General features: G+C 61.6%; 49 protein-coding genes, 1 tRNA gene and 1 pseudogene (2 of these 51 running past the window's edge). 23 read left to right on the forward strand and 28 right to left on the reverse strand.

Annotation, left to right across the window (positions count from 1 at the left end; translation table 11 throughout):
- On the forward strand, window positions 1–919 hold the 3' portion of the coding sequence (gene rnd, locus X742_RS150225; RefSeq protein WP_015318283.1) for a ribonuclease D. 233 nt of this gene lie to the left of the window's left edge; 919 of the gene's 1,152 nt are visible here — the last part of the coding sequence; its start codon lies beyond the left edge, outside the window; the stop codon is at window positions 917–919.
- A 48-nt stretch (window positions 920–967) separates the two neighbouring features.
- Here the strand turns inward: rnd and X742_RS150220 are convergent, their stop codons facing one another.
- The 5 genes from X742_RS150220 to X742_RS1000000172650 all read right to left on the reverse strand — a co-directional run bounded on the left by X742_RS150220 (window position 968) and on the right by X742_RS1000000172650 (window position 4,322).
- Entirely contained in the window at window positions 968–1,387 is a 420-nt protein-coding gene (locus X742_RS150220; RefSeq protein WP_015318284.1) for an MAPEG family protein, read from the reverse strand.
- 25 nt (window positions 1,388–1,412) lie between these two features.
- Window positions 1,413–1,955: a hypothetical protein gene (locus X742_RS150215; RefSeq protein WP_023773303.1), complete on the reverse strand. Its 543-nt coding sequence runs from the start codon at window positions 1,953–1,955 to the stop codon at window positions 1,413–1,415.
- A gap of 31 nt (window positions 1,956–1,986) precedes the next feature.
- A complete protein-coding gene (guaB, locus tag X742_RS150210; protein ID WP_015318286.1) occupies window positions 1,987–3,489 on the reverse strand; it encodes an IMP dehydrogenase in 1,503 nt (500 codons plus the stop codon).
- Window positions 3,490–3,624: 135 nt separating this feature from the next.
- Window positions 3,625–4,080, reverse strand: coding sequence for a PIN domain-containing protein (locus tag X742_RS150205; protein WP_023773304.1), 456 nt, complete (start codon window positions 4,078–4,080; stop codon window positions 3,625–3,627).
- A complete protein-coding gene (locus tag X742_RS1000000172650; protein ID WP_084569551.1) occupies window positions 4,077–4,322 on the reverse strand; it encodes a type II toxin-antitoxin system prevent-host-death family antitoxin in 246 nt (81 codons plus the stop codon). Before X742_RS1000000172650 ends, X742_RS150205 begins: the two co-directional genes overlap by 4 nt.
- Before the next feature lie 240 nt (window positions 4,323–4,562).
- Between X742_RS1000000172650 and X742_RS150195 the strand changes: the two genes are divergently transcribed.
- Complete coding sequence (locus X742_RS150195; protein WP_023773306.1) at window positions 4,563–5,984, forward strand: MFS transporter; 1,422 nt, start codon at window positions 4,563–4,565, stop codon at window positions 5,982–5,984.
- 122 nt (window positions 5,985–6,106) lie between these two features.
- Here the strand turns inward: X742_RS150195 and X742_RS150190 are convergent, their stop codons facing one another.
- Window positions 6,107–6,904, reverse strand: coding sequence for an RlmE family RNA methyltransferase (locus tag X742_RS150190; protein ID WP_023773307.1), 798 nt, complete (start codon window positions 6,902–6,904; stop codon window positions 6,107–6,109).
- 25 nt (window positions 6,905–6,929) lie between these two features.
- Window positions 6,930–8,285: a Ppx/GppA phosphatase family protein gene (locus X742_RS150185; protein ID WP_023773308.1), complete on the reverse strand. Its 1,356-nt coding sequence runs from the start codon at window positions 8,283–8,285 to the stop codon at window positions 6,930–6,932.
- Between the two features lie 351 nt (window positions 8,286–8,636).
- On the opposite strand from X742_RS150185, the gene X742_RS150180 reads away from it, so the two are divergent.
- The 3 genes from X742_RS150180 to X742_RS150170 all read left to right on the forward strand — a co-directional run bounded on the left by X742_RS150180 (window position 8,637) and on the right by X742_RS150170 (window position 11,233).
- Window positions 8,637–9,569 carry a lysylphosphatidylglycerol synthase domain-containing protein gene (locus X742_RS150180; RefSeq protein WP_023773309.1) on the forward strand — a complete coding sequence of 311 codons (933 nt, stop codon included), beginning with the start codon at window positions 8,637–8,639 and terminating at the stop codon, window positions 9,567–9,569.
- A gap of 175 nt (window positions 9,570–9,744) precedes the next feature.
- A tRNA-Gln gene (locus X742_RS150175) sits at window positions 9,745–9,818 on the forward strand.
- 263 nt (window positions 9,819–10,081) lie between these two features.
- Window positions 10,082–11,233, forward strand: a complete 1,152-nt coding sequence (locus tag X742_RS150170; protein ID WP_031248102.1) for a pentapeptide repeat-containing protein — start codon at window positions 10,082–10,084, stop codon at window positions 11,231–11,233.
- A 174-nt stretch (window positions 11,234–11,407) separates the two neighbouring features.
- On the opposite strand, the gene X742_RS150165 is transcribed toward X742_RS150170, so the two are convergent.
- Window positions 11,408–12,040, reverse strand: a complete 633-nt coding sequence (locus tag X742_RS150165) for a hypothetical protein (protein ID WP_023773311.1) — start codon at window positions 12,038–12,040, stop codon at window positions 11,408–11,410.
- Window positions 12,041–12,129: 89 nt separating this feature from the next.
- Between X742_RS150165 and X742_RS150160 the strand changes: the two are divergent.
- Window positions 12,130–12,357, forward strand: a pseudogene (locus X742_RS150160) (helix-turn-helix domain-containing protein); the annotation flags it as partial.
- A gap of 5 nt (window positions 12,358–12,362) precedes the next feature.
- Here X742_RS150160 and X742_RS150155 read toward each other — a convergent pair.
- Window positions 12,363–12,605, reverse strand: coding sequence for a hypothetical protein (locus X742_RS150155; RefSeq protein WP_023773313.1), 243 nt, complete (start codon window positions 12,603–12,605; stop codon window positions 12,363–12,365).
- A 408-nt stretch (window positions 12,606–13,013) separates the two neighbouring features.
- Between X742_RS150155 and X742_RS150145 the strand changes: the two genes are divergently transcribed.
- From X742_RS150145 to X742_RS0137395, 5 genes are all read left to right on the forward strand, one after another.
- Window positions 13,014–13,676, forward strand: a complete 663-nt coding sequence (locus tag X742_RS150145) for a hypothetical protein (protein WP_023773315.1) — start codon at window positions 13,014–13,016, stop codon at window positions 13,674–13,676.
- A 441-nt stretch (window positions 13,677–14,117) separates the two neighbouring features.
- Window positions 14,118–14,813 (forward strand): hypothetical protein, encoded by a 696-nt coding sequence (locus X742_RS150135; RefSeq protein ID WP_023773317.1) that lies wholly within the window; start codon window positions 14,118–14,120, stop codon window positions 14,811–14,813.
- Window positions 14,814–14,910: 97 nt separating this feature from the next.
- Entirely contained in the window at window positions 14,911–15,726 is an 816-nt protein-coding gene (locus X742_RS150130; RefSeq protein WP_023773318.1) for a hypothetical protein, read from the forward strand.
- Between the two features lie 10 nt (window positions 15,727–15,736).
- Window positions 15,737–17,365 carry a HEPN domain-containing protein gene (locus tag X742_RS150125; protein ID WP_023773319.1) on the forward strand — a complete coding sequence of 543 codons (1,629 nt, stop codon included), beginning with the start codon at window positions 15,737–15,739 and terminating at the stop codon, window positions 17,363–17,365.
- A 47-nt stretch (window positions 17,366–17,412) separates the two neighbouring features.
- On the forward strand, window positions 17,413–18,198 hold the full coding sequence (locus X742_RS0137395; protein ID WP_051407652.1) for a DUF2971 domain-containing protein: 786 nt from the start codon (window positions 17,413–17,415) through the stop codon (window positions 18,196–18,198).
- Window positions 18,199–18,352: 154 nt separating this feature from the next.
- Here X742_RS0137395 and X742_RS150120 read toward each other — a convergent pair whose 3' ends face one another.
- The 8 genes from X742_RS150120 to X742_RS0137405 form a co-directional block, all read right to left on the reverse strand.
- Window positions 18,353–18,712, reverse strand: coding sequence for a hypothetical protein (locus tag X742_RS150120; RefSeq protein ID WP_023773321.1), 360 nt, complete (start codon window positions 18,710–18,712; stop codon window positions 18,353–18,355).
- Window positions 18,709–20,949, reverse strand: coding sequence for a hypothetical protein (locus X742_RS150115; protein WP_023773322.1), 2,241 nt, complete (start codon window positions 20,947–20,949; stop codon window positions 18,709–18,711). The genes X742_RS150120 and X742_RS150115 overlap by 4 nt, the downstream gene beginning before the upstream one ends.
- The gene (locus X742_RS150110; RefSeq protein WP_023773323.1) at window positions 20,942–21,574 is read right to left on the reverse strand and encodes a helix-turn-helix domain-containing protein; all 633 of its coding nucleotides are present in this window, start codon (window positions 21,572–21,574) and stop codon (window positions 20,942–20,944) included. The genes X742_RS150115 and X742_RS150110 overlap by 8 nt, the downstream gene beginning before the upstream one ends.
- Before the next feature lie 287 nt (window positions 21,575–21,861).
- Window positions 21,862–22,710: a hypothetical protein gene (locus tag X742_RS150100; protein ID WP_023773325.1), complete on the reverse strand. Its 849-nt coding sequence runs from the start codon at window positions 22,708–22,710 to the stop codon at window positions 21,862–21,864.
- Between the two features lie 5 nt (window positions 22,711–22,715).
- Complete coding sequence (locus X742_RS150095) at window positions 22,716–23,669, reverse strand: hypothetical protein (RefSeq protein WP_023773326.1); 954 nt, start codon at window positions 23,667–23,669, stop codon at window positions 22,716–22,718.
- Window positions 23,670–23,696: 27 nt separating this feature from the next.
- The gene (locus X742_RS10265) at window positions 23,697–24,509 is read right to left on the reverse strand and encodes an HK97 family phage prohead protease (RefSeq protein WP_156939403.1); all 813 of its coding nucleotides are present in this window, start codon (window positions 24,507–24,509) and stop codon (window positions 23,697–23,699) included.
- Between the two features lie 1,018 nt (window positions 24,510–25,527).
- Window positions 25,528–25,929 carry a hypothetical protein gene (locus X742_RS1000000174085; RefSeq protein ID WP_156939406.1) on the reverse strand — a complete coding sequence of 134 codons (402 nt, stop codon included), beginning with the start codon at window positions 25,927–25,929 and terminating at the stop codon, window positions 25,528–25,530.
- Between the two features lie 16 nt (window positions 25,930–25,945).
- Complete coding sequence (locus X742_RS0137405) at window positions 25,946–26,164, reverse strand: helix-turn-helix domain-containing protein (protein ID WP_031248112.1); 219 nt, start codon at window positions 26,162–26,164, stop codon at window positions 25,946–25,948.
- A gap of 106 nt (window positions 26,165–26,270) precedes the next feature.
- Between X742_RS0137405 and X742_RS150085 the strand changes: the two genes are divergently transcribed.
- The 4 genes from X742_RS150085 to X742_RS150070 all read left to right on the forward strand — a co-directional run bounded on the left by X742_RS150085 (window position 26,271) and on the right by X742_RS150070 (window position 30,797).
- Window positions 26,271–26,972 carry a hypothetical protein gene (locus X742_RS150085; RefSeq protein ID WP_023773330.1) on the forward strand — a complete coding sequence of 234 codons (702 nt, stop codon included), beginning with the start codon at window positions 26,271–26,273 and terminating at the stop codon, window positions 26,970–26,972.
- Window positions 26,972–28,114, forward strand: coding sequence for a site-specific integrase (locus X742_RS150080; RefSeq protein WP_023773331.1), 1,143 nt, complete (start codon window positions 26,972–26,974; stop codon window positions 28,112–28,114). The genes X742_RS150085 and X742_RS150080 overlap by 1 nt, the downstream gene beginning before the upstream one ends.
- A 230-nt stretch (window positions 28,115–28,344) precedes the next feature.
- The gene (locus X742_RS150075) at window positions 28,345–28,989 is read left to right on the forward strand and encodes a hypothetical protein (protein ID WP_023773332.1); all 645 of its coding nucleotides are present in this window, start codon (window positions 28,345–28,347) and stop codon (window positions 28,987–28,989) included.
- Between the two features lie 122 nt (window positions 28,990–29,111).
- Window positions 29,112–30,797: a hypothetical protein gene (locus X742_RS150070; protein ID WP_023773333.1), complete on the forward strand. Its 1,686-nt coding sequence runs from the start codon at window positions 29,112–29,114 to the stop codon at window positions 30,795–30,797.
- A 30-nt stretch (window positions 30,798–30,827) separates the two neighbouring features.
- On the opposite strand, the gene X742_RS150065 is transcribed toward X742_RS150070, so the two are convergent.
- Window positions 30,828–31,229, reverse strand: coding sequence for a hypothetical protein (locus X742_RS150065; protein ID WP_023773334.1), 402 nt, complete (start codon window positions 31,227–31,229; stop codon window positions 30,828–30,830).
- Window positions 31,230–31,301: 72 nt separating this feature from the next.
- Window positions 31,302–31,988 (reverse strand): D-lyxose/D-mannose family sugar isomerase, encoded by a 687-nt coding sequence (locus X742_RS150060; RefSeq protein ID WP_023773335.1) that lies wholly within the window; start codon window positions 31,986–31,988, stop codon window positions 31,302–31,304.
- Window positions 31,989–32,187: 199 nt separating this feature from the next.
- Here X742_RS150060 and X742_RS150055 point away from each other — a divergent pair, with 199 nt between their 5' ends.
- Window positions 32,188–33,246 (forward strand): D-TA family PLP-dependent enzyme, encoded by a 1,059-nt coding sequence (locus X742_RS150055; RefSeq protein ID WP_023773336.1) that lies wholly within the window; start codon window positions 32,188–32,190, stop codon window positions 33,244–33,246.
- A gap of 4 nt (window positions 33,247–33,250) precedes the next feature.
- Here X742_RS150055 and X742_RS150050 read toward each other — a convergent pair whose 3' ends face one another.
- The 7 genes from X742_RS150050 to hutI form a co-directional block, all read right to left on the reverse strand.
- A complete protein-coding gene (locus X742_RS150050) occupies window positions 33,251–34,012 on the reverse strand; it encodes a heme ABC transporter permease (RefSeq protein ID WP_023773337.1) in 762 nt (253 codons plus the stop codon).
- Between the two features lie 104 nt (window positions 34,013–34,116).
- On the reverse strand, window positions 34,117–35,889 hold the full coding sequence (locus tag X742_RS150045) for a glucan ABC transporter ATP-binding protein/ permease (protein WP_023773338.1): 1,773 nt from the start codon (window positions 35,887–35,889) through the stop codon (window positions 34,117–34,119).
- 9,224 nt (window positions 35,890–45,113) lie between these two features.
- The gene (locus tag X742_RS150040; RefSeq protein WP_023773339.1) at window positions 45,114–45,692 is read right to left on the reverse strand and encodes a HutD family protein; all 579 of its coding nucleotides are present in this window, start codon (window positions 45,690–45,692) and stop codon (window positions 45,114–45,116) included.
- A 10-nt stretch (window positions 45,693–45,702) separates the two neighbouring features.
- The gene (gene hutU, locus X742_RS150035) at window positions 45,703–47,376 is read right to left on the reverse strand and encodes a urocanate hydratase (protein WP_198019218.1); all 1,674 of its coding nucleotides are present in this window, start codon (window positions 47,374–47,376) and stop codon (window positions 45,703–45,705) included.
- A gap of 25 nt (window positions 47,377–47,401) precedes the next feature.
- On the reverse strand, window positions 47,402–48,220 hold the full coding sequence (gene hutG, locus X742_RS150030) for an N-formylglutamate deformylase (protein ID WP_023773341.1): 819 nt from the start codon (window positions 48,218–48,220) through the stop codon (window positions 47,402–47,404).
- Window positions 48,220–49,761, reverse strand: coding sequence for a histidine ammonia-lyase (gene hutH / locus X742_RS150025; protein WP_023773342.1), 1,542 nt, complete (start codon window positions 49,759–49,761; stop codon window positions 48,220–48,222). The genes hutG and hutH overlap by 1 nt, the downstream gene beginning before the upstream one ends.
- A complete protein-coding gene (gene hutI / locus X742_RS150020) occupies window positions 49,758–50,990 on the reverse strand; it encodes an imidazolonepropionase (RefSeq protein WP_023773343.1) in 1,233 nt (410 codons plus the stop codon). The genes hutH and hutI overlap by 4 nt, the downstream gene beginning before the upstream one ends.
- A gap of 98 nt (window positions 50,991–51,088) precedes the next feature.
- Here hutI and X742_RS150015 point away from each other — a divergent pair, with 98 nt between their 5' ends.
- Window positions 51,089–52,444: a formimidoylglutamate deiminase gene (locus X742_RS150015; RefSeq protein ID WP_023773344.1), complete on the forward strand. Its 1,356-nt coding sequence runs from the start codon at window positions 51,089–51,091 to the stop codon at window positions 52,442–52,444.
- Window positions 52,445–52,449: 5 nt separating this feature from the next.
- The gene (hutC, locus tag X742_RS150010) at window positions 52,450–53,196 is read left to right on the forward strand and encodes a histidine utilization repressor (protein ID WP_023773345.1); all 747 of its coding nucleotides are present in this window, start codon (window positions 52,450–52,452) and stop codon (window positions 53,194–53,196) included.
- A 41-nt stretch (window positions 53,197–53,237) separates the two neighbouring features.
- Here hutC and X742_RS150005 read toward each other — a convergent pair whose 3' ends face one another.
- Entirely contained in the window at window positions 53,238–53,582 is a 345-nt protein-coding gene (locus X742_RS150005; protein WP_023773346.1) for a RidA family protein, read from the reverse strand.
- Window positions 53,583–53,801: 219 nt separating this feature from the next.
- Between X742_RS150005 and aztA the strand changes: the two genes are divergently transcribed.
- The 4 genes from aztA to X742_RS149985 all read left to right on the forward strand — a co-directional run bounded on the left by aztA (window position 53,802) and on the right by X742_RS149985 (window position 56,895).
- A complete protein-coding gene (gene aztA / locus X742_RS150000; RefSeq protein WP_023773347.1) occupies window positions 53,802–54,617 on the forward strand; it encodes a zinc ABC transporter ATP-binding protein AztA in 816 nt (271 codons plus the stop codon).
- On the forward strand, window positions 54,617–55,435 hold the full coding sequence (locus X742_RS149995; protein ID WP_023773348.1) for a metal ABC transporter permease: 819 nt from the start codon (window positions 54,617–54,619) through the stop codon (window positions 55,433–55,435). The genes aztA and X742_RS149995 overlap by 1 nt, the downstream gene beginning before the upstream one ends.
- Window positions 55,436–55,466: 31 nt before the next feature.
- Complete coding sequence (gene aztC / locus X742_RS149990; RefSeq protein WP_023773349.1) at window positions 55,467–56,408, forward strand: zinc ABC transporter substrate-binding protein AztC; 942 nt, start codon at window positions 55,467–55,469, stop codon at window positions 56,406–56,408.
- Window positions 56,409–56,556: 148 nt separating this feature from the next.
- Window positions 56,557–56,895, forward strand: coding sequence for a TIGR01244 family sulfur transferase (locus tag X742_RS149985; protein ID WP_023773350.1), 339 nt, complete (start codon window positions 56,557–56,559; stop codon window positions 56,893–56,895).
- On the opposite strand, the gene X742_RS149980 is transcribed toward X742_RS149985, so the two are convergent.
- The gene (locus tag X742_RS149980) at window positions 56,892–57,359 is read right to left on the reverse strand and encodes an Lrp/AsnC family transcriptional regulator (RefSeq protein WP_023773351.1); all 468 of its coding nucleotides are present in this window, start codon (window positions 57,357–57,359) and stop codon (window positions 56,892–56,894) included. The two genes, X742_RS149985 and X742_RS149980, sit on opposite strands and share 4 nt — an antisense overlap.
- A gap of 135 nt (window positions 57,360–57,494) precedes the next feature.
- Here X742_RS149980 and hppD point away from each other — a divergent pair, with 135 nt between their 5' ends.
- Window positions 57,495–57,671: the beginning of a 4-hydroxyphenylpyruvate dioxygenase gene (hppD, locus tag X742_RS149975; protein WP_023773352.1), read on the forward strand. Its footprint extends 936 nt past the window's final position; 177 of the gene's 1,113 nt are visible here — the first part of the coding sequence; it begins with the start codon at window positions 57,495–57,497; the stop codon falls past the right edge of the window.

Here is a 57,671-nt window from a genome sequence, read left to right on the forward strand (position 1 = left end):
CCATGCGGCGCGACAGGACATCGAAATCATCGTCCATCTCGGCGACCTCGTTCCGCACCCGGTGTTCGATACCCAGGTGGCGGCGATGGTCTGCGGCTTCGGCGACAGCGTTTCCTACGATCAGCTGGTACAGCGCATCACCGGAGCGCGGCTAGACAAGTCGTCGCGCTTCACTGACTGGCGCCATCGGCCGCTGTCCGACAAGCAGCTTGATTACGCGCTGGCCGACGTCACCCATCTGATCGAGGTCTATCAGCACCTCAACGCCGAGCTGGCGCGGGAAAACCGCGCCCACTGGCTGAATGAGGAGATGGATGTCCTGACCTCGCGCGAGACCTACGATCCGCACCCCGAGGATGCCTGGAAGCGGCTGAAGATGCGGCTTCGCAAGCCCCAGGAGCTGGCGATCGTGCAGGCCGTGGCGGCATGGCGCGAACGCGAGGCGCGCGAGCGCGACGTGCCGCGCGGCCGTGTGCTCAAGGACGACGCAATCTACGAGATCGCACAACAAGGACCGCGCGATGCGCCAGCCCTTGCCAAGTTGCGCACCACGCCAAAAGGCTGGGAACGCTCCTCGACGGCGACGGCATTGCTCGGCGCGGTCAACACCGCGCTCGCCCTGCCCAAGGAGCAGATGCCGAAACTGCCGAAAAACTTCCAGCCGCCCGAGGGCTCGAATGCGGCCGCGGAACTGTTGAAGGTGCTGCTCAGAATCGTCGCCGAAAAACAGGGCGTCGCCTCGAAGGTGCTGGCCTCCAGCGATGACATCGATCGCATCGCGGCCGAGGGCGAGGATGCCGATGTGCCTGCGCTGCAAGGATGGCGGCGCGCCGTGTTCGGCGAACACGCGCTGAAGCTGGTACGCGGCGAGATCGGCATCAAGTTCGACAATCGCAAGATCGCGGTGTTCGATCTATAGGCGCCGGCCTTTCCCTCTTCCCTTTTGGAGAAGGTGATTAGGCGCACCTCATACGATCGCGAGCAAGTGCAGGGCCAGCCAGATCCAACCGAGCGCCAGCACCACCGCGCCCAGCACGAAGGAGCGGTTGCGCACCAGCAGCTTGTTGCTGGTCAGGTGAAACCAGGCGTGAAAATAGCGCGACGCGACAAAAATCCACATCAGTGCGAGGGTGATGTAATTGACGCCGTTGGTCATGTGCAGTGTCAGGCACAGTACGTAGAAAAGCACCGGCAGTTCGAATTGATTGATCAGATTGTTCGCCACGGTGACGGTAGAGGCCGGCTCGGTCGAGCGAACCTTGTACTGGCCGACCTTGGCTTCACCCGACTTGACAGCAAAATAGCGGCGCCGGCCCATGACGATATAGACGATGTAGATCAGCAGCACGTGAGCCAGCACAGGCCAGAAGATCGTGGTCTGGTTCATGAAGTCGCCCCTGCCCTGCTCCGCTTCAATTCCGACGTCTTTGGCCTGCCAGCCAGAAAGCGGCAATGACGATGACCGGGACGGCGAGAAGCGCGAATTTGGTGACGATCAGCGCCGAAGCAAAGGACAGCGAGTCCGGATTGGCGTAGAGGAAATCGGACAGAAGGCGCGCCACGGCGATGTTCTGTGCGTAGTCGGCGAGCATATAGGGCAGCACCAGGACCAGCGCGAAGATCGCCTGCATCTGCGCCGGCAGCACGCGGAAATTCTTCAGGCGCCGGCCAGTTGCCAGGATCAGGCTGACCAGCGTCAGCGACAACAGTGCCGGAAACAGAAGATCGAAGGTCAGGTAGTGCCAGACCAGGATGATCTCGCTGCCGCGCCGGCCAAGCGCCGTCAGCCAGGCCATGCCTTCGTCGGGCGTAAATCCGAAATAACGCATGTCGAGCGAAGCCAGGCCCCCGCTCAGTCGACGGAAATAGAAGAACTCCATCCCCGTCATGGCGACAAAAACCGCCGCCGAGAGGAAGCAGAGCGCCCCGACATGGCGCGACAGGCGCAGCACCATGGCGGTCAAGTTCCCCCAAAGCCCGGAAGAATCAGGCTCCGCCGGGATAGTTGGGGCTTTCGCGGGTAATCGTGACGTCATGGGCGTGGCTTTCACGAAGTCCGGCGTTGGATATGCGCACAAAGGTGGCGCGGTCGCGGAAATCGGCAAGGTCGCGGCCACCAACATAACCCATAGCGGCTTTCAGCCCGCCCGCAAGCTGGTGCAGCACGCCAGACACAGGTCCTTTATAGGGAACCTGCCCTTCAATGCCTTCCGGCACCAGTTTCAGCGTGTCGCGCACCTCGGCCTGGAAGTAGCGATCGGCGGAGCCCCGCGCCATGGCGCCGACCGAGCCCATGCCGCGATAGGCCTTGAAGGAGCGGCCCTGGTGCAAATAGACCTCGCCCGGGCTTTCGTCGGTTCCGGCAAGCAGCGAGCCGATCATGGCGGCGCTGGCGCCGGCGGCGAGTGCCTTGGCGAGATCGCCGGAATATTTGATGCCGCCGTCGGCGATCACCGAGGCGCCTGATTTGTGTGCTGTCTCGACCGCCGACATGATGGCCGAAAGCTGGGGAACGCCGACCCCGGCCACAATGCGGGTGGTGCAGATGGAGCCCGGGCCAATGCCGACCTTGACGGCGTCGGCGCCGGCGTCGATCAGCGCCCGCGTGCCTTCCGCGGTGGCGACGTTGCCGGCCAGGATGCGCACGGAATTGGAAAGCTTCTTCGCCCGCGTCACCGCGTCCAGCACGCGCTGCGAGTGGCCATGCGCTGTGTCGATCACCAAAAGGTCGACGCCGGCCTCGATAAGACGCTCGGCGCGCTCGAAGCCGTCATCACCGACGCTGGTGGCGGCCGCGGCGCGCAGGCGCCCCTGCGCATCCTTGGTGGCGTGCGGGTTGAGCTGCGATTTCTCGATGTCCTTGACGGTGATCAGCCCGACGCAATTGCCCGTTTTGTCGACCACCACCAGCTTCTCGATGCGGTGCTGGTGCAGAAGCCGCTTGGCCTCGTCCTGGTCGACGTTCTCCTTGACCGTAATCAAGTTCTCACGGGTCATCAATTCGTAGACCTTTTGCGCCGGATCGGAAGCGAAGCGCACATCGCGGTTGGTCAGGATGCCGACCAGCCGGCCGGTCTTGTGGCCCCCGGCGCCGCCATTCTCGACCACCGGAATGCCCGAGATCGAATAGGTGCGCATCAGCGACAATGCGTCGGCTAGCGTGGCGTCGGGCCCGATCGTGACCGGGTTGACCACCATGCCTGATTCGAATTTCTTGACCTGCCGCACCTGCTCGGCCTGTTCGGCGGGCGAGAAATTGCGATGGATGACGCCGATGCCGCCGGCCTGCGCCATGGCGATGGCAAGCCTTGCCTCGGTGACCGTGTCCATCGCCGCCGACAGGATCGGCACGTTGAGGTCGATGTCGCCGGCGATGCGGGTGCGGATATCGGTCTGGCCGGGCATCACCTCGGAATGACCGGGCTGCAAAAGCACGTCGTCAAAGGTCAGCGCCAGTGCGCCGGTGGACGTTTCGATGATTTTTGCCATGGCCAGCCCTTTGAATGCGAAAAAGCGCTGGACCGGAATGGACAGCGCCGACTCGTTATTCCCTTTCAGGATTGGCGGTGGCTGGTAACACGTCGCGGGACGGATGAAAAGCCGATCGTTGCGGCGTTCCGCGTTCTAGTCGCCAGACTTCCCCGCCAGAGCATCAAGCAATGGGTGACGCGGCGCTGCGAAGGGACTGACGACAGTGACCGCGCCCCATGTGAAGCCGTCTTGCAGATCTTCCGAGACCAGCAGCCGACAGCCAGCATGCGAGGCCGTGGAGAGAACGACCGAGTCCCAAATGCTGAGTCGATGGTCGGTAGCCAGATCAGCGGCCATCATCATCACATCTTGCGTTGTCGCGGCAACGGAAAATGCGTCGCTCCAGCTCAGAAGGGCATCCCGTGCCTCCAGGGGCGGTCTTCCTGCTTTGCGGACCAAAATGTTGAAGAGTTCACCAAGAACCTGAACAGGAATGACCGCGTCACCTTGCCGGAGATCGCGCAGCAATTCGAGAACGATGTCGCGCTTCTCCGCACCGTTTACCCCTTCCGCGTAAGCAAGGATATTCGTGTCGAGCGCGATCTTCAATGCTCGTCCTCATAAAGCTCATCGCGCGTCCACTGCCCGGCATCCACAACAGGCTGGCGCTCAAGGCGCGACAACAACGCCGCGCGCGATCGGGCAGCCACCCCCTCCTGATGATCTGCGGGCACGATCCGGGCGACCGGACGCCCGTGACTGGTCACCACGTAGCTTTGTCCTTCGCGGACGCCGCGCAGTAGGAGAGAAAACCTGCGATTGGCATCGGCCGCCGAAACACCTTTTTCCAATGGCAATGTCCTATAGTAGTTATATTCACTACAATAATGATGTGTGTCGCTCCATGCAAGGTGTCCCTTGCCTGGCAGGGATCTCTGCCAGCATGGGACATGCCAAAGCGAAAGGCCGCATCCTTGCGGTCGCACAAAAGTGACAGCAATTTAACACGACATCACCCTCTGGCCGTGATAACCGCCCTGCGTGCCGGCTTGCCCAGCCGACGACACAGAGAATAAGTCCGGACGCGTCTTGTGAACCGCACCATCCCGCTCATATTGGCGGTCGCTCTCTTCATGGAAAACATGGATTCGACCGTCATCGCGACATCGCTGCCGGCGATCGCCATCGACATCCACACCAGCCCGATCGCGCTCAAACTGGCGCTGACGGCCTATCTGGTGTCGCTGGCGATCTTCATTCCAATCAGCGGCTGGATGGCCGACCGCTTCGGCGCCAAGACTATCTTTCGTGCCGCGATTGCAGTCTTCATTGCCGGTTCGGTGGCGTGCGCGCTCTCCGGTTCGCTGCCCGCCTTCGTGGTTGCGCGTTTCCTGCAAGGCATTGGCGGCGCCATGATGACCCCGGTCGGGCGCCTGGTTCTGGTACGCGCCACGCCCAAGAGCGAACTGGTCGCCGCCATGTCGTGGCTGACCGTTCCCGCACTGGTCGGCCCGCTGGTGGGTCCGCCGATTGGCGGCTTCATCACCACCTTCTTCACCTGGCACTGGATCTTCCTGATCAACGTCCCGATCGGCCTGATCGGCATTTGGCTTGCCACCCGCTTCCTGCCGGAAACCGAGGCAACCGAGACGCCGCCGCTCGATTTCGTCGGCTTCGTGCTGAGCGGGCTGGCCGCTTCCGGCGTCGTCTTTGGCCTGTCGGTGGTTAGCCTGCCTTATCTGCCGCCGGCGACCGGCTTCATTACGATCGCCGTGGGACTGCTGTCGGGCGCGCTCTACCTCGTGCATGCGCGCCGCGCCAAAAATCCGCTGCTGGCGCTCGAACTGTTCCGCAACCAGGTGTTCCGCTCGTCGGTGCTTGGCGGCTCGCTGTTTCGCATCGGCATCGGCGCCGTGCCGTTCCTTTTGCCGCTGATGTTCCAGATCGGTTTCGGGCTGACACCGTTCCAGTCCGGCATGATCACCTTCGTCTCGGCGATCGGCGCCATCGGCATGAAATTCGTCACCGCGCTGATCTTCCGCGTTGTCGGCTTTCGCCGCGTGCTGATCGTCGGCTCGCTGGTCGCTGCCGCATCGATCGCCATCTACGGCCTCTTCACCCCCGAAACACCTTACGCGCTGATGCTGGCCATATTGCTGGTCGGCGGCTTCATCCGCTCGATGTTCTTCACCGGCGTCAACGCGCTCTCCTATGCCGAGGTGTCAGCCGAGGATACCAGCAAGGCAACGCCGATCACGGCGGTGTTCCAGCAGCTCTCGATCGCGCTCGGCGTGGCGCTCGCCGGCGGCATTCTCGAAGTCTCGACCTCGATCCATGGCGGCCCGCTGACGCTGGGCGACTTCCACACCGCCTTCTTCATCGTGGCAGCGGTGTCGGCGGCGGCGTCGCTGTCGTTCATGCGGATGGCGCCCGACGCCGGCAACGCCGTATCCGGCCATGGCCGGCTGACGACGCCGAAGACGCTGGAACCCGTCAGATCGCCGGGAGAGTAAAGCAAAGTCGCCGCAGAGCGATCAGCCGTCGGTGTCCCCCGGCCCTTCGCTATGGCTCCGGGCGCTCGAGTCCTTCGGAACGTCCACTGGACGTTCCGATCCGCCTGGCGGGGGCTGGCCTTTCAGCCGTCGGCGTCTCCCGGCCCTTCGCTATGGCTTCGGGCGCTCGAGTCCTTCGGAACGTCCACCGGACGTTCCGATCCGCCTGGCGGCGGACCGGACTCTCGCCCCTTAAAATCCTTGGCTAATAGATAGAGCTCCACCGATTCATCGCGTGAGGCCGGCGGCTTGACGTGATGGACGGAGCGGAAATTCTTCTTGAGCATCGAGAGCAACTCATTTTCGGCGCCGCCCTGGAAGGTTTTGGCGAGGAAATGGCCGCCCGGCTTGAGGACCGAGAGCGCGAAATCGGCCGCCACCTCGCACAGATGCATGGTGCGGATATGGTCGGTTCGCTTGTGGCCGGTGGTCGGCGCCGCCATGTCGGACAACACGACATCCGGGTCCCCGCCCAGCGCCTCGGCCAGCTTTCGCGGCGCGTCGGCGTCCAGGAAATCCATCAGCAGCACCGGCGCACCGGGCACGGCGTCCATTTCGAGATAGTCGATGCCGATGACATGCGGGTTTTCGGCCGTCGATTTCGTGCGCGCGGCCGCGACCTGGCACCAGCCGCCGGGGGCGGCACCCAGATCGATTACCTTCATGCCGGGCTTCAAGAGGTGGTGCTTGTCGTCGATCTCGATCAGCTTGTAGGCCGCGCGCGAGCGATAGCCGTCGGCCTTGGAGCGCTGGACATAGGGATCGTTGATGTGGCGCTGCAGCCAGCGGCGCGACGATTCCTTCAGGCCGCTTTTCTTCTTGATCCGCGTCTTCAGCACGCGAATGCTGGCGGACCCTGGCTTTTCCGGTTTCTTCGTCATTACCTGATTTCTTGTTCGAGCATGATCATGATGCCCTAGCACGCCCGTCATTGCGCCAGACGCCGTCATCGGCCATCAGCTCACTCAATATTCCTTCGCGCAAGCCCCGGTCCGCGACGCGCAGCCGTTCCGACGGCCAGACGGCGCGGATTGCTTCGAGGATGGCACAACCGGCCAACACGAGATCGGCGCGGTCGGCGCCGATGCAGGGGTTGGCGCAACGCTGCTGGAAGTCCCAGCCGACCAGTTTCTCCACCATACGGTCGACGCTGTCGCGGTCCATCCACAGGCCGTCGACGCGCCGGCGGTCGTAGCGTTCGAGGTCGAGATGGACGCCGGCCAGCGTCGTCACCGTACCCGAAGTGCCCAGCAGATGGAAATTCGGGCTGGCCTTGAGATGGCTCAACCGATCCCGGCCATCGAAAGCGGCCAGCCTGCCGGCAACGTCGTCGACCATGGCGGTGAATATCTCGCGCGTCACGGTGCGGCCGCCAAAGCGTTCCGCCAACGAGACGACGCCGACCGGCAGCGAGGTCCACGAGACGATGTGATTGGCCAGCCGCGGCGAACGGCGGCCGGTGAGATCGATCAGCGCGATCTCGGAAGACCCGCCACCAATGTCGAACAGGACGACGCCCTGCGTGTTGCGCTCGACCAGCGAACCGCAGCCGGAGACCGCAAGGCGGGCTTCGGTCTGGCGGTCGATGATCTCGAGCTTCAGGCCGGCTTCGCGTTCGACACGATCGAGGAACTCCACGCCGTTTTCGGCTGTTCGGCAGGCTTCGGTGGCGATCAGCCTTGCCTTCCTGATCTTGCGGCCGCGCAATTTATCGCCGCAGACCTTCAGCGCCTCGACCGCGCGGTCCATCGCCGGCTGGCCGAGCCGGCCATTGGCGGTGAGCCCCTCGCCCAGCCTGACGATGCGCGAGAAGGCATCGATGACGCGGAACTGGCCATGACGCGTGGGAACGGCGACCAGCAGCCGGCAATTGTTGGTGCCGAGGTCCAGCGCGGCGAAGATGGGAAGCTCGTGCACCGGCGGCCGGCTGTTGCCTTGCTCGGGCATTGCAACGGCGGGCGAGATTGTGGCGGCGGCAACAGGCTTCAAATCCACCGCCGCGACAGCGGCCTTGCCTTGTACCGGCGATAGATTGGCCCCTGGGCGCGCCTCGTCGCGCGCAAAAACCTTGCGTCCACGCCTTCGCTTGCGTCGTTTCTTGGGCTTGCCCTTCTGGGTCGCGTCGCCAGCCTGCCCATTGACGGAGCGAGGCTCCGTTGCGCGGCGTTGCTGCCAACCGGCTGTCCCCGGGCCTGATGGCCCAAGGGAAGCGCTGGACGCGCCCACCTCCGGCGCGCCTGCGCCGGTGTCGCGGTCTTCCACTGTCGTTCCTTCCGGCGCCGCGCGAACCGGTGACGGACGCAGCAGGCGCTTTGGCATGTTTCAAGTTGCCGCCAGACTAACAGTGCCGTGCTCGATCACCAAGAGCCGCATGCTGAATTTTGCCGCCGGGTGCGCGGGCCTGTTTTTGGACTGGCGTAATGTACCGGCAAGGCTGGGCTGGTAGCGCAACACCGTGGCGGCGCGCGGCAAACAAGGATGGCGTCAGGCGCGACAAGTGTTCGCGGTTGAATAGCCGGCTTCAATGAGGCATTTCTGAAATGAACGGGGAAACCGGGGAGGACGGCCTCTCGACGGAAAGGAAGCGGATACGCAACGCATGGCGGTCGGGCAATGAACTGGAAACGCTATTTCTGGCCGGTCGTCGGCATCGGCGCGGTGATCTTCTCGCTGCTGCTGCTCTGGCATGAATTGCGCGGCATCTCGCTCGACGACGTTTGGGACGGGATGGCGGCTATTCCAACTCGTGGCTGGATCCTGGCAGGCTTGAGCTCGCTCGTCGCCTATGCCGCGCTCGCCGGCTACGATCACATCGCGCTGCTGCATATTGGCAAAAAAGTGTCGTGGCTGTTCGTGACGCTCTGCTCCTTCACCACCTACGCGCTGTCGCACAATATCGGCGGCTCGGTGTTCTCCGGCGCCGTCATTCGCTACCGTGCCTACGGCACAAGGGGGCTGACCGGCCAGGAAGTCGGCGTGCTGGTGGCGATCTGCTGGATAACCTTCGTGCTGTCGACGTTACTCGCCTCCGGCCTTGTGCTGGTGTTCGAGCCGCAGATCATTGATCGCTTTTCCGGCATCGCCCATCACGGCCTGTCGGAGGCGGCAGGCATTGCGATGCTGGTCCTCATCGCAGCCTATGTATTCGGCAGTTGGCTGCACCTGCGCCCGCTGAGGATCGCCGGCTTTCAGTTACACTATCCCGCGCTGCCGATCGTCGCCAGGCAGTTGCTGATCGGCCCGATCGAACTGCTCGCGGCCGCGGCGATCATCTTTTTCACCCTGCCCGAGGTGCATAATCCCGGCTATTTCGTCGTGCTGGGCGTCTTCTTGGTCTCCTTCTCAGTCGCCCAGATCTCGCACGCGCCAGGCGGACTCGGCGTGTTTGAGGTGGTGTTCCTTGCCGGGCTTTCCGACATGGACCCGGTCGGCGTGGTGGCGGCGCTGCTGGTGTTCCGGCTGTTTTATCTCATCGTCCCGCTGTTTATGGGCCTGGGCATCGTGCTGTTTTTCGAACGCTCGCAGTTCAGCCGCAAGGAGAGCTGAGGCTTGGAGGTTCGCACGCCGCCGGAAAAGCTGGCGTTCGGAACCGGTGATAAAACCTGGCAATTGAACCGCAAAGCAGACTTGACTATTTTCCACTGGCGGCTACAAGGCAGCGCTCAAGCGGCTCAGCCGTTCGGCCCGCGCGATTTCGCTTTTATGGCGATAGCACGCCTGCTGGGGAATAGGTTAACGGTAGACCCACGGACTCTGACTCCGTTAGTCCTGGTTCGAATCCAGGTTCCCCAGCCAATGATTTTTTCAACGATTTCAAACCGTTAGTGCTTGTCCCAGGTTGCAAACCGCGTTGCATTGGGTACGTCGGGATTTTTTGACTAATTCATTGTTTTTCCATTGTTTCCTTTAAATTCCCATCTGGTCATTGCAACATGGATGCAACACGAATTGCTTCGTTTGTGCTCGAAACGTTCCACGGGCACAGGCACGCCTCAACCAACTTCCACGATCTGTGGGTTTGTTGCTATTCTCCCCTGCGGGCAAGGGGGAAATAGTGAATGGCGAGGAAACCTATTGTTCCGAGCGCGAGACCGCGCAGGACACGAAAGTCGGCTGCAATCGAGCCAACCAAATATGACACCGCGTCCCCTCCGGCAGGCTGGTACGCATCTCTGAAGCACGCTGTGCGATGGATCGAGGAGAACCCGTTCGTACGACTTGCCGCGGGAGCCAGTGCAATCTTCGGCCTGATAGTCGTCTGGGAAACGTCCCAGCAGATCAAGATCGACCTTGCGGATCGCGAACAAGACCGGATCGATAATGCGTTAGGCAAGCTTAATACCCGAGCTGCCGGAGATACAGGGCGCGGTGCCGCCCTCACCCTGTTGTATATCAAAGGCTGGGACATCGCGACTTTCGACCAGTCGTGTGAAGCGGTCGGAAATTGGGTGGTTCGAAAGCCAGTCGGCAATGCTACGAGTGACGAGCCTGGATGTGTCGCGGCGCCCATCATCCGAGATCTCAGATTTGTTCAAGCTTCACCGACATGGAAGGACCGTCTTCTAGAAAATTGGCGATCGTTCCGGAACGAGCCTAGGTACGACTACGGGCGATACTTCTTTTGGGGAACCCGCATTTTCAGAAATGTCCGGCTCGATGAAACAGTCCTCGTCAACCTCAAAATTGATCGCCAATATTTCCAGTACATCGACCTGGATGGGGCCGACATTGCCGACGGCCAAATGACAAGGTCGAGAGTTGGTGGGAGCTTTGAAGGAGCTCTTTTCAACGGTGCGGACTTGTCTGGAAGTTTGCTAAGCGGCTCCTTCAAGGGAGCCAATTTTAAGTTCGCCAACCTGACCAGCACGGGATTCGAATCTGTAGTCGATATCAAGAGCGCGAAATTCGAGGCTGCGATGGCTTGGGCCGATTTGCCGCCAGTGACCTATGAGGACAAAAGCATCCTCGACAAAACGAAAAGTACCGTTAAAGAAGCGGTCAGCCCGTTCGTCCCATTGCTGAATGCATATCCGCTTCCGCTCAATCTGCTTGAAAGCATGACCTTTTGTGCGCCACCGATGATCAACGGTGAGCCTCAAAGTGCATCGGAAAGGCCTGACGTTAGAGAAGGAAAATGCGACAAAGTGGCCGCCATCAACGTTTTTGAAGATGCCGTTGAGAGATTCAAAAAGGCCATCGGAGCGAACTAAAAAGGAAAAACGCTCCGAATGTCGAGCGACAGAATCATCGAGCCGAATAGGGAGCCGGTGTTTTTTGGGATCGCGATCTCCCTATCCCCCGCAGTCTAGATTGCCGGCGAAAAGAGCAAGTCATGCACTACCGGCACCGAAATCCCAACTCGTTTGGTGCAGGAACGGGCTGGGTCATGCGCTGCCCGCGCTTCCAAATACCAACGCCACTTCCTCATCCGACAAGCCGCAGCCACTTTTGAACCACGCAGCCATGAACACGTTCTTCGTGTCCATTTCCTCCAGCGATTTCGGCCGATAGCCGAACACCGCACGAATGAGCTTCCTAGAAGCCATGCTGCAGCGCTCGTATTGGTTGAAGACTTCGGTGATGCCGAGATCAAGGCGCATCTGGTCGTGAGCGGTCTCGACCTGCCGCAGTTCGGCGATCAACCGTCGGCAATTCGTCCTCTTGGCCGCATTGACCAGTTTGGATGACCGAGGATCCCGCGCGAAGAATCGTTCGATCGCCGGCTCATCGCGAAAGATCCTGGGATAGGTGCTCTCAACACCCTGGACGATCACACGCGCCTGATACGTCACCCCGATTTTCGGCAGCACGTCGTTGTATTGATTGGTCAAGGCCTCCCATCGATTGTATAGGGCCATCTCCTCCTCTTCCTTCATGTTGAAGTCGGCGATCAGCTCGGCCAGTTCCGAGAATTTTTCCGCGACGGCGTGAGGTGGGTGCGTTGCTAAGGCGCCGGCGATGGCTGCAGCGCCAACGAAGACAGAGCGGCGGCTGACCTGATTTCTCTTGATAAGCATGGTGACCTCCCATTTGCAAAAGTTTACATCAATGATATAAGGTTGCACCGCAGATGAAGTCAACATCTTTGATATAAGGTTTTATTAAAATGATAGTTTCGCCGGCACAATGTCGCGCCGGACGCGCGCTGATCGGATGGTCGCAAGATCAACTGGCCTCTGCGTCAAAGGTCGCAAAGGCCACAATCGCCAATTTCGAGGCAGCGAAGCGGACGCCTTATGATCGGACGCTGGCAGATATTCAGGCTGCGCTCGAAGCTGCTGGCATCATTTTCATCATCGAGAATGGCGAAGGTGCGGGAGTGCGGCTGCGCAAGGCGCGTTAGTCTTTATCGTACAGTTTCAGCCAGTCGTCTGCTGTCATGGCAGAGTCCCTCTCGGAAAGGCCATCAAGCCAGAGATCGAGGGCGCGCACGTCGTAGCGAACGAGGCGCCCGATCTTGACCGGCGCAACCCGGACATGTGCCTGAAGCCAGTCGACCGTCTTGCCGCCACAATATTCGGCAGCCTCGACGGGCGAGAGCATGCGGCGCGGAGGAAGCGGAAGATGGAAAGTATCGGCCATGGGAGCTACATTGATGACGACACTCCCCTGCGACTGCAAGATGCGACATCAGGCGGCCACACTTGGCCGCAGCTGCGCCAAACTGGCTCGCGATTCGCCGAACAAATCCAGCCTCGCCTTGGGCAAGACCATCAAGCCAACGATCGAGTGCGCGCACGTCGTAGCGAACGAGGCGCCCAATCTTTATCGGCGCAACCCGAACATGTGCCTTAAGCCAGTCGACCNGGCAGAGTCCCTCTCGGAAAGGCCATCAAGCCAGAGATCGAGGGCGCGCACGTCGTAGCGAACGAGGCGCCCAATCTTTATCGGCGCAACCCGAACATGTGCCTTAAGCCAGTCGACCGTCTTGCCGCCACAATATTCGGCAGCCTCGACGGACGAGAGCATGCGGCGCGGAGGGAGAGGAAGATGCGGCGCACTGATGTTGGCCATGAGGGCGACATGATGATACGCCTCTCCGACCGCAAGAGGCCTGCGCTGACGCAGAGGGCCTTTTGCGATCCTTTTTATTCGGACCAACAAATGATCAATCCCACGCATCAGGCGTTCCCCATCGAGTCGAACATCATCGGCCTGATGGTTATCGGCTACAGCGAACTGGATATTTCTCTATGCTTTGTCGGCGGCCTTGCCCTCGGCCAACAGTTTGCTGTTTTGGACGCGCTGCATGCCATCGAGAACGAGGGAACACGCCTTGACGTCGTGAGCCGCCTGGTCCGCCATGTCATGGTGGCAAAAGGCCACGAGGCCAAGTTCGCGGAGGCGATAGGAGCGATGCGCTACTGCAAGGGTGTCCGCAATCAATACGCGCACGCTCAATGGGTGCACATGCAGGGCAGGCTGATGTTCACGAACCCCAGGGACATCTCTTGGAAGCCAGACGGGAAGATGCGGTGGAAGCTCATCGACCTGGCTCTTCTCAAGGCGCAGGAAACCTATTTCGAATACACGCGAAAATGTCTGCTGTGGTTGGAGGCCAGTTTCAAATGGCCGGATCGTCCGCTTCTATGGCCCGACCATATGCAACAGCCTCCAAAGCATGAAGCCCCGGCAAAAGATGATCAACATTAGATTTGACAGGACCGCCTAGGCGCGCCGCCGCAGAACGCTCTCACAGATGAGCCGCCGAACCCCGCCGACCATCACAGCGCCAAGCTGTGCGTCCCCGTGTACACGCGGCGTCAGGGCGTATCAACGCCGCCCGTGTTAGCTCTCGTCAGGCGGCGGGCGCCAGTCGCGCTGCTGCCAAGCTGTAGCGAGGCACCAAACGCCAAAGCCCACCCAGACCAGCGCCTGTAGGAATGGATCTGGGTGGTAGTCAAAAGGATCGGCGGCAAACAGCACGAATGCCATTGCGAAGCACGAGAGGCCGATGCCAACGATCATGCCGGCAATGAGACGCTAAAAACCTACGCCGTTCAAGACGCCCCCCCCCCCGCACCACCGGCGCGACCTTGTTTCAATGCTCTTCCCGTGAAACACTTCCCTGGGGCTTAGGGGTTTGAACGGCAAATGGATATTTTCGGCCGTCTTAGCGATTACGACGTGTTCGCCTACCTGCCGCAGGGCTTTTTCGTGCTGGCGGCTTTCGACTTTTTTTTCGGGACCAGCTTCGTCATTCACGCCAGCTGGGACGTGCCCACCGGCGTATTTGTCCTGTTTCTCTCGTACGCGGCAGGCCATCTGGTGGCAGGTCCTGCATCCCGAATCCTCGAGGCCGGCATTGTTCACGACATGCTGAAGCCGCCATCGGTTCACCTCCTGTTGCCCGAGCAGAAGGCCTCTTGGTTGTTGCGGTCTCTGCTGCCGGCCTATTTCACCCCTCTGTCACGGCCGACACGCGCGCGCGTCCAGGCCGCGTTGACGAAAGCCGGAACCGGCCTCCATGGCGACGAAGCCTATTGGGTAGCCTACACCGTGGCAAAGCGAGACGACCATGCAAAGCCGAGGCTTGAGAATTTTTTGAATGTCTATGGCTTTTGCCGCAACCTGTCGTTCATCGCGGCCGTCACCGCCGAGTTGCTGCTGGTGCAGGCTTTGGTCGCGCCGCGGCTGGATACGTTCGGCAGCGCCGCCCACGAAGTCATGGTGGCGGCAGGCTTCGCCCTCATATCTTTTCAACTCTTCAAGCGGTATCTGAAATTCTACCGGCTATACAGCATTGAAGTCTTCGTCGCATTTGCAACTGTCGAGGCGGACGCGACCTAAAATAACTCGGTGGGAAAACTCGGACACTGCCGGGCCGCCTCTTGCCTTTCTGGCTGTTTCAGCAACAGCTGAATTGGAAGAATGGCGGTTCATCAAAATGTTAGTAGAAATTTTCGACGTTGAACACGGCGCTTGCGCGATCGCCACTTGTGACGATCAGACCAGGCTGATGCTGGACTGCGGCCAGAACGGCCTTACCGGCTGGCGCCCGGGCAACTATCTATACGATCGAGGGATCATGACCCTCGATATGCTGGCGGTCACCAACTACGATGAGGATCACGTTGCCGGCCTGCCAAACATGTATGATCGCAAAATCAACATCAACTGGCTTCTGAGAAACAAATCCGTTTCGTCAAAGACAATCCAAGCCCTAAAGAGCGAAGACGGGATGGGAGCCGGAATCGCCAAATTGGTCGACGCTATCGACAACATCTTTACCGGCGGCACGGGCGGTGTGGCATCACCTGGGCCTTCGTTTGCTGGGATGACCAAGAAGGTTTTTTATAACGACTATCCAGCGTTCGACGACGAAAACAATCTAAGCATGGTCGTTCATCTCACTTGCAACGGAAAAGGGATCATGTTCCCTGGGGACCTGGAGCGTGCCGGCTGGTTGAAGCTTCTTGAGCTGGAAGATTTTCGCCAAGCTCTCCGAGACACCAGCGTGTTGGTTGCGTCGCACCACGGGCGCGAAAGCGGTTGCTGCGAGGAGATCTTCGAGTATTGCAAGCCGTACTATGTCGTCATTTCCGACAAGGGCTACATGTACGACACACAAAAGACGATCCCGTTTTATCGGCGATTCACCAAAAGCGGACCCTTCCGGAACGAGACACGCAACGTGCTCACCACTCGCAAAGACGGGTTGATTTCGTTCACTTTCAACTCCGATTCTTGGGGGCCATTTTAGCGGGGCGAAGATGACATTCGCTTTGCTTGCCCTGGCGGTCTTTGCGCTGAATGCAATCTGGTACTGGAAGCACGCAGTCACGCCGTCGGCGGCACCGCCCAAACAAAAACTACCGGCGGATCAGGTCGGGGAAGGTTCAGGCGGGGGAAACCAATTGGCCAACAAATGGATCGACGGCTTCAGAGGGCTCGGAAAGTTCGACTTGCCCGGACAAAAAGAGGTGTATGGCGAACTCATCCTAGAGGGTAACGATTCCAATGCGACGCTGCACGACGTTGATGGCTTCGAGTTGCCCCACCCGACAGTACATGGCGTCATCGACCATGTCGTGAAGCTTTCGTTGCTCGACTGCGTTGTGATGAAGGCCGATCGCAGCGTCGATTCGCAAGGTCTCGTGTCAAAGTATCGACTTGAATTATTCCCACATCACATAATCTTTGGCGACACACATGTCCACGAGAGCGATCCGATATTCTCCTCAATATCATTCAAGCTAACCGACGCGATAAGCTTGTTTTATGACTTCGACGCCTTTGGGCTCGCACTAGACCCCAATCTGTTTATTGATCAAATATTGGCTGCCGACTCGAAGAAAATTGGCCGCGAGATCGTCAAGGGCGAGCACCCGGATATTGCGTATTTCACCGGCAGGCAAACGATCATTCGAGTTCCAACTGCCCTCGGAACAATTTCAGCGGAGCATCGGCCATCGATATCCATGGGAGGGGCTGGAGGAAGCGGGTTTGTCAATTCGATTTGGGTTGAGCTCGAATTCAAATCAACACAGACCTTCAGCGAAGCTCTCGTATCTGCCCAAAAGCTCGAGCCGTTCTTTTCAATGATCGCAGGAAGACCACAGCGCATGGAAGAAATGCGGCTGATGATCTCATCCACGCCGGACGCGCCCAAGATCTTCGAAGTGTACAGCACAATGAAGCCATTCGTGCGCTTCCCGGGGACGGCGCCTCATCCTGCGGATTTGCCGATCGATCCCGTGCGAAGGTCGCAAGAATATTCGAACGTTTTGGCTGACTGGGTCAAACGGTCACTATCGTGGATGGATGCGCGCATGAGGTATTCGAATTCGTTGCGCACACAAATTTTCGATATCGATAGACTGGTCGGCTCAGCCAACATGTTTGACATCCTTCCGGCATCGGCGGTGCCAAAGGATGTCGAGTTGTCGGACAAACTTAAGGTTGCCCGCGACAAGAGCAGGCAGTTGTTTTTGGACCTTCCAGAAAGCGCGGAGCGTGGCAGCATTCTCAGCGCCCTCGGACGACTAGGCAAAAGTGCGTTGAAAAATAAAGTTCGTTGGCGTGCAGCACCAATCATAGCGGAAATCGGCGACAAGTTTCCGGATCTGAACTGGGTTTTGGACGAAGCCGTGAACTGCCGAAATCACTACGTTCACGGGACGGAGAGCAAGGTCGACTACGCCGCCAACTTCCTTGATACAGCAGGGTTCTTCACCAAGACCCTGGAGTTCGTATTCGCGACCTCAGATCTGATCGAGGCTGGATGGGATATCAAAGGCTGGGCATCGCGAAGCTCTAGCCTTTCGCATCCCTTCTATGAATATAAGCACAGTTATAAAGACGATCTGGCCGCGCTCAAATTCCTGTTCGACAAACAGTAGAGGCCGCGACACGGAAAAAATCGGCCGAGCGCAAGGGTGGGGACGGTATGCCAGAGCAAAAGGAATTTCGAGATCAATGGGTCGCCGCCGGCTATGATTCTCACATAGGCAGCGCCGTAGTTGTCCAACCGCCAAGCCCAGACAAGTTGCGAGCCTATTACTTCACCTCTGCCGAATATGCGATCAGCAACATAGCCTTAGGCCGCTTGAAGGTTTCGAGATTTTCCAACCTCAATGACCCCTTTGAATTGCTGGCACTAAAGTCGAACAGGTCTCATGTTCGAAATCTCGCGCGACTTCTTCGGGAAGAGTACGACAAATCCACAGGTCTGATTTGTTTCTGCAAGGATTGGATCTCTCCACCAATGTGGAGCCACTACGGCTCGACCCATCGGGGCATTTGTTTGGGTTTCAACTTGAACCGCTCCGCCGTTTTGGAGGTTATTTATGCCGACGACAGAGTACTCGAAAGCCTCCCAAAATCGTCTCGTTTGGAAGGCGTCTCTGAAAAGTTGCGCAAGAACTTATCTCGCACCAAATCCCGCCATTGGGAATACGAGGGCGAAGTGAGAACTGTGTTTCCACTCGACTCTGTCGTCAAGGAAGGCACTTTATATTTCAAGCCGTTTGGGCCGGACCTCGAGTTGGCAGAGGTCATCCTCGGAGCGTTTTGCGAATTGCCGCTGGCGGGAATAAGACGACTTGTATCTTCGCTCCATCCCGGCGTTGTCGCGTTTAGCTCCCGGCTTGCTTGGAATAGCTTTTCGGTGGTGCCTCTGAAGGAAAGCATCGATGATGAGCTTGAGCGGATGCGCCTAGGCGTGGCGCCATAGGGCAGCCTCACAGGTCGGACACCGGTCCTCGCCGACCATCGCAGCGCCCGACTGTGCGCCACCGTGTACACGCGCCGCCAGCAATCGCCCTACCAAGGCCACCAGGTCATCGCCAGCACGACGCCGAAAGCCAGCGAGAAGGCCAGCCATGCGCTCACGCCTGGCCCTCGGGATCGTCTTTCTTCTTGCCGCCAGGTACGACGGTGAAGATCGGCTGTGCGCCTTCCAGAAGGGTCACGCCAATTGTGCCGGCGAATAGAGCCTTCAGCCGTGGCATCGTCTTCTCGAGTAGATCGGGCATGATCTGGATCTTGCCGTCCCCTCGCTTTGCGGCATCGGCCATCGTGCAGACTATAAACCCCATGAGATGTGCATATGCCGCATGCGCCGGATCGCAGCCCGGCGCGTTCAGTTGATCTTGGCTGACCTCGCGGACGAAGCCGCGCGCCACATGATCCGACCAATCCTTGTTTTCGCCCTCGAACGGGCCGAGATCTGGATTTGGGAATGTCATCTGCGTGGCCTTCTGCCGTTGCTCGAATAGGCATCTTTTATCAGGAACTGCTGCAACCTGTTCAGCGCGATATCCCCGATCGTGAGATCGTCTATCTGCTCCCCGCCTGGCAACTGCAGAACGATTGGCGTTCGGTTATTGGCCGAGGCGCCAGCTGGCACCAATCTCGCGTCCGCAAAGCCCCCACCGGCAAAACGCGGTATCGACATTGATCGGTTGAAGTTGTCGACGAACCCGCCGAGGTTGAGGCGCGGCATCTGGAACGACTTTAGCGACACTAGGCCATTGTTGAGCGCATGCATGAAGCCGGCGCCGTATTTGCGCACCGCCGATGCCTGCATCACGAATTCCGTGTCCGATAGCCAGGCCGGGATCTTGTCCCCCCTCGGACCGCCAGGTCCGCGCACCGATCCTCCGCCGGCGAAGCCGGAGGCAGACGAACCGCCGCCGCCCGAATCGCCACCGCCGAAGCCCGCGAGCTGCTTGGCGAACTCGATCGCCGATTTGATTTTCGCCAGCACGCTGTCGACCAGCGCCGAGACCCTGTTGAGGACGCTTTGGGCGATGCCGACAATCCCGTTGAGGATCGCCGAAATACGCGCGGTGATGCCTTGGAAGGCACCGACGATGCGATCAACGATCTGCTGAGCGATATCGCCCAAGCGCCCAGTGAGGCCGCCCCACGCCTCGACGATGGCCTCGACGATACCGTTGAAGGCATCGACCGCCATCTGCTGGCCCTGCTGAAAGGCCCCCACGATTTGCGACCAAAGGTCGGTCGCCCCATTGACGATCGACTGCCAGGCCGCCGACGCGGCGTCGGAAATGTATTGCCAGCCCGCCGCTGCGCCAGCCTTGGCCTCGTCCCAGAACACCACAAGCGCAACGCCAGCCGCTATCAACGCCGCACCGATGGCAAGCGGGATGCCGCCGACAGCGCCGGCCAGGAGGCCGATGCCGGCGACCACGACACTGACGGTGGACGCGAGCAAGCTGAACGCCCCGACAAGCGACAGGACCGCGGCGCCGAGCGCCAGCTCGCCGGCGGTGATGTCGGTCCCGAAAACCTTGTTGAGCAGGTCGGCGACGAACTGCGCGCCTTCGCGTAGCGCCTTAAAAGCAGGCAGCACCAGACCGTTGAAGACGCCAGCGACATCGGCGCCGAACTGCACGATCGCGGCCGACCAATCCTTGATCCAGGGATTTTTGACGTTTTGCGAATTGCCGCTGAGGAGATGGAGGAGATCGCCGACGACGCTCAAGACGTTCTGATTGATGGCCTGGCCGAATGCGATGAGGACGTCGCGGTTTTTGGCGATGAGATCGGCGAATCCGTTTGCAAGCACGGTAAGTCCCGGCGCGAAGATCAGGCCAAGCTGCAGGCGGGCGCCGGCGGCCGCTTTCTTGACGCCGTCGAGACTGTCGCCAAGAGCATCGCCGATGTTGGCCTGTTCCTTGGTCAGGATGACGCCCAGCCGCTCGGCCTGCCTGCCGAGCTCGAACAGCCCTGCCTTGCCCTCGTTGAGGAAGGGCAGCAGGTCGGCGCCTGCCTTGCCGAACAGCTCAATCGCCAGGGCGCTTTTCAGGGCACCATCCGGCAGCCGCGCGAAGGCGTCGGCGACGTCGAGCAGGATCGCTTCATTGGTCCGCAAATTGCCATTGGCGTCCCTGATCTTGATACCGAGCCGGTCGAAGATGGTCCCGGTCTGCTTGGTGGCATCGGCCGCCTTGTTGGTCGCGGCGCCGAAGCGCGTCACCTTGACCCCGCTGGCGTCGAACGCATCGCCGATCTTCGTGGTCTTGCTGGCGGCGTCCGCGATTGCCTTGTTCAATTTGCTCATGCCGGCGACGAACTGGTCATTGCCGACATCGGCCTGCTCGGCCGCGAATGCCAGGCGCCCGTAAGCTTCCACTTGCAGGCCGGTCTTTTCGGCCGCTTTGCCTGCCTGGTCGGCGACGTCGCCGCTCGACTTCGCCAGACCGAACAGGGCCGCGCCGGCGCCGGCAGTGGCCGCCGTCAAGCCGGCGCCGAGAAGGGCAAAGCGGCGGCCGACCGTCGCCAGGTCGCTGCCGAACTTGCCGAGGCTGGCCGTGAATTTGTCGAGGTTCGCCTTGTTGGCGGCGCTCTGGATCTGAGCGAAGGCCTTTTCGCCGACGGCGCCGAGCGCCTTCAGCTGGTCCTCGATCGCCTTGCCGCCGTCGAGCGCGATGCGCTGTGTGATCGTATTTTTAGCCATGGGATTCTTCCCTTCCTTCATCAATTTCGCCAAGATCGTACTCGACGCCGCCGGCCCGCTCTTGAGCCGCACCCTCGTCACGCAACAGCACAAGAGCCTCGGCCGCCTTGCGCCTGATGTGGTCCTTGATCTCGCGCAGTTTGCGACGCACCGCCGGCTCGCCATCGCGCGTGGCGGCCATCAATTCGGCGGTGAAGTTCGGCAGCTGCTCGATCGCCCTGACGATGCCCTCGCCAGCACGCACCATCGCATCCTCGACATGCTTGATCGGCACCAGATTTTTGATGCGCTCTTCGTAGTCGAGGCGTCGCAGGGCCGCTTCGTACTTGACCTTGTCTGCAGCTGCGCCCTGTGGCTTTGGAGATCTCCGCGAATGTTGAGACACCGCCGGTTGCGCTTGGCTGTCGATCGGAGTTTGTTCGTTGGTGGCCAGATCGAAAGCGGCGAGTTCTACGAGGACGTTGCCGCCGGGACCTGGTCGGGTTTTGATCGACCCTTGAGCCTCCAGACGCTTGACCCTTTTCGAGATCGCCGCGCGACTGACTGAGCGCCGCCGCGCAACATCGGCCAGCGTCAACCACAGGCCCATTTCCTCCCCGTCAACCTCCGTCAACATGTCAACCATGTTTTCGAACCCTCTGACTAGCGAACCCTCGGGCTACGCCGTCCCGCATACTGTTTGGAGCAGGGAAGGACCCAAGGCCGGGGGTGGGGCTGATCATGGCTGGCGCCACAGCAAGCAAGCGAGGAGGATGGGGCGCCCGACTTCGAATTCATCGTGCAGTTGATCATTCGCCGTCAGCTTCAGAAGCCACGACATTGGGGCGCCGGCTAATGCAGAGATCAAGGTTGCGACCAGCCTTCCTGCCCGCCTTGGCATCCTGCGAGGCGCAACGAAGATCGGCCTTGTGATCATGGCGTCATCCGCTGAAATGTGGCGCGGTGTCGGTCCACCATGCCGTTCAACTTGTCGGCTGCGAGCGCCTTGTCGAGGTGCCTCCACCACGCGTCGATCTCAACGGCTTCTGCAATTGCCGCAGGGTTCAGCGGTCGACCAAACGCCAAATGATCAAGGACTGCCCTCAGCGCTGCATTGGCGATTTGCTGGCGAGAAACACCTTTGGCGCGGCGTCGCCCCTGCTCGCACACCGCCATGACATGAGCCGCGTCGGGCAATCCATGTTCCGCGAGGTATCTGCGGTTGGCGTCGGCTTGCGCCGCGTCCACCTGGTCGATCACCTCCCCAACACGCTGGCCATTCAGCCATCGCTCCTTGATAGCGACTGCAGCTACTGCCTCCACCGCCAGCCAGTTGCGCGTGATCAGCTCCCTTGCTTCGATCGCGCAGAACCGACGCAAAGCGATCTCGCTCTTGAAGCTGGTGGCGGCAAGTGCAAGCAGGTTGCGTGTATCCTCCTCATCCCATCGCGCGTTGTCGGGCACCTTGGACCGCGGCGCCACTTTTCTTTGAGCGGCCGCGCCGGCCATGGTGAAGATGAGATTCTCCGTCATTTGCTGACGGGCGAGTGATATTCTGAGATCCTGGTCCTCGATTTGATGCCGTTTCCTGGCAAGGGACACCATGCCGTCGAACACTCCCCTTTCGTCGTGCCCTGGAATTGTCGTGAGGTATTTGATCGGCCAGCCCAGCTTGAAAGCAGCGACGGCATGTCCGGCTTCATGATGGGCTACGATGAAGAGCCGACTGGGCGAAACATCGGTCGGACGAAATGCCAAATCAGTATTGGGAGCGACAGCCATTTCGATCACACGTCGACGCGTTCGAGGACGGTACGCGTGCTTCGGTCGGGGCGCGGATCGGCCGGCGGGCGCAACCGCTGTTGGTTCATCCGCTCTATATGGTCGAGAATGACCGAAGCATTCGCCCCGAATTCGCCTGAGAAGCCCGAATTGAAGGGCGCCCAAACGTCTGCCTCGCCGACACGGAAAGCAGGCAGTTTGACCGAGGCTGCAAGGGGAACCGGCCGAGCCCAGCCGCGTTCGACCAGGATTTCAACCTCGCGATACTGACGCAGTTCCACGTCAAGGTTGCGCGAATAGCCACCTCCAGAGCGGGCAAGCTTGCCTGTCTTTCCGTCTGGATTTGGAGTGATCTGGGCAACGAATTGCTCTTCGACTGGTCCCCAGCCTTCAGCCTCCTTGGTGTAGTACCAGGCTGGCTTGCGCAGGTTCGATTTGCCCCTCTGCTCGGGCTCGCCTGGCATGCCGCGCATTGTCAGTTCAATCGACGGCAAAGGCGCCACGCCTTCAGGAAGATTGGCGTTCACATGACTGATCGCCTGTTCCCCTAAAAGCATATCCCGAATGATATCGACGACCTCATTTGCGGCCGAATCCCAACGCTTCGGGATTTCTGAAAGGAGTTTCGCCGAACGCGCCCTGGCTTCGTCGTACGCCTTCATACTAGCAGCCCGCGTCTGTTCCGCCTCGATGGTCGCAAGACGCTCCCGCAGTTCCTCCTGAATGGCTATGGCACGTTCGATGTCACGATTGGCCTTGACGATCTCGGCCTCGATCGCGTCGATGTCGCTGTCTTCACCGCTGCCGAGCAAGGCGCGGCGCTTCGCTTCAAGCTCGGATGCACGAGTTTCCATCGCGTCGATGTCAATTTGCGCGAGCTTGGCCCGCACTTCGTCCGCGCCAGACTTCTGCTTGCGCACGACCGCCACGAAATCTTTCCAATTCAGTTTGATATCCATCCGAGTGGCCTTTCCGGTTAGCGGGGCTCAGCGAATGCCGGCGAGCCGTTGTTCCATTTCCAATTGCGCGCGCAGCATGCGGTTGCGAATGGCTTGAACGAGATCCCGTCCTTCGAGGATCTTGCAGGTGAAGAGCGCTTCGCCACGATGTGCACGAATGTGTGCGCCAGCATCGGCGGGGATCGGCACCGCCGAGATTTCCCAAGGCTCCCAGTCGATCACGCGATGTAATGGGACGTCACCACGGCGGTCGGTCTTCTCGACCATCAGCACCCGGTAGCCGACGGAAATATTGCGAATGACGCCGTCGGAAATGTCCTTGACGACGCCGGCAGCCTCCGAGCGCCCGCTTAGCTTGATCTTTGCCAAGCCCTGACCGCTTTCCAGGCGAGCGCTGCCTGGCACCACCGAGCCAATGACGGCCGCGAGGTTTGAGCTGGTGTGCGTGTCGAGAAAAGGGGCGCCGCTGTTGAGGCGAGCAAGCCGCACCGTCGAATTCGACACGACAAGTTCCTCGTCGAATTCGCCGTCCGCCCAGGATAGCCGGCGAACCGTGGCGCCAGTGGTCCAGATGACGTCGACCGTTCTAGCGCCCTTGTCAAACGAAGCGCCGCGCACAGCGGCGGGGCGCTGGAACTGAGGCAACTGGATGATGTCCGTCATGGTAGTCGTCTCGCAAATCAGTTCGTTCGTCGCGAGAATGGTGCGGCACGAAACAGGCATGCGCCATGCCGCGAAACGCGCAAAACGCGCGCGAATTGCAATTTTGCTGGCCGCAAGAGCAGGACCAGCACCATCAGCACCCTTTTTCTCTTTCTGCACCCTCTTGGATTTAAGCAAGCCATTGCTTTCGCAAGACAATTAATACCAATGGTCTCGATGGTGCCGATGGTGAGGGTAATCTCAGATAACGCATATGAGAGCCAAGACGATCGCCCAATTCCCAAGGGCTGCGCAGTCATATGCGTACCCACCAGAGTCCGGCACCATCGGCACCAGCCGTATAACGATCTGATTTACTGCAGTTTTTGGGGGTGCCGGTCGCGCGACGGAAGCGTCAGGATCGGCACCATCAGCGCCCTTTGGTGGGATTGGATGACAACGGCGGCTCGCCGGCTATGATAAGGCCCAGCACTTTGGAGGATATTCTCCATCGCCCCCCTATCATTTTGCTGAGACCAGGATACCGAACCTCGTCATCGGCCCACCTTCTCACGGTGGTATGGTGAACTCCTGCCATCCGCGCCGCTGCCTTGGGATTTAGCCATTCCTCTTCACGCTCCACCTTTGGCGGGGCTGCTGGTGGAGTTGCCTGGACCGAAAGTAAGCCGTCACCGAGCGTGGATTCCAAAGCCGCCGCCCAGTGGCCCAGATTCTTGGCCGCATTAACAATTTGCCGCAATTCAGCGAGGGCTTGTTCACGATCCACGGTGGCAGCAGCCTCCGTTGCAGAGTCGAAACGCGCAAAACGGCACATCGGCACTGTTTAGGGCCATATCTGCACTGTTTTTCGATATCTGCACTAATTGGGTAGCGAGTAAACCATTGTTCTCGTTTGCTATTTCTTCCAACAAGACAAGATAGTGCCCGAAGTGCACCAAAACCGCGCGTACATATAGAGAGGTCAGACCTATCCATCGTCGGCTTATCCCATACGCGCATGCATAGCCGAGGAAATGCCGCACTATCGGCACTTCGCGCACAACCATATGATCCGTCTGCGTTCTTTCGAGTGCTGATCCCTGAAGACCGGGATAGTAACCGGCACTATCAGCCCTGCCGAAAGTGCCTATGGGGCCAATTTGCCCCGTCGCCGCGCGAAGCAAAGCCAAGGGGATGGGGATTTTGGCTCTAAGGTTCATGAGGCTTCCTTAAGTCGAAGCCCACAATAGTACGTGGCGCCGCCACCTCTTCGAACCGCTATGCGCTCGCGCGCGGCGTATTTGCCAAATGCGCTTGGGCTACACGGGACAATGCCTCTGCTTTCGGCCCACTCTCGATAGCGGGAATGGAGATCGGTTGCATTGATCTCCCCGAACATATCCTGCTTGGTAGCCTCACGCAAAAAATCAATAACGCCTCCAGGCGCACCGCTGTTTGGGCGATCGGCCGGCGACGGCAGGCCGAGATCAGCCCACATCTGCCGTGCGGCGCGCATGCCGAAAAGGATGCGCGCATGATCTACAAGGGAAAGCTTTAGCGCGACTTTATCCCAGTCGACGGCTTGGGCGGCTGAAGCATCGATCTCGTGGTCCGTCATTTTGCCAACCCACAATTCAGGCTGGCTGCTTGGACACTTGAAGGAGACGGGCGAGCGCATCCTTGGGAACCCTGATACGCCCCCCGATGCGAACCGTTGGGATGTCGCCCCTGGCTGCCGCTGCATAGGCAGCGCTCTTAGAGAAGCCAAGTTTAAGGCCGGCCTCCTGGAGGGTCAGCACCAATGCGTCGGGATGGGTAGTCACTTTGCGCGCTTCCATGATGGAAACCTCCATGTGAGTTTCGGTACTTCCCGAGAGATACGCGAAATTAGTTGACGTTAAAAGATTTGGTAACTACGGATGTAGCGCAGAGTTTTCCGAGCGATTGAGGCTGTTAGGAATGGGCACCCGTGGACCGACGCCAAAGCCGGCGGCCGAGCGCAAATCTGCGCCATTGTCACTTCGGCTCAGACCCTACCTAAAAGAAGCACTTGAGGCGGAAGCGCTGGAAAATCGGCGCCCCCTGTCCGAGGAAATCACCTTTCGGCTTCAGCAAACCTTGAGCGAAGATAAGTACATCGAACGACGGTTCGGCAGCGCAAAAACCTATCGGTTGCTGCAAGCCATAGGTCTCGGCATCGAGCAAGCCGCTTCGAAAATGCCTGAAACGGACTGGCTGAACGATCGGGATGCTTTTAACTTTGTGGTCTCTACGGTCGACAAGATATTGGATGCCATCAGGCCTGGCAGCATCCGTGTGCCAAACAGCGAAGGCCATACGGGCTCGGTGCCGGAGTTCGATTTCCATGTTTCAACTGCCATCGCTACCAACACATGGAAGGAGATAGTTCAGTCGACTGGACCGTCAGATAGATTCCATAATATCAACAGCCAACTGGGCGCCATCATCGGCCGTCCAAATGTGTACCGCGATGAGTACTACGAACGCCTACAGCGCCGATATGATGAGTTGCCGGCGACGCATCAGCTTAAGCTCGGCGACTTGGGCCATGCCGAACAGTATCGGCGATTGAGCAAAGCTGTTGAAGCGGAAATGATTGCAGAGGGAAAAGACCCGAGGCTTAACGAGGATGGGCAGTGATGGCCAAGGTTCGGAAGCGCGTTCTGCCCTCCGGTGAAGTTCGCTGGTTGGCCGACTATTTCGACGCCGGCGGCAATCGCCGGGCCAAGCAATTCGACAAACGCAAGGACGCCGACGCCTATTTGGTCAAGGTTCGGCGCGACCTGCAGCTGGGTGTCCATGTTGCCGACAGCGCCTCGATCACGATTCGCGAAGCCGCAAAACTTTGGTTGGCAAGGTGCGAGGCTGACGGCCTGGAGCGATCGACGCTCGCCGCCTATGCCGAGCATGTGAACCTTCACATCGTGCCGCTCATCGGCGCCAAGAAGCTCTCCCAGTTCAATACGCCACACGTCCATGCCTTCGCCGACGACCTTGGGGAGAAGGGCCGATCGCCGGACATGGTCAAACGCGTCGTGCGCTCTCTTGGCGCGGTCTTTGTTGATGCAAGGCGGCGTGGCCTGGCGGCGACCAATCCGGTGTCGGATGCCAAGGTGAAGGCCGGCGATCGTCGGAAATCGAAGCGCCCGGAAATTCCGACCAAGGCCGAATTGCGGTCAATACTCTCCGCGGCACAGGGCAAGCACCGCGCTCTAATCGTCACCGCACTATTCAGCGGACTGCGCGCTTCCGAGCTGCGCGGTCTCAAATGGAGCGCCGTGGATCTGAAGCGCGGCATTCTCACAGTGAAGGGACGAGTCGACGCATGGGGTGAGTTTGGTCTGCCGAAGACATCGGCCGGCGAGAGAGACGTGCCTTTGGCGCCGATGGCAGTAAACGCGTTGAAGCAGCAGCGTCTATCCGTAGCGAACGGCCCGGACGGCCTGGTTTTTCCATCGGACGAGGGAACGCCGCTCGACCACCACAACATTCTTGCGCGCGTCTGGACGCCCCTACTCGTCGGGGTCGGGCTTTACCGCCTGCACCCGTCCAGGCTGTACGACAGCGGCGATCCGCTTAAAGTCGCAAAGTACAATTTCCATGCGCTGCGCCATGCGGCGGCGAGCTTGTTTATCGAACAGAAGCTCTCGCCGAAGCGCGTACAGACGATCATGGGGCATAGCTCGATCACCGTGACGTTCGACACCTATGGCCATCTTTTCGAGGATGACGCCGCCGATCAAACGGCAGTAGCCGAGATCGAAGCCAGACTGCTTTCGTAGCTTCGACTGCAACACGGTTGCAACACGAAGGCGAATTTCCTAGCGAAAACAGAGGACAAATCTGTCTCTGACTCCGTTAGTCCTGGTTCGAATCCAGGTTCCCCAGCCAAGCATTTTTCAATGAAAGTGGTCACTTAGCGAAAATCGGAACCGGAACGCTTTTCTGGTGCATAAATCCGGCACATCGCTGTCGCTACGCTTCGCGAACGAATCCTGCATAAGGCCGCCTGATGGTCACTGACAGCCAATACATCCTCTCCAGGATCAAGCAGGGATGCGTGATGCTTGCCGATGGCGAGTTCTTTATCGACAGATTGGTGAAGTATGTCGGCAATGGGAGGATCCGCTGGCATGTCGAATTCCGTGGACATCGCATCGAGCTGACGACCGGCCAGCTCAAGAAGCAGCCTACCTTCCGACGGAAGATTCTTGAACAGGCCGGCGTGCTGCCGCCCCAGCGTCCCGGGGCCGACTACAGACGATGGGCTATCGATTTGAGGAAGAACGCCATCGAGCTTCCCTGGCGGGAGAGACCGGTCGATGCCGGTTTCGCCGTAGACAGGCTTGTCGGCCATGGAGGCGACCGCTGGACGGTTGAATACCAGGGCAAGGCAATCAAGTTCACGACGACCAAACTGCGCAGGCAAACCAGCTTCCGCAAGAGGATGCTGCTCAAGGCCAAAGTGCTGCCGCCCCAGATGGATCCGGCTGCCTATCGGAAGTGGGTGGACTGGCTGATTCAAAACGCCACCGAGGCCGCACCACAGGCTGGCGATGCCGTGATGACCGAGAAAAGTTGGCTTGAGGACCTGCCGGAGTTAGGCGGCTGGCAAGGCGAAGTGGCACCCGAAGAGACCGACCAGGACGGCGCATAGCCGCTCTTCACATCCATCCCAAAACCATGGTGTTTGCCATGGCTGCGAATTTCGGAACACATTGACGGCGAAGAATCTGGCCAGGGCTTGGCTCGCGGCGAACCCGACTTGAATGAGGCCCCATGGATCGCTTCAATCTCGGCGGCTACCGCCGCCCGATCTCCACCCGCTCTACCGAGACCCAGCGCTGGTTCGATCTCGGTCTGAACTGGTGCTACGGCTTCAACCATGAGGAAGGCATCAAGTGCTTTGAGAAGGCGCTGGAGACCGATCCGGACTGCCCGATGGTTCATTGGGGCATAGCCTATGCAGCCGGGCCTTTCTACAATCTGACATGGAAGGAGCATGGCGAGGCCGAGGCAAACAGCGCGACGAAGCGTTGCTTCGAGCATGTCCAGCTCGCGCGCGCCAGTGCGGCCGCAGCCAGCGAGATGGAAAGACAATTGATCGAGGCGTTGGCTTGCCGCTTCCGGAAACCGCACCGGGTGGCGCCGCCGGAGTTCGAGCAATGGGACAACGCCTATGCCGACGCGATGCGGCGGGTCCATCAGAATTTTCCCGACGATCATGATGTGATGGCGCTTCTTGTCGAGGCGCTGATGATGCGCACGGTACGGCGCCTGTGGGACCTCAAGACCGGTAAACCGGCTCCGAATTCCGATGTCGTCGAGGCGCTGGAGGTTTGCGAGCGGTCAATCCGGCTCGCAGACGAATCCGGCATCGCGCAGCATCCGGCGATCATCCACCTGCACATTCATCTGCTGGAAATGTCCACCGTCCCGGAACGCGGCATGCGCTCGGCCGATCAGCTCGGCGAGATGTGCCCCGATGCCGGGCACATGAACCACATGCCGGGGCATATCTTTGTGCTGTGCGGCGACTATGAGAAGGCGAAGCTCGCCAGCGAAAAGGCGGTTCGGGCCAACGACCTCTATCTCGCCTACGCCGATGAGCCGACCTATTATCTGCTCGGCTGCTGCCACGACCTGCACCTGATGATGTTCACCTGCATGTTGTCGGGCCAGTACCAGCCGGCGCTGTGGGCCGCAGACAAGGTGCGCAGCCGGGTGACGCGTGACGTGGTCGCCATCCAGGATCGGCCCAAACTCACCCAGACCGTGGAAGGCTATCATGCGATGAGATCGCACGTGCTGGTGCGCTTCGGTCGCTGGCGGGAAATCATCAAGGAGCCGGCAACCGAAGAGCCCGGCCTCTATGTGCTGACGGCGGCCATGCAGCACTACGCCAAGGGCGTGGCGCATGCGACGCTGAGGCAATTCACCGACGCCGAGCGCGAGCGTGAACGCTTCCACCAGCATCTCGAAGGCATTCCAGCCGAGCGGCGTTTTCTTAGCAACCCGGCCCGCGCCTCGCTCGCCGTCGGTGCCGCCTTGCTCGACGGCGAGCTTGCCTATCATCAAGGCCGGCACGAGCAGGCCTACGGCCATCTCAGGCACGCGGTCGAGCTGGATGACAATCTGTCCTACACCGAGCCGTGGGCGTGGATGCACCCGCCGCGTCATGCGCTGGCGGCGCTGCTTCTCGACCAGGGCCACGCGCAAGAGGCCGAACAGGTCTATCGCGATGATCTCGGCCTGAGCGGCAATGTGCAGCGCTGCGCCCAGCACCCGGACAATGTCTGGGCGCTGCACGGGCTGGTGGAATGTTTGAGGCGGCGCGGCGAGAGCCAAGAGCTGCCTGCACTGCAGGCAAAACTCGCCACGGCGCTGGCCAAGGCCGATGTGCCGATCAGCTCATCGTGCCTGTGCCGGACGGGCGTGCAATCGGCACTCAGCTGTTGTCATTGATGCCCGTCGCGCCCTTCTCGCGCAGTTCAATCATGGAATGCTGAAGGGTACCGATTCAGCAACACTTCCATCAATGGCCAAATCAACCCGATAGGTGCCCTCCGGCCATCCCGCCGTGGGTTTGCTGAGTTGTGAATCAGCCTGATTGTTGGCTCCTACGTCGAGGTCGACCTTGTCGATGGTATAGTTCTCCGGCGCGGCGCCGTGAGAATCAACCGAGACCCAGGAGAATGTGATTTTCGAGGTCGGCGCGATATCCACGAGGTCAGCCGAGACGTAGATCACCGGTGTCTCGACAGGGAAGTTGCTTTGCGGCATTCCCCCGTCCTTGGTCGCGGAAATGACGATATTGGTGAAGCCCGCCGCCTGGGCCGGCATACCGAAACCGAGCGCCGCCAAGGCGGCAATGGTTAGAACTAGAGCTGACTTCAAGACTTATTTCTCCTCGGACTTGGTTGCTGGCCCCGCAAGTCGGGGGCGATGTGGGGTTGAGAACGGACGCCCTCAGCCCAGCCATTTGTCATAGTCCGCCACCAATAGATGCAGCGGCGATGTGTCTTCCTCGATATCGGCGAAACGGCCGATCGGCTCGCGAAAGACGTTGTCCGTGCGATCGTCATTGACGGTCGACACCTCGCCGATCAGGACATCCTTGCCCTCGGCCCAGAAGGCGTGCCAAACGCCAGGCAAGAGCGTGACGCTTTGGCCCGGATCAAGCTTCAGCAGTCCGCCCGCCGGCAGCCTGTGGATGGTTCCGTCGACCGGCACCGATACCTCGGCCTTGGGGTCGATGCCGCCGTCGCGATCATGCATGAACAGTTCAAGCACCAGCTTGCCGCCGCCGCGGTTGATGATGTCCTCGGCCTTGATGTTGTGGCGGTGCATCGGCGACATCTGTTCCTTGCGCGAAATCATGATCTTTTCGGCATAGAGCATGCCCATGCCCTTCTTCATGTCCTCGTAGCGGCCGTTGCGAACGGTGAACAGAAACAGGCCGAGATCGTCGAACTTGCCCTGGCCGTAGTCGGTGATGTCCCAGCCGAGCCGTGAGGTGAAGATGGCCGAGGAATCGACCTGGCGCGTCTTCATCTCTTCCGGCGACCAGTAGGCGAAAGGCGGCATGATATAGCCGAACGAGCGGATAAAGGCGTCGGCTTCGCGGATGATGTCGTTGATGGCGGAGCGTTTCAAGATGATGACCCTCGTGTCGATTTTTCCGACAATCGCATAGCCGAACGCCGGTGCGGTGTCGATCCATCTTGCCGATTCGAGCCCTGCCTGTTCGAGCCTCGCGCGTGCCACCCATGGCCAACAGATCGCGGCCCGCTGGCCGCGTGACATCGCGTGCTTTGAGGCTCATAAACCCTTGCGAATTGCACAGGGATAGCCGATGCAGACCATCCATGACCTCGATACGCCTTCGATCCTTGTCGACGTCGCACGCGCCGAAGCCAACATTGCTCGTGCACAGGCTCATGCCGACAAGAACGGACTGAAGCTCAGGCCGCACATCAAGACGCACAAGCTGCCTTATTGGGCGAAGAAGCAAATGGCGGCAGGTGCCGTGGGCATCACGTGCCAGAAGATCGGCGAGGCCGAGGTAATGGCCGACGCCGGGCTGACCGATATCTTTCTCCCCTACAACATTCTGGGGCGCGCCAAGCTCGAGCGGCTGAAGGCGCTGCACGGCCGCGTGACCCTGTCGGTGACGGCCGACAGCATGGATACGCTGGAAGGGCTCGCGGCAGCTTTCACCGATGCCGGCCATCCTCTGCCCGTGTTGGTCGAATGCGACACCGGCATGGGTCGCTGCGGCGTGCAGACAGCCAATGAAGCAGTGGCGCTGGCAAGGCTGATCGACAAGGCAGGTGGCCTCACCTTCGGCGGACTGATGACCTATCCGGCCGCCGGCCGCGCGAGTGAAGCTGAAGCCTGGCTTGCCGACGCCAAGCAGGCGCTGGCAGCCTCGGGACTTGCCTGCGAGCGCATCTCCAGCGGCGGCACGCCTGATATGTGGCGCTCCGCCGATGCATCCGTCATCACGGAGTATCGCCCGGGAACCTACATCTATCTCGACCGCTACCAGGTCGCCAAAGGCGTCGGCACCTTGGACGATTGCGCGCTGACGGTGCTCGCAACCGTGGTCAGCCATCCGACAGCGACGCGCGCCATTCTCGATAGCGGCAGCAAGGCCCTGTCCAGCGATACGCTTGGGCTAAAGGATTTTGGAGAGTTGATGGGCGTCCCCGGAGCGCTGGTGACGGGCCTGAGCGAGGAGCACGGCACGGTCACGCTTTCCGGCGACGGCAGGCTCCGCATTGGCGAACGCGTGCGCGTGGTGCCGGACCACTGCTGCGTCGTCACCAACCTGTTCAACGAGGTCAATCTGATAGACGGTGAGAAGGTTCTCGAAACGCTGCCGGTAGCGGCACGCGGGCTGATGACATGAGGTTTTAGACCGGACTCTCCGCCTGCCGTGCCGCCACCCGCCGCATGGCTATCACCCGGCGGCGGCGGATTTCGGTGCGCATTGCCATCAGGTGCAGCGCGAAGAACAGCACGGTAAACCCGACAGCCATCACCAGCAGAGGCCAGAGCAGGCTCGGGTCGATGGTCGGGCCGCCGAGCCTGAACACCGAGGCAGGCTGGTGCAGCGTGTTCCACCAGTCGACCGAGAATTTGATAATCGGGATATTGATGAAGCCGACCAGCGTGATGATGGCGGCGGCCCAGGCGGCGCGGCTGGCATCTTCCAACGCGCGGGTCAGCGCGATGATGCCGAGATACATCAGGAACAGCACGAAGACAGAAGTCAGGCGGGCGTCCCATACCCACCAGGTGCCCCACATCGGCTTGCCCCAGATCGAACCGGTGATCAGCGCCAACGCGGTGAACACCGCTCCAATGGGTGCGGCCGACTTGAGCGCGACATCGGCCAGCGGATGGCGCCAGACCAGCGTACCAAGCGCGGAGACCGCCATCAGCGTGTAGCACATCATGGCGAGCCAGGCGAAAGGCACGTGGATGTACATGATGCGAACGGTGATACCCTGCTGGAAATCCTCGGGCGCGGTGAAGCTCATATAGAGGCCAATCGCGAGGATGAGCGCGGCGAGCGCGGCCAGCCACGGCACAAGCTTATCGGCAAGCCCGACGAACCGCGTCGGATTGGCGAGATCGGTCAAGCCGCTCAAGCGTGAGGTGGTGTCACTCATGCGACTTTACATAGACCGCCGAAGCGTTTGGGGCAATCGAGCGGCGGTGTCGCAGGTCTGGTCTTGCCTTCTCCCGTTCGGGAGAAGGCGGAACCGTTAACGGCTCAGGCGGCCTCGCCCTGCACCGACCGGCTGAGGCGCCGGACTTCCTCGTCGTTCAGCAGGCCGCCGGCGCGCAGCAGGCTGGCGAAGCGGCCGTTGCGCAGCGACAGTTCGGCAAAGCCACCCATCTCGACCACCCTGCCCTTGTCCATGAACACGACCAGGTCGGCATCGCGAACGGTGGTCAGGCGGTGGGCGATGATGAAGGTGGTGCGGTCGCGGCGCAATTCGTCGATAGCCTCCTTGACGCGGTCCTCGGTCTCGACGTCGAGCGCGCTGGTCGCCTCGTCGAGCACCAGGATCGGGGCATCCTTCAGCACGGCACGGGCAATGGCGATGCGCTGGCGCTCGCCGCCTGAAAGCTGGCCGCCACGTTCGCCGACCACCGTGTCGTAGCCATTGCTCTTGGCCAGGATGAAATCCTGCGCCGCGGCCGCGGTGGCGGCGGCATGGATCTCGTCGTTGGTCGCATCGGCACGACCGACCCGGATGTTGTCCTCGATCGAGCGGTTCAAAAGCCCAGCGTCCTGGAATACGGTGGCGATCGAATGGCGCAGCGACTTGCGGGTCACCGTGCGCGTATCGATGCCGTCGATCAGGATCCGGCCGCTGGACGGCGAGAAGACGCGCTGCAGCAAGTTGATGAGCGTGGTCTTGCCCGCACCCGTCGGTCCGACGATCGCGACGGTCTGGCCGGCCTGCACCTCGAAGGACACATCGCTGACGCCCTGCCCCGAATTGGCGAACTCGAAGTTGACATCCTCGAAACGGACATGGCCGGTGACGTTGGCAAGGTCGCGCAAGCCGTCCGGCTCGGCGGTATCGGCGGCCGAGTCCTCGAGCTTGTAGAAATCCTCGAGCTTGGCGCGAGCTTCCGAAATCTGGTTCGCGAACGCCGACATCTGGTCGAGCCGTGAGATCAGCAGCGTGGCGAAGCCGGTGAAGGCGAGGACGTCACCGATGCGCAGCTGGCCATGAGTGACGAGATAAGCGCCGATCAGAAGCACCACCATCATCGAGATCGTCGACGACAGCCGATTGAGCGCATTGGCGATAGCCCACCAGTCGAGCACCGGGTTCTGCGCGTCGAGCAGGTTCTTGACGTAGCCGCGCAGCGCCTCGGCTTCATAGCCAAGACGGTTGTAGCTTTGCAGCACGGCGACGTTGCTCACCGAGTCGGTCACATGCGCGAACACCTTGTGATAGTGGCGCTCGACCGCGGCCTGGCCTTCCTTGGTGCGCTTCATCACAAGGCGGCCGATGCCGACATAGAGCACGCCGAGCACGAGCAGAACCATCGACATGCGCACATCCATGCTGAGGGCCGTCGGAACCAGCAGAACGAGCGCGACAGCCGTGGACAAATGCTGACGCATGAATTCGAGCCAAAGGCTGAACAGCGTCTCGACGGCGCGCAGCAGCGTGTGGAGGGCATTCGAGGTGCCGCGTTGATGATGCCAGGCGAGCGGCATGGTGATGACGCGCTCGAACGACTGGCAGAGCACTTCGCTGCGCCGGGCGTGCGCGAACCGGTCGGCGCCGCGCGCCACCAGTAGGAAAGCCATCACATTGAAGGCGCCCAGGCCGGCCCACACGGCGAGCGTGGAGAAAACGGAACCATGCGCGGAAATAGCGTCGATGACCCGGCCGAACATGATCGGCTCGAGGATCGCGATGGCTGCAAGAGCGACGTTGGCCGAACAGATCAGCGCGACGCGCTTCTTGTCGGCAGCCAGATACCCCAGCGCTCTCCAATAGATCTGCAGAAGTGACACTTCAGCTACTCCGCCAACGTTCTATTGTGCCCAATACCGATATTGTGCACCGCACCATTCCCTGACACGTAACGGTTGATGCGTCGCAAAACAATGCCCGTCTATCTCTTCCGTTCCCATTTAGCGAACAAAAGATGACGACGATACGAAATCTGGCGTGATCACCTAACGGTTTGAGATAAAAGGTGAAATGTCAGCCTTGCGGCAAAATCATGGCAGTGGTCGAGCGGTGCCACATTTTTAATCACGGTAGGCCGGCATGACTTTCGTCCGGGCGCCTGGCCAACGTCGTCAGCACCCCGCGCGCAAGTAAACAATGCACGAAGTCGCGCGTCCCGAAGGACGCGCGATCTGATCACTAGATAGCTGATTTCATGGCGGAATCTTGACCACAACCTCGGTCTGGTCACCAGCTTTTGGTGCGAAGGACGTCGATTTTGTCTTCGAACCATTCACTTCGAGCGAGATCGTCTTGGTCTTTTTGTCGCGAATGACCTGGACCTTGATCTCGGCGCCCAGCATCTTGAGTGAAGCCTGGTAGCCATCCCAGTGGCTGGGCAGCTTCGGCCGGAATGTGATCTGCTTGCCGCGCCGTTCAATGCCTAGGATGCCTTCGACCGCCGCCCGATAAAGCCAGCCCGCCGAGCCGGTGTACCAGGTCCAGCCGCCGCGACCTCCCTTGTCGTCCCCGGCGTAGATATCAGCCGCCACTACGTAGGGCTCGACGCGGTAGTGCTCGGCCGAGGCCTCGTCGGACGCGTGGTTGACCGGGTTCAGCATCGAGAAGCAGCGATAGGCTTCATCGGTCTGCCCCATCTCGGCCAGTGCAATGACGAACCATGTCGCCGCGTGGGTGTACTGGCCGCCATTCTCGCGCACGCCAGGCGGATAGCTCTTGATGTAGCCGGGGTCCTTCTGCGTCTTCGAGAACGGTGGCGTGAACAGTTTGACGATCTTGAGATGATCATCGACGAGCAGCTTAGTCGCCTGCTGCATCGCTGTCGTCGACCGCGCCGGGTCGCCCTCGCCCGACAGCACGCTCCAGGACTGTGCTATGGAGTCGATCTTGCACTCCTGCGATGTGCGCGACCCTAAAGGCGTACCGTCATCGAAACTGCCGCGCCGGTACCATTCGCCGTCCCATGCCGTGCTTTCAAGCGCCCGCTTCAGCGCGTCGGCATGCTTTGCCCAGGCCTGTGCGCGCTTGGTGTCGCCCTCGGTCTTGGCGACCGCGGCGAAGTCGCCCAGGGTCTTCAACAGGAACCACCCCAGCCACACGCTCTCGCCCTTGCCGTGTTCGCCGACACGGTTCATGCCGTCGTTCCAGTCGCCGCCAAGGATCAGCGGCAGGCCGGCTGGACTGCTGCGCTTGATGGCAAGGTCGAGCGCACGCGCGCAGTGGTCGTAGAGCGACACCGTCTTCTTCGAGATTTCAGGGGTGAAGAAGGCGTCGTGCTCGCCTTCACCCAGCTCCTGTCCGTCGAGGAAAGGCAGTTGCTCCTTCAGGATGGCGGCGTCGCCGGTTACCGTGAGATAGCGCGCCGTGGCGTGGGCGAGCCACACCACGTCGTCGGAGATCAAGGTACGCACGCCGGCGCCGGTGCGCGGCAGCCACCAATGCTGCACGTCCCCTTCCGGGAACTGCCGCCGCGCGGCGTTGAGGATCTGGTCGCGCGCCAGCGTCGGGTCATGCGCCAGCAAGGCGAGCGTGTCCTGCAACTGGTCGCGGAAGCCGAAGGCGCCGCTTGCCTGATAGAAGGCCGAGCGGGCGCGGATGCGGCAGGCAAGGCTCTGATAGGGCAGCCAGTGGTTGACCATGGCATCGAGTGCCTTGTCCGGCGTCTCCACCTGGATGGTGTCTAGGAAGGCGCGCCATTCGCGCTCATTGTCGGCAAGGCGCTGGTCGAAGTCCTTGCCCCGGTGCGTCTGCACCAACGCGCTCGCCTGCGCCGCGGAATCGGCATCGCCGAGCAGCCAGATAAGCGTGACGTCGGCGCCGGCCGGAATCTCGACGTCGCGAGCGATCGCCGCGCAAGGATCATCTCCGGCCTCGACGCGACCCGACAGGGCCGAACCGCTCAGCACCGCCTGTGGCAGCTCGCTGGACCCGTGCCGGCCGAGGAACTCGGCCCGGTCTGACGTCACCGAGTGGACGCCGGTGTCGGCGGCGAGGAAGGCCACCCGCTCGCTGAAATCGAGCCCGTAGGGATTTTGTGCCAGCAGCGCGCCGGTGGCCCCGTCGCGGGACGGCACTATGGTTGCCGCGGTGCGCGACCGATGCCCGCCAAGCACCCATTCGGCGTAAGCATAGACGCGCAGCCGAGCCGGTACCGGGCCGGAATTCTGGATGCGCAGCCGTGTGATCTTCACCGGATCGATTGGATCGACGACATGGGTCAGGTCCATCGACAACGGTCCGCGCTTCGAGCGGAAGGTCGAGAAGCCTTGGCCATGCCAGGCCTCGTAGGTCATCGCGGGATCGCGCACCATCGCTGCGAGCGGAGAGAACGCCTTGCCGCTGGCCTGGTCGTAAATATAGATGCCCTCGCCCGGTCGGTTGGACACCGGGTCGTTCGACCATGGCGTCAGCTGGTAATCGCGGCTGTTGCGGCTCCAGGTGAAGGCCGCCCCCTCGGCCGAGGTGTGGAAGCCGAACGAGGCGTTGGAGACGACGTTGATCCAGGGTTGCGGCGTCGTGCGCCGGCCGGCCAGGCGCACCACGTAGTGCCGCCCATCGCCGTCGAAGCCACCGAAACCATTCCACAGGCTGAGGCCGGAGCCATCGGCGCTGACGTCGGCCACAGCCTGCGAGGCAAATGCATGCATCTGCGGTGCGAGCGCCGCGATTTCGCGCGAACTCGGCAATCCTGCCGGCTGCAGGCCATCGCGCGTCTGCAGCGCGGCCGCCTCGGCCCGTTCGATCTGGTCGAAGATGGTGCCATTGCGCGTATGCAGCACAACCCGGGCGACGGCGAGCAGCGTCTTGTAGGTGGTTTCCTCCATCAGGTCGCGACGGACCGCGAAAATGTGCTGGCGGGGTCCGAGTTCCTTGCCGCGCAAGCGGCTGTTTTCGCACAGCGTCTCGACCGCGCGCTGCAGATCCTGGACATAGGAGGAAGCCTGCTCGTTGACGACGACGAAGTCGATCATCATGCCGCGGGTGCGCATATATTCCTGGAAGCGCAACGCCTGGGCTACGATCTCGAGATCGGCAACGTCGCCGATCCTGACCAGGAAGATCGGGTAATCGCCCGAAATACTGGTCGGCCACAGGCTCGACTGCTTGCCCAGCCCGGAAGCGATGGACTCGGCCGGCAACCGGAGGAACGGGTCGGGATAGATCAGATAGCGCGCCAGTTTCTGCACATTGGCCGCGTCGGTCAGACTGAGGCCCATATGGCGGGTCTGCACCTGGCTCCGCGTCCAGGCAAGCATCGCCTGCCGGGCAAAGCTCTCCTGATGGTCGAGCCGGTTTATCGCCTCCTCCAGCTCAGCACGGTTGGCCCCGACGACAGTCCAGAAGGTCAGAGATACCTTCTTGTTGGCGGGCACGCGCACCTGACGACGCAGCGAGGCGATGGGATCGAGCGTGAAGCCGGAATGGCCGCCAAGCCTGGCGCCTGGATCGAAGGCGGCAGCATCGACGATGGTGCGGCCACGGCCGATGAAGGCGCGCCTGTCGGTCTCGGCCTCGGCATCACGCGCCGGTCCCGACGGATCGGTGACGAAATGCACCAGCGTTACATCGGGCTCGCTGGTTTCACGCTTGCGGCGCGTGGCGAAGATCGCGCCGTTGTTGGCGGCGATTTCCGTTTCCACGAACATTTTCGAGAAGGCCGGATGCGCGTTGTCGGAAGCTTCCGAACCCAGGACCAGTTCTGCAAAGGACGTCACCTCGATGTGACGGTCGGATGTGCTCTCGTTGTAGAGCGTGATGCGACGGCCTTCGCCATTGCCCTCGGAGATGACGATGCACTCCACTTCGGAGCGCAGCGTGCCCACCAGCTTCACGAAGCTCGCCTTGTCATCGGAAAACAGGGCCTGCGTCTTTTCCTCGGCCGCGCGCCTCGGTTCCGAAGTCGCGGACCACCAGTCGCCAGTGGCGGCATCGCGCAGGAATATGTAGGAGCCAAGCCGATCCTCGACCGGATCGGGCTGCCAGCGGGTGACGGAAAGATCGCCCCAGCGGCTGTAGCCGGAGCCGGTTGCGGTCACCATCACCGAATAGCGGCCATTCGACATCACATTGGTCGAACGAAGCGCCCGCGCGGGATCGAGCACGATGCGGGTGTCGGGGCTCTCGGTCTCGGTCTCGTCCTTGGAGCGCTCGTCCGCCTCGGTGCGGACGGTGGCGGTCGGAATGTCGCGAGGCGCCCTCTCCTGCAGCAGCAATTCGGCCGATTCAATGACCGGATCGCTATGGAAGCGATCGCGTAGGCGACCTTCGAAGATGGCGTCGGCGACGGCGGCGATGGACATGCCCGAATGGTGGGCATAGTAGTTCAGCACGACCGCGTGGTTGGTGCCTTCCGGTACGCGCTGCGGCGTGAAGTCGACTGCATCATAATAGCCATGACGGCCAAGCGCGCCGATCTCCCGCAGCCGGGCCAGGTTCTGCACCGCTTCGCGCGGGTTGAACTGCGCCGCCATGATAGTCGCGTAAGGCGCAATCACCGTGTTCTGGCCGAGGCCGCGCTTTAGTCCCAGGCCGGGCACGCCGAAATTGGTATATTGATAGGTCAGTTCCCGGTCACGGGCGTTGTAGGCCGCTTCCGAAATACCCCACGGCACGTTCTTCTGGCGGCCATACTGCATCTGGCGCTTGATGATCAGCTTGCTCGTCTGGTTGAGGATCGAGCCTTGCGGTTCCTTCATCACCAGCGGCGGCATCAGATATTCGAACATCGAGCCGGACCACGACATCAGCGCGCCCTGGAAGCCGATCTCGACGATCGGGCGGCCAAGCCTGAACCAGTGTTCGGTCGGCAGATCGCCCTTGGCGATGGCGAACAGGCTGGTCAGCCGCGCCTCGGAGGCGAGAAGGTCGTAGCAGCTTTCGTCGAGCTGATGCTCCTCGACCCGGTAGCCGATAGACAAGAGCTTGCGCTCCGGCCGCATCAGGAAGGCAAACTCCATCTCGAAGGCGAAACGACGGGTGCGTTCGCGCAAGGTGAGCAGCTTGGCACGCAGAGCCTCGACGGCGTTTTCGTCGCTATGGGCGTCGTGGACGTGCGCCTCGCAGGTGGTTTCGAGCCTTGCCGTCCAGTCGACGATGACGTCGCTCTGCGGCGATGCGGCTTCGGTGTGAATGGCGGTGGCGAGCTTGCGGATTTCGCCGGCCAGCACGGCCAGGTTGATGGTGCGGATGGAGGCCATTTCCGGCTGCGCCTTGATCGTTTCGACGGCGCGCCGCATGCCGTCGAGGCGATCGACAAGGCGTTGGCGCAACGGCCGCAACTGACGGCGGTCGTCGGGCAGTTCATCGAGGCTTTCGCTCAGGATGGTCACCGTATCGAGGATGCCTTCGAAATCGCCCTGCAGGTGGACGGAAGGGGCTTCCGCCCATTCGGCGCAGGCAGCCGCCACCGCCACCAGGTGGCCGGCGAGATTGCCGCTGTCGACAGCCGAGATGTAGAGCGGATAGAGCGGCTTCAGCGTCGTGGTGTCGTACCAGTTGAAGAGATGGCCACGATGGCGCGGCATGCTCTCGATGGTGGTCATGGTGGCGTCGATGCGGGTGATGGCATCGGACAGGCTGATCCAGCCGAAATCGCGTGCCGAGACGACCGAGAGCAAGTAAACGCCGATGTTGGTCGGCGAGGTGCGCGGCGCGACGACTGGCGCGGGGCTCTCCTGGAAATTGTCCGGCGGCAGATTGTGATGCTCTGCCGTCACGAAGCTCTCGAAATAGTGCCAGGTACGGCGCGCCACGGTGCGCAGCGTGTGGATGTCGGCTTGCGAGATGCGCAGCCGGTCCTCGGTTTCCGCGGAGCGACTGATCCAACTGGCGATCGCCGGCGAGCCGATCCAGAACAAGGCAAAGAAGAACGCAACGAAGGCACCGGTGGAATCAGCCAGCACGGGAATGGCGAGGCCGACAAAGCCGATGATCACGGCGCCATACATCATGCCGTAATAGGAGCCGACATCGTTGTCGCCGGCTTTGTGCGCCTGCGAGGCGGTGCGCCATTCCAAGAGGTTTTGCCGGCTGACGAACAGCCGGTAGAGCGTGCGCACAATGGCATCGCCCATCATCCAGGCGTTATGTGCCATCAGTACGATCTTCAGCGCCACCATGGCGGTGCCGAAGGCGACGTCGCGCGCCAGAGCCGAGAAGTGGCCGCGCGGCGTCTGGTCGCCGCTTTTGGGCAGGATGGCGTTGACGATGTCGAAGGTCGGCGCCATGAACAGACTGAGGATCAACAATGCCTGCCACTGCGCGGCCTGCGTGAAGGGCAGCAAGGTCCAGCCGGCGATCGCCGCCATCACCCAGAAGATCGGCGTCAGCGAGCGGCGGAGATTGTCGACCATCTTCCAGCGCGACAGCGCCGGCACGCCGGAGCGCGGGTTGAAGATGTATCCCAAAAGTTGCCAGTCGCCGCGCGCCCAGCGATGGTGGCGCGAGGCATCGACCGAGTAGCGGGTCGGGTAATCCTCGACCAACTCGACGTCGGTGACCAGCGCGGCGCGCGCCAGCGCGCCTTCGAGCAGATCGTGGCTGAGAATGGTGTTTTCCTCGATGCGGCCCTGCAAGGCGGCCTCGAAGGCATCGACGTGATAGAGGCCCTTGCCGGTGAAGGACCCGTCGCTGAAGACGTCCTGATAGAGGTCCGAAACAGCGAAGACATAAGGATCAAGGCCGCGATTGGCCGAGAACACGCGCTGGAAGAACGAGGCTTCATCGCCGCTGGTGAGCGAAGCGGTGATGCGCGGCTGCAGGATGGTGTAGCCGGCGGTGACGACGCGCCTGGTGGCGTCGAAATGCGGCCGGTTGAGCGGATGGCATAGCTTGCCGACCAGGCTCGATACGGCATCACGGGTGGTGCGGGTATCGGCGTCGAGCGTCATCACATGGACGACTTTTTCAGGCAGCGGCACTTCGAGCGGCAGGAAGGTGGTATCGCTGTCGCCACGCAGCAACAGGTCGAGTTCGTGCAGTTTGCCGCGCTTGCGCTCCCAACCCATCCAGGACCCTTGAGCGGCATTGTAGAGCCGGCGGCGGTGCAGGATGTAGAAGCGCGGCGCGCCTTCGGAGGGATGGCGCGCATTGAGGCGGGCGATTTCGGCGCGGGCGAAGTCTAATATCTCGGTGTCGGCCGCCTCGATCTCGATCTTGCTGTCGGGCCAGTCCGAAAGCAGCGCGAAATGGATCTCGTCCGCCAGATTGGCAAGGTAATGCACTTCGATGTTGCGGATGTTTTCCTCGACATCGTCACGCGAGCCGATCAGCGACGGCACGACCACCAGGGTGCGCGCCTCGGGCGGCACGCCGTGCCTGTAGTCATAGCCGATCAGGCGTGTCGGCTTGAGGAACAGCGAGACCACGGTGTTAAAGAAAGCGAGCGCGCCTTCGCTGGCCGGCACGGCAAACAGAGCTAGCATCAGCACGATCGACGGCACCGACAGGCCGAGATTGGAAAGGGCGTTGCCCGACAGGACGAGCAGCAGGACGGTCAGGGCGAAGACGGGCAGGACGATGCCAAGCCATCCGGTCTTGGCGAAGGTCCGCTTGACCATCTGGCTGATCGTTGGCCGATAACCGATCGTCTTTTCGAGTTCCAGCCGGCGCGGGCCAACGAGATAGAAACCGACATCGGTGTGGACGGCTGCAGCCTCGGCATCAACCCCTTCGCCGCTCTCCGGGACGGTTTCACTAACAGCATGGCCGGCCAGTTCGATGGCTTTTTCGGCGACACGGTACTCCGACAGATTCGAGCGGCGTGCCAGTTCCTCGATCGCGGTGCGGTATTGATCGCGCGAGAAGAAGTCGAGCGCCGCGAAATCGGTGCGCTCGCGCAGCACGGTATCGATGCGGCTGACGCCTTCAAACCACACCGTCCAGTCGACGTCGTTGATGAGGCGCAGGCCGCGGACGATGTTGCCGGTGGTCACATTGCCGCTGGACAACGTCTGGTGCTCGGAAATGATGATTTCCTCGGCATCCGAGCCGGTCTTCTCAAGTTCGCCTTCCANGGAGTTCAGACGTGTGCTCTTCCGATCTGCTGAGTGGCGAAGGTGGTGTCCTGTGCATGCGCGCTGAAATTGGCAAGGATCGCCTGCCGGTCCGGATTGTCGTCGGTCGCAAGCACCTTGTCGGCCACATCGTTGGCGATCTGGCGCATCTGGCGGGTGCGGTTGACCCTGACCGCCAGGCGGCGGAGGTTCTCGATGAGCACGAAGCGCAAAAGGGACGGCAGGGCCCAGAGTTCGCCGATTTTAAGCGGCTCGACCGACTGAAAACCCTGGACGATGGACTTGAACATGGTCGCCGAGACGGAACTGTCGGAATGCGCGACATAGGTCCAGGCCAGCGCCAATGCGCGCGGCACGGTGCCGCCATCGGGCAGTTTCAGCGTTGGCAACTGCCGGTAGAAGCGGCGCGGCAGGTCGCGTTTGACCTGGAAAATGGTTTCCTCGATCAGATAGTTGTTGTCGAGCAGCCACTGCGCGGCCGGCGTGATGGTTTCGCCCCTCCCCTGCGCGGCATTGGTCGACCGGTAGACTTCGAGGATCTTCTTGGCGCTGTCACGGATGCGGGCCTGGAAGTCGAACGGGATCAGGCCGAACAGATCGGTCAGATCGCCCTTGGCCAGGCTCTCGCCGAGCAGCCGGAGCCGTTCCTCCGGCAGGAATACCGATCGTATCGGCTCTTCCGTGATGGCCGGGAAGCTCGCGCTTGTCTTCTCGATCTGGGCTGGGTTCGTCTGAATATTCATTGAAAATTCCGTAAGCGGGCACTCAGCGGCGTCACCGCCACGGCAATGGCCCTAAAACCGGTTCAAATGCAATCGGTTGCATCAACCCCTATGCCGAAAGTTTGTTTCCGCACCACGACGGAGCGTCATCTTTCGACCGACTCAAAGACGAGCGCCCCTCGCTCCCGTCGGGACCGATCGACGGAGAGGATTCGGGCTTTTTCGTGATGCCACCGTCAGCTTACGCTATATTTCGCCGGCATCGCGATCATGTTTGGAAACAGGCGGTAACCGTTGGCGGTAAACGCGTCAGGCGGCCCCCCTTATGCGGACCACGAAAAGGGTCGCATCCGGGGCGGGCTCTACCCGCAAGACGGAAACATCCGGCCCGAGCAGCAGGGTGTCGAGCGGCCCGAGGCGGAGAGGAGCGGCGCCGGCGAAAATGGCATGGCCTCTGTGGCAAAGGATCAGGGTGGAACAGGCCTCGGTCGAGATTTCCACAGGCGCCGAAACCGGCAGGCGTTCGACTTGATGCAACACGCGGCCGCGGCGGGTCATGACGTTGAGATCGGTGATCGGGCCGGCGATCAGCGCGGCACTTGTCGGCTGGTCGGCTGGAAAGGAAAAAGGCTGGGAAGCCGCTGTCATCCGCTCGGGCGGAAGGCCGGCGACGTCAAGCACGATCCCCTCGCCTTCCAGCACGGACAGGGTGCGGTCGATGCCGGCAAAGCTGGAGAACGGCCCGCTCGTCTCGACCCGGGCCATCGAGACGCGCCATTCGAAATCGTCGAGCCCGGCGCCAGCGGGCGAGACGGCGATCTCGGTCGTCGTACCGCCGCCGTTTTTCCACGGCATGACGCGGTAATCGGTGGCACGCAGAATGCGCATGACGCCAGCGCTAGCCTAGAATGCCCGGTAGGTTGAGCTGGTGCTCCTTGGCGCATTCGATCGCGATGTCATAGCCGGCGTCGGCGTGGCGCATGACACCGGTCGCCGGATCGTTCCACAACACCCGTTCCAGGCGCCTTGCAGCATCCGGCGTGCCGTCGGCGACGATGACCATGCCGGCATGCTGCGAGAAACCCATGCCGACGCCGCCGCCATGATGCAGCGACACCCAGGTGGCGCCCGAAGCTGTGTTGAGCAATGCGTTGAGCAGCGGCCAATCGGACACGGCGTCCGAACCGTCCTTCATCGCTTCCGTCTCGCGGTTCGGCGAGGCGACCGAACCGGAATCGAGGTGATCGCGGCCGATGACAACGGGCGCCTTCAGTTCGCCCTTGGCCACCATCTCGTTGAAGGCTAGACCCAGCCTGTGCCGGTCGCCGAGGCCCACCCAGCAGATGCGCGCCGGCAACCCCTGAAAGGAAATCCGCTCGCGGGCCATGTCCAGCCAATTGTGCAGATGGGTGTTGCCGGGGGTGAGCTCGCGGACCTTGGCGTCCGTCTTGTAGATGTCCTCCGGATCGCCGGAGAGAGCTGCCCAGCGGAACGGGCCGATGCCGCGGCAAAAGAGCGGGCGGATATAGGCCGGCACGAAACCGGGGAAGGCAAAGGCGTTTTCAAACCCTTCATCCTTGGCGACCTGGCGAATATTGTTGCCATAGTCGAGCGTCGGCACGCCGGCGTTCCAGAATGCGACCATCGCCTCGACATGTTCGCGCATGGAGGCGCGAGCCGCCTTCTCGACCGCCCTGGGGTCGCTGACACGCTTTTCGCGCCACTCGGCCATCGTCCAGCCCTTCGGCAGATAGCCGTTGATGGGGTCGTGGGCCGAGGTCTGGTCGGTGACCATGTCGGGGCGGATGCCGCGACGGTACATTTCGGGCACGATCTCGGCGGCGTTGCCTAGCAGGCCGACGGACTTCGCCTCCCCGGCCTTGGTCCAGCGCTCGATCATTTCCATGGCTTCGTCGAGCGTCTCGGCTCTCTCGTCGACATAGCGGGTGCGCAGGCGGAAATCGATCGAGTCGGGATTGCATTCGATCGCCAGGCAGCAGGCGCCTGCCATGACGGCGGCCAATGGCTGGGCGCCGCCCATGCCGCCGAGGCCGCCGGTCAGGATCCATTTTCCCTTGAGATTGCCGCCATAATGCTGGCGGCCGGCCTCGACGAAGGTCTCGTAGGTGCCCTGCACGATGCCTTGCGTGCCGATGTAGATCCAGGAGCCGGCCGTCATCTGGCCGTACATCATCAGGCCCTTTCTATCGAGCTCGTTGAATTTCTCCCAGGTCGCCCAGTGCGGCACCAGATTGGAGTTGGCGATGAGCACGCGCGGCGCGTCCGGGTGGGTGCGGAACACGCCGACCGGCTTGCCCGACTGCACCAGCAGCGTCTCGTCCTCGCCAAGCGTCTTCAGCGACGCAACGATTTGGTCGAAATCGTTCCAGGTCCGCGCCGCCCGGCCGATGCCGCCGTAGACGACCAGTTCGTTGGGGTTTTCGGCAACATCAGGGTCGAGGTTATTCATCAGCATGCGCAGCGGCGCTTCGGTGGTCCAATACCTGGCATTGAGCTTGTCGCCGCGCGGCGCGCGCACTTCGCGTATATTGTGACGGGGATTGTTCATCATTGTCCCTTTCGGACGAGGCGGCGCGTCAGCGCCCGGCCCAGTCAATGGCGATTTGAAGAATCCGCGTCAGCGTGGCGCGGATCGGTGCGGCGAACGCGGCGTCGTAGGGCACCGGCCAATTGTCCGGCGTGCCCTTCCCGTCGGGCTCGCGCATATAGCCACGATTGGAGAGTTCCATCTGCAGCGCGTGCACGCCCTGAAGCGGCTGGCCGAAATGGCGCGTGATCCAGCCGCCCTTGAAGCGTCCGTTGACGACAAAAGTCTCGCCGGTTTCGGCCATGATCTGGTTGACCATCGCCTGCAAGGTCGGATCGGCGCTCTTGCCGTCATTCGTGCCGAGATTGAACACCGGCAGCGTGCCTTCGAACAAGCGTGGCAGCACCGAGCGGATCGAATGGCAGTCGTAGAGGACAATCTTGCCATGCAAGGTGCGCAACCTGTCGATCTCGGCCTGCAAGGCGGCGTGATAGGGCGCAAAGAACTTCTGCCGGCGCTCGTCGATCTCCGACGGCCCCGGCTCTTCGCCGTCGCGGTAGAGCGGGTCGCCGTCGAAGGTTTCGGTCGGGCACAGGCCGGTGGTTGCCTGGCCGGGATAGAGCGAGGCGCCGGATGGATCGCGGTTGACGTCGATGACGGTGCGCGAGATCGCAGTGTGCACGACAGTGGCGCCGAGACCGGCGGCGAAATCATAGAGATTGTCGATCCACCAGTCGCAATCACGACGGCCGAGCCAAGGCGAGACCAGCCGGTTTTCGAGGCCGGCGAGGTCGATACCGGTGTGCGGGATCGACACCAGCAGCGGCGCCGTGCCGCGCGTGACCGTGAGCCAGGGGCTGGCCGTCATCACGCCGCTCCGGCGATCGAGGGCAGTGCCACCGCGCTCGCGACTTTCACAGCCGCACCACTGCGCACCATGGCAATCGCCTTTTCCATGTCGGGATGGAAATGCCGGTCGTTATCGAGATGCGGCACCTCGGCGCGCACCAGCTTGCGCACGGCTTCCAGTGCTGCGCTCGACGCCAGCGGCTGATGGAAATCGCAGCCTTGGGCGGCGGCCAGCAATTCGATGCCGATCACCGCGGTTGCATTCTCGACCATGCCGATCAGGCGGCGTGCGCCATGCGCGGCCATCGAGACGTGGTCTTCCTGGTTGGCCGAGGTCGGGATGGAATCGACGCTGGCCGGATAGGCTTTTTGCTTATTTTCCGAGACAAGCGCGGCCGCCGTAACCTGCGGGATCATGAAGCCGGAGTTCAGACCGGGCTTAGGCGTCAGGAAAGCGGGCATGCCTGACAGCGCGGGATCGACCAGCATGGCGATGCGGCGTTCCGACAGCGAGCCGATCTCGCAGACGGCGAGCGCGATCATGTCGGCGGCGAACGCCACCGGCTCGGCGTGGAAATTGCCGCCGGACAGAGCAGTATCGTCTTCTGCGAAGATCAGCGGGTTGTCGGTGACGCCATTGGCCTCGGTTTCAAGCGTATCGGCGGCCTTGCGCAGGACATCGAGTGCGGCGCCCATCACTTGCGGCTGGCAACGCAGGCAATAGGGATCCTGCACGCGCTCATCGCCGACCCGGTGCGACTCGCGGATCGCGCTACCGGCCATCAAATTGCGCAGCGCGTCCGCGGTCTCGATCTGGCCACGGTGCTTTCTCAACAGATGAATGCGCGGGTCGAACGGCGCGTCGGAACCCTTGGCCGCGTCCGTCGAAAGTGCGCCGGCGACAAGCGCCGACTGGTAGAGCACCTCGGCATCGAACAAAGCGGCCAGTGCATAGGCCGTCGAAAACTGCGTGCCGTTGAGCAGCGCCAGACCTTCCTTCGCGCCCAATGTCACGGGCTCCAGCCCATGCGAGACGAACGCGACCTTGGCCGGGAAACGGCCATGCGGAGTAAAGCATTCGCCGACGCCGATCATCACCGCCGTCATGTGCGACAGCGGGGCAAGGTCGCCGGAGGCGCCGACGGACCCTTGCGCCGGCACGACCGGGATGACGTCGTTGACCAGCATCGCTTCAAGCAACTCGATGGTCCGCGAGCGCACGCCGGAGGCGCCCTGCGCGAGGCTCGCAAGTTTCAGCGCCATCATCAGCCGGGCAACGGCAACGGGCATCGGCTCGCCCACGCCCGCGGCATGCGAAAGCACGATGTTGCGCTGCAGCTTCTCGAGATCCTCGGCGGGGATGCGCACGCTGGCCAGCTTGCCGAAACCGGTGTTGATGCCATAGACCGGCTCACCCTTGGCAACGATCCTGGCGACGGCCTCGGCGCTCGCCTTGATTTTCGGACGGCAGGCATCGTCCAGTTTCGGCACGGCGCCACGGTATATGGCGCGCCAGTCGGCCAGCTTCGCATTGCCGGGCTTCAGGGTCAGTTCGGTCATTGTCCTCTCCAGATGCGGGCATGCAGCGGGTTGAAGCCCATGCGGTAGACGAGTTCGGCGGGGCGCTCGATGTCCCAGATCGCCAGATCGGCGGATTTGCCCGATACCAGCGTGCCGGTCTCGCCGAGCAGCCCCAGCGCACGGGCGGCTTCGCGGGTGACGCCGGCAAGACATTCGTCGACCGTCATGCCGAACAGGGTGGCCGCCATGTTCATGGTCAGAAGCAGCGAGGTCAGCGGCGATGTGCCGGGATTGTTGTCGGTGGCAACAGCCATTCTGACGCCATGCTGGCGAAACAGGTCGATCGGCGGCTTCTTGGTCTCGCGGATGAAGTAGTAGGCGCCGGGCAGGATGGTCGCCACGATCCCCGCCTTGGCCATCGCCACCGCGCCTGCCTCGTCGGTATATTCGAGATGGTCGGCCGACAACGCGCCATAGCGGGCGGCAAGTTCAGCGCCATGCAGATTGGACAGCTGGTCGGCGTGAAGTTTGACGGGCAAGCCAGCCGCCTGGGCGACATCGAAGACGCGCGCCATCTGTTCCGGCGAAAAGGCGATGCCTTCACAGAACCCATCGACAGCATCGGCCAAGCCTTCCTCGACGACGCCGGGAAGGATCGTTTTGGCGACGAGATCGATGAAGGCATCCTTGTCGCCCTTGGCTTCGGGCGGCAGCGCGTGGGCTGCGAGACATGTGGTGCGAACCGTCACCGGGCGTTCATTGCCCAGCTGTCGCGCGGCGCGCAGCGATTTCTTCTCGTTTTCCAGATCGAGGCCATAGCCCGACTTTACTTCCACGGTGGTTACGCCCTCGGCAATCAGCGCGTCGAGGCGCGGCAGCGTCTGGGCAACCAGGTCGCCCTCACTGGCAGCACGCAAGGATTTGACCGACGAGACGATACCGCCGCCGGCCCTGGCGACTTCCTCATAGGTGGCGCCGGCCAGCCGCATCTCGAATTCGTTGGCGCGGTTGCCAGCGTGGATCAGGTGGGTGTGGCAGTCGATCAGGCCGGGCGTAATCCAGCGGCCCTCGCAATCGATGATCTCGCCTTGGGCAAAAGCCGAGGACATCTCGGATTGCGGACCGGCATAAACAATGCGGCCGTCGCGCGCGGCCAGCGCACCATGCTCGACGATCCCCAATCCGGCACGATTTCCAGCCATGGTCGCCAGACGCGCATTGCGCCACAGGCGAACCCTCCCTGCCCGGTTTTTGCTCTCTACGGCCATGATCTTTTCCGTTTCAATCGGTGGCGATTATGTATATACATATTGAAACGCACTGCAAGTGCCATCATCGCATACGAGACCGGAAAGCGGAGAGAAAAGTGACCGATATCTTTGCGGAACAGGCGCTTCTTCCCGACGGCTGGCACGACAATGTGCGGATCACCTTAGCCAATGGGCGCATTACGGCCGTAGAGCCTGAAGCCGCCGCCTTGCCCGGTGATGAACGCCATTCCATTCTGCTGCCAGGCATGCCCAATCTGCACAGCCACGCCTTCCAGCGCGGCATGGCCGGCCTTGCCGAGTTGCGCGGCCCCTCCGCCGACAGTTTCTGGAGCTGGCGCGAGGTGATGTACCGCTTCGCGCTGTCGATGACTCCCGACCAGGTCGAGGCGGTGGCGGCGCAGCTCTATGTCGAAATGCTGGAGGCCGGTTTTTCCCGCGTCGGCGAATTTCATTATCTGCACCATGATCGCGATGGACAACCCTATGCCAACCCAGCCGAGATGGCCGAGCGCATCGCTGCCGCGGCTGGCGAAACAGGGATCGGCCTGACGCTGCTGCCGGTGTTCTACGCCCACTCCTCTTTCGGCGGCGCAGTTCCAAATGACGGCCAGCGCCGATTCATCAACGATGTGAATCGGTTCGCCCGGCTCGTGGAGAAAAGCCGTGAATCGGTTCGCGCGCTGAATCAAGCTGTCGTCGGGGTCGCGCCGCACAGTCTGCGCGCCGCGACGCCCGAAGAACTGATCGAAGTCGCCGCCATGGCGCCAAACGGACCGATCCACATCCACGCCGCCGAACAGGTCAGGGAAGTCGAGGACTGCCTTGCCTGGTCAGGCGCGCGTCCGGTCGAATTTCTGCTTGGGGCTGCCGCTGTCGACCAGCGCTGGTGCCTGATTCACGCCACCCATATGACGGATGCCGAGACCATCGGCATGGCGAAGACCGGCGCCATTGCCGGCCTTTGCCCGATCACGGAGGCCAATCTGGGCGACGGCACCTTTGCCGCGCCATTGTTCAGGGAGCATGGCGGCCGCTTCGGCGTCGGCTCCGATTCCAATGTGCTGATTGGCCTGCCCGACGAATTGCGCCAGCTGGAATATTCGCAGCGCCTCGCGCACCGCGCCCGCAATGTGCTTTCGGTAGCCGGCGGCTCAACGGGCCGCGCCCTGTTCGACGCAGCGCTAGACGGCGGTGGCGTCGCCCTTGGTGCCGGCGCCTCGCAAATCACAACTGGGGCATCCGCCGATCTCGTCTCGCTGGACGGCAAAAACCCTTCGCTGGCCGGCAAGACAGGCGACGCGATCCTCGATGCCTGGATCTTTGCCAATGGCAGCAAGGTCGATTGCGTCTGGGTGCATGGCAAAAAACAGGTCAGCGCTGGCAGACACGCCAGGCGCGAGGCGATCGCCGAACGGTTTCGCAGCGTGATGACTGCGCTTTCCGAGGGTTAACCCAGATGAGCATGGCTGAACCGACGGAGATAGACGACAACGAGACGGTCTCGTTGCATCAACGCATCCTGTCCGGTATCCGGGAAAAAATCCTGTCCGGCACCTGGGCGCCCGGCCACCGTATCCCGTTCGAACATGAGCTGACCGCCGAATACAAATGCTCACGCATGACGGTGAACAAGGCTCTGTCTCAGTTGGCCAAGGCAGGTTTGATTGAACGCCGCCGCCGGTCTGGCAGCTTTGTCCGTCAGCCGCAATCGCAAGCGGCGGTGCTGGAGCTTCACGACATCAGGATCGAGGTCGAGGCGCTCGGCCTGCCCTACCGCTACGAACGGCTGGAACGCCTGAGGCGGCGCAGCAACGTGGAGGACAGGGCTTTGCTCGGACTGTCCGCCGCAGGGTCGGTACTGGCGGTCGAAGGCCTTCATTTTGCCGGCGAACGGCCATTCGCACTCGAGCGACGTCTGATCAATCTTTCGGCGGTTGCGGAAGCCGGCGACGAAGAGTTTCTGGAAATCGCGGCGGGTCCATGGCTGATCGGCCGCGTGCCGTGGAGCGAGGCCGAACATCGGATACGCGCCATGGCCGCCGATGAGACTATCGGTGACGAGCTCGATATCGATCCTGGCGCGCCCTGCCTGGTCGTGGAGCGTCGCACTTGGAGCGCGGAGCACCCGGTTACCCACGTGCGCTTCATCTATCCGGCGGAAAGCCACACGCTGGTGGCAAGGTTCACGCCGTCGCAGGGGTAAGCCGATCTCCCGCTTGGGGAAGATCGGCACCTGCAGCGGCTTTACAGCGCAGCCGTAATAATAATCTCGACCAGATATTCGGGACCGGCGAGCTTTGCCTCGCCGGTCGCGCGAGCGGGTGTGTGGCCCTGCGGCACCCACTTGTCCCATTCGGAATTCATCTCGGCGAAGGTGCCCATGTCGGCCAGCCAGATGATCGCCTGGACGATCTTGGTCTTGTCGGTGCCGGCCTTGGCCAACAATTCGTCGATGGTCGCGAGGATGTCGCGGGTCTGCGCGGCGACGTTGCCGCCGGGCTCGCCGACCTGGCCGGCCAGATAGACGGTGTTGCCGTGGATGACGATCTGGCTCATGCGCGGGCCAACATCGATGCGACGAATGCTCATTGCGAGGTTCCTTCGTTTGAGGGTTGCGCCTGTTTAGAGTCGGCGCGGGCTTCGGGCAAGGCCGCCGGGGCCAAATCTCCTTGGACCAGCACGGAAGAAACTCACGGCAAATTGAGCCGCCGGGTCGCAAATCCACCGGATTGGCTTGTTGACTAATGTAATAACATCACATATCCAACGGCCACTATCGCGGCCAGGCTCGACTTCCAACGGAACGATATGACCCAGACCTGCCTAACCTTCCGTGACCTGACGCTGGGCTACAACAGCCATCCCGCGATCCATCACCTCGATGGCACGATCCGAAAGGGTTCGCTGACGGCCGTGGTCGGAGCCAACGGCTCCGGAAAATCGACGCTGATGAAGGGTATTGTCGGCGTGCTGAAGCCAATGGCCGGCGAGGTTATCCGCGCGTCGGGCGTGCGGGCAGCTTATCTGCCGCAGCAGTCGGAACTCGATCGCTCCTTTCCCGCCCGCGTCGTCGATCTGGTCTCGCTTGGCCTGTGGCCGAAGCGCGGCATGCTCGGCCGCTATACCAGGGAAGATCGCGAAGCCGTCAGCCAGGCATTGATGGCCGTCGGCCTCGGCGGCTTCGAGAAGCGGCCGATCGACACGCTGTCGGGCGGCCAGCTGCAGCGCACGCTGTTTGCCCGCGTGCTGTTGCAGGATGCCGACCTGATCCTCCTCGACGAGCCCTTCAACGCGGTCGACGCCAAGACGGTCGGTGACCTCATTGCCCTGATCAATCGCTGGCATGGCGAAGAGCGCACTATCATGGTGGTGGTCCATGATCTGGATCTGGTGCGCCAGAATTTTCCCGAAACACTGCTGCTTGCCCGCCAGCCGGTTGCCTGGGGCGATACCCGGGAGACGCTGAAGCCGGAGAACCTGCTGCGCGCGCGCCGCTTCCACGAAGCCTGGGAAGAGAACGCCCCCTGGTGCGAGCCTGACGAGCACGCTCATGGCCATGATCATGGCCATGATCATGGCCACGATCGCGACCATCACCATGGCGCCGGACCGAGGGCCGCCTGATGGACGCGCTCTACGGTCTTTTCATTGCTCCCTTCGCCGATTTCGGGTTCATGCAGCGGGCGCTGTTCGGCTCGCTGATGCTGTCGCTCGGCGCCTGCCCCATCGGCGTCTTCCTGATGCTACGACGCATGAGCCTGTCGGGTGACGCCATGGCGCATGCCATCCTGCCAGGAGCGGCGGCCGGGTTCCTGTTCTATGGCCTTGAGATCCTGCCGATGACCATTGGCGGCCTGATCGCCGGCGTCATCGTCGCGCTCGGCGCTGGCGCTGTCTCGCGCTTCACCATCCAGCGCGAGGACGCCTCGATGGCCGCCTTCTATCTGATTTCGCTCGCCATCGGAGTGCTGATGGTATCGATCCGCGGCTCCAGCGTCGATCTCATGCATGTGCTGTTCGGCACGGTGCTGGCGCTCAACAACGAGGCATTGATGCTGATTGGCGGCATCGTCGCGGTNCTGTTCCTGCGTTCGGTCAGCCGCATGGGCAGCCCGGTGCATTTCATCTTCCTCGGCCTCGTCGTGCTCAACCTCGTCGGCGGCTTCCAGGCGCTCGGCACTTTGCTATCCGTCGGATTGATGATGCTGCCCGCGGCAGCCGCGCGATTCTGGACCGCACGCGTCGAGCCGATGTGCGTGCTGGCGGTGCTGATCGGCTTTGCCTCCTGCAGTGCCGGATTGCTCTTGTCCTATCACGCGTCGTTGCCATCCGGCCCGGCCATCATCCTGTCGGCCGGTGTCATCTATTTCGCCTCGATCCTGTTTGGCACGCGCGGCATTCTGCGCGGTCGCATCATCCATCACCGTCACAGAACGGCCTGATCCGCCTCACCCTCTGGAAGGAACCCCGCTTATGCTGAAAACGGTCCGCGCCGCCCTGACATTGAGCGTTATAACATTAACCGCCTTTGGCGCATCATCGGCCTTCGCGGCGCCGCTGAAGGTGGTCGCCAGCTTTACGGTCATTGCCGACTTTGCCAAAAACGTCGGCGGCGACCGTGTCGCGATCACCACGATCGTCGGGCCGGATGGCGACGCTCATGTCTATGAGCCAAGCCCTGCCGACGCGGTCGCCATGGCCAAGGCCGACATCGTGCTGGTCAACGGCCTGCATTTCGAAGGTTTCCTGCAGCGGCTGGTCGATGCCAGCGCCACCAAGGCCTCGATCGTCACGCTGACCAAGGGTGTGACGCCGATCGACTTCAAGCCTGAATTCGCCGATGCCGATGCGGCCGAAGGCGCCGGCACCGGCGGCGGCAAGACGGTCACCGACCCGCACGCCTTCCAGTCGATCGCCAATGCCAGGATTTATGTGAAGAACATCGCCGAAGCTTTCTGCACGGCCGACAGCGACGGCTGCGTCAGCTACCAGACCAATGCCGCCGCCTACACCAAGAAGCTCGACGCGCTGGAAGGCGAAGTGAGGGCGGCGATCCAGTCGATCCCCGAGGCAAAGCGCGTCGTCATCACCTCGCATGACGCCTTTGGCTATTTCGAGCACGAGTACGGCCTGATCTTCCTCGCCCCGCAAGGTATCTCGACCGATTCCGAGCCGTCGGCCGCCGATGTCGCCAAGTTGGTCGAGCAGGTCAAGCAGGACAAGGCCGCGGCCATCTTCGTCGAGAACATCACCAACCCTCGCTTGATCGAGCAGATTGCCAGCGAGACCGGCATCAAGGTCGGCGGCACGCTTTACTCGGACGCGCTGTCGCAGCCCGACGGCCCCGGCTCGACCTATATCGATATGATGCACAACAACATCCGCCAGATCAAAGGCGCCATTCTCGGCAGCTGAGTTTGATCCGCGGCCAGCCGGGCCGTATCGGCCCGGTTGGATTTTCTGGCGCGCGATGTCTATTTGCAGAGAATTCCTTCGATGCGGATTGCCGCCCCCCCCCCGGAGTGGCAAGACTGCCGTCAAAGAGATCGCGAGGATACGAGCCATGGAATACCGCCAGATCAGCGAAGACTATTCGGTCTCGGGCCAGATCCAGCCCGAGGACGTTGCCTCCATCAAGGAAGCCGGCTTCAAGAGCGTGATCTGCAACCGGCCTGATGATGAGCAGCCGGGACAGCCTTCGGCGGACACGCTCAAGGCCGCGGTCGAGGCCGCCGGCCTCGCCTTCCGCTACATTCCGGTGATCAGCGGCCAGATCACGCGAGAGAATGTCGACGACCAGGCCGAGGCACTCGACGAGCTCGACGGCCCGGTGTTCGCCTATTGCCGCTCCGGCGCCCGCTGTACCAATCTGTACGGGCTGATCCAGCAGTCGAAGGATTAAATCGGCAGCGCGCCGGTCTCCTTCAGCGTCTCCAGCACGATCGCCGTCTTCACATGCTGCACGGATTCGTGCGGCAGGAGCACGCCGTTGACGAATTCCGACAGCGATTTGAGGTCTGGGGTTACGACCTTCAGGATGTAGTCCATCTCGCCGGTCAGCGCATGGGCCTCCTGCACCTCGGGCAGCCGCGCCACCAATTCCCCGAAGCGGCGCGCATTGTCGCGGTTGTGGGTGGCCAGTGTCACCGAGATGACGTTGACCAGCGAGAAACCGAGCTTGTCGCGGTCGAGCACCGCACGATAGCCCCTGATGTAGCCGTCCTCCTCCAACCGCTGGCGGCGGCGCGAGCATTGCGAGGCAGAGAGGTTTACCCGCTCGGAGAGATCGTTGTTAGTGAGCCGCGCGTCGCCTTGCAAAAGCGCCATTATCTTGCGGTCGAACTGATCAATGCGCGTCTGATCCATGGTTTTATCTCTCGTCATGCACGGTCCGCGCATGAGATCACCATTTCAAGCGTTTGAATGCAAGCACCGTGCGTGGGCTCCGCGCTATTATGATTTAGACGGTCTTTTCAGGCCTAGCAGCATCCGGAGGATATCATGGGTCCTTTCCCGCACGACGCACCGCCCGCCACGATCAGCAAGGACAACCCCGCCGGCACCGACGGTTTCGAGTTCGTCGAATTCGCGCATCCGGAGCCGCGGAAGCTGGCCGAACTGTTCACCCGCATGGGTTATGTCGCGGTAGCAAGGCATCGCACCAAGGACATCACCGTC

It is taken from the genome of Mesorhizobium sp. LNHC229A00, from assembly GCF_000502415.1.
Lineage (GTDB): Bacteria > Pseudomonadota > Alphaproteobacteria > Rhizobiales > Rhizobiaceae > Mesorhizobium.

Coding starts and splice junctions, on each gene's coding strand:
- X742_RS150075 (WP_023773332.1), top strand. CDS start 28,345: ATGGTCACTGACAGCCAATACATCCTCTCCAGGATCAAGCAGGGATGC.
- X742_RS150050 (WP_023773337.1), bottom strand. CDS start 34,012: ATGAGTGACACCACCTCACGCTTGAGCGGCTTGACCGATCTCGCCAAT.
- X742_RS150125 (WP_023773319.1), top strand. CDS start 15,737: ATGACATTCGCTTTGCTTGCCCTGGCGGTCTTTGCGCTGAATGCAATC.
- X742_RS150040 (WP_023773339.1), bottom strand. CDS start 45,692: ATGCGCATTCTGCGTGCCACCGATTACCGCGTCATGCCGTGGAAAAAC.
- X742_RS150115 (WP_023773322.1), bottom strand. CDS start 20,949: ATGGCTAAAAATACGATCACACAGCGCATCGCGCTCGACGGCGGCAAG.
- X742_RS149985 (WP_023773350.1), top strand. CDS start 56,557: ATGGAATACCGCCAGATCAGCGAAGACTATTCGGTCTCGGGCCAGATC.
- X742_RS150130 (WP_023773318.1), top strand. CDS start 14,911: ATGTTAGTAGAAATTTTCGACGTTGAACACGGCGCTTGCGCGATCGCC.
- X742_RS0137405 (WP_031248112.1), bottom strand. CDS start 26,164: ATGGAGGTTTCCATCATGGAAGCGCGCAAAGTGACTACCCATCCCGAC.
- hutI (WP_023773343.1), bottom strand. CDS start 50,990: ATGGCCGTAGAGAGCAAAAACCGGGCAGGGAGGGTTCGCCTGTGGCGC.
- X742_RS150080 (WP_023773331.1), top strand. CDS start 26,972: ATGGCCAAGGTTCGGAAGCGCGTTCTGCCCTCCGGTGAAGTTCGCTGG.
- hutH (WP_023773342.1), bottom strand. CDS start 49,761: ATGACCGAACTGACCCTGAAGCCCGGCAATGCGAAGCTGGCCGACTGG.
- hutG (WP_023773341.1), bottom strand. CDS start 48,220: ATGACGGCCAGCCCCTGGCTCACGGTCACGCGCGGCACGGCGCCGCTG.
- X742_RS150100 (WP_023773325.1), bottom strand. CDS start 22,710: ATGGCTGTCGCTCCCAATACTGATTTGGCATTTCGTCCGACCGATGTT.
- hutC (WP_023773345.1), top strand. CDS start 52,450: ATGAGCATGGCTGAACCGACGGAGATAGACGACAACGAGACGGTCTCG.
- X742_RS0137395 (WP_051407652.1), top strand. CDS start 17,413: ATGCCAGAGCAAAAGGAATTTCGAGATCAATGGGTCGCCGCCGGCTAT.
- X742_RS150215 (WP_023773303.1), bottom strand. CDS start 1,955: ATGGTGCTGCGCCTGTCGCGCCATGTCGGGGCGCTCTGCTTCCTCTCG.
- X742_RS150170 (WP_031248102.1), top strand. CDS start 10,082: ATGGCGAGGAAACCTATTGTTCCGAGCGCGAGACCGCGCAGGACACGA.
- X742_RS150190 (WP_023773307.1), bottom strand. CDS start 6,904: ATGACGAAGAAACCGGAAAAGCCAGGGTCCGCCAGCATTCGCGTGCTG.
- X742_RS149980 (WP_023773351.1), bottom strand. CDS start 57,359: ATGGATCAGACGCGCATTGATCAGTTCGACCGCAAGATAATGGCGCTT.
- X742_RS150110 (WP_023773323.1), bottom strand. CDS start 21,574: ATGGTTGACATGTTGACGGAGGTTGACGGGGAGGAAATGGGCCTGTGG.
- aztC (WP_023773349.1), top strand. CDS start 55,467: ATGCTGAAAACGGTCCGCGCCGCCCTGACATTGAGCGTTATAACATTA.
- X742_RS1000000174085 (WP_156939406.1), bottom strand. CDS start 25,929: ATGACGGACCACGAGATCGATGCTTCAGCCGCCCAAGCCGTCGACTGG.
- X742_RS150145 (WP_023773315.1), top strand. CDS start 13,014: ATGCGGCGCACTGATGTTGGCCATGAGGGCGACATGATGATACGCCTC.
- X742_RS150120 (WP_023773321.1), bottom strand. CDS start 18,712: ATGACATTCCCAAATCCAGATCTCGGCCCGTTCGAGGGCGAAAACAAG.
- guaB (WP_015318286.1), bottom strand. CDS start 3,489: ATGGCAAAAATCATCGAAACGTCCACCGGCGCACTGGCGCTGACCTTT.
- X742_RS150180 (WP_023773309.1), top strand. CDS start 8,637: ATGAACTGGAAACGCTATTTCTGGCCGGTCGTCGGCATCGGCGCGGTG.
- X742_RS150155 (WP_023773313.1), bottom strand. CDS start 12,605: ATGGCCGATACTTTCCATCTTCCGCTTCCTCCGCGCCGCATGCTCTCG.
- X742_RS150070 (WP_023773333.1), top strand. CDS start 29,112: ATGGATCGCTTCAATCTCGGCGGCTACCGCCGCCCGATCTCCACCCGC.
- X742_RS150135 (WP_023773317.1), top strand. CDS start 14,118: ATGGATATTTTCGGCCGTCTTAGCGATTACGACGTGTTCGCCTACCTG.
- hutU (WP_198019218.1), bottom strand. CDS start 47,376: ATGATGAACAATCCCCGTCACAATATACGCGAAGTGCGCGCGCCGCGC.
- aztA (WP_023773347.1), top strand. CDS start 53,802: ATGACCCAGACCTGCCTAACCTTCCGTGACCTGACGCTGGGCTACAAC.
- X742_RS150005 (WP_023773346.1), bottom strand. CDS start 53,582: ATGAGCATTCGTCGCATCGATGTTGGCCCGCGCATGAGCCAGATCGTC.
- X742_RS150165 (WP_023773311.1), bottom strand. CDS start 12,040: ATGCTTATCAAGAGAAATCAGGTCAGCCGCCGCTCTGTCTTCGTTGGC.
- X742_RS150055 (WP_023773336.1), top strand. CDS start 32,188: ATGCAGACCATCCATGACCTCGATACGCCTTCGATCCTTGTCGACGTC.
- X742_RS150085 (WP_023773330.1), top strand. CDS start 26,271: ATGGGCACCCGTGGACCGACGCCAAAGCCGGCGGCCGAGCGCAAATCT.
- X742_RS150095 (WP_023773326.1), bottom strand. CDS start 23,669: ATGGATATCAAACTGAATTGGAAAGATTTCGTGGCGGTCGTGCGCAAG.
- X742_RS150220 (WP_015318284.1), bottom strand. CDS start 1,387: ATGAACCAGACCACGATCTTCTGGCCTGTGCTGGCTCACGTGCTGCTG.